The organism is Streptomyces sp. NPDC006259 (assembly GCF_042870975.1).
Taxonomy (GTDB): domain Bacteria; phylum Actinomycetota; class Actinomycetes; order Streptomycetales; family Streptomycetaceae; genus Streptomyces.
Map to the genome: position 1 here is coordinate 170,030 of NZ_JBIAHY010000009.1, position 56,323 is coordinate 226,352.

Annotated in this window: 48 protein-coding genes, 5 tRNA genes and 1 pseudogene (2 of these 54 cut by a window edge); 13 read left to right on the forward strand and 41 right to left on the reverse strand. The window is 71.6% G+C overall.

What is annotated here, in order from left to right:
• The 6 genes from ftsH to ACFYO5_RS32365 all read right to left on the reverse strand — a co-directional run.
• Positions 1–998, reverse strand: the 5' portion of a protein-coding gene (ftsH, locus tag ACFYO5_RS32340; RefSeq protein WP_388715684.1) for an ATP-dependent zinc metalloprotease FtsH. It extends 946 nt beyond the left edge of the window; only the first 998 of its 1,944 coding nucleotides appear in the window; it begins with the start codon at positions 996–998; its stop codon lies beyond the left edge, outside the window.
• Between the two features lie 96 nt (positions 999–1,094).
• A complete protein-coding gene (gene ffh, locus ACFYO5_RS32345; protein ID WP_356561982.1) occupies positions 1,095–2,645 on the reverse strand; it encodes a signal recognition particle protein in 1,551 nt (516 codons plus the stop codon).
• Between the two features lie 213 nt (positions 2,646–2,858).
• Positions 2,859–5,312, reverse strand: coding sequence for a [protein-PII] uridylyltransferase (locus ACFYO5_RS32350; RefSeq protein ID WP_388715687.1), 2,454 nt, complete (start codon positions 5,310–5,312; stop codon positions 2,859–2,861).
• 26 nt (positions 5,313–5,338) lie between these two features.
• Positions 5,339–5,677, reverse strand: a complete 339-nt coding sequence (locus ACFYO5_RS32355) for a P-II family nitrogen regulator (RefSeq protein WP_356561985.1) — start codon at positions 5,675–5,677, stop codon at positions 5,339–5,341.
• Positions 5,674–7,014: an ammonium transporter gene (locus ACFYO5_RS32360; RefSeq protein ID WP_356561987.1), complete on the reverse strand. Its 1,341-nt coding sequence runs from the start codon at positions 7,012–7,014 to the stop codon at positions 5,674–5,676. The genes ACFYO5_RS32355 and ACFYO5_RS32360 overlap by 4 nt, the downstream gene beginning before the upstream one ends.
• A 326-nt stretch (positions 7,015–7,340) precedes the next feature.
• The gene (locus ACFYO5_RS32365; protein ID WP_388715958.1) at positions 7,341–8,834 is read right to left on the reverse strand and encodes a hypothetical protein; all 1,494 of its coding nucleotides are present in this window, start codon (positions 8,832–8,834) and stop codon (positions 7,341–7,343) included.
• Positions 8,835–9,282: 448 nt separating this feature from the next.
• Here ACFYO5_RS32365 and ACFYO5_RS32370 point away from each other — a divergent pair, with 448 nt between their 5' ends.
• On the forward strand, positions 9,283–9,939 hold the full coding sequence (locus ACFYO5_RS32370) for a bifunctional DNA primase/polymerase (RefSeq protein ID WP_356561989.1): 657 nt from the start codon (positions 9,283–9,285) through the stop codon (positions 9,937–9,939).
• A gap of 179 nt (positions 9,940–10,118) precedes the next feature.
• Here ACFYO5_RS32370 and ftsY read toward each other — a convergent pair whose 3' ends face one another.
• On the reverse strand, positions 10,119–11,321 hold the full coding sequence (gene ftsY / locus ACFYO5_RS32375; RefSeq protein WP_356561991.1) for a signal recognition particle-docking protein FtsY: 1,203 nt from the start codon (positions 11,319–11,321) through the stop codon (positions 10,119–10,121).
• A gap of 402 nt (positions 11,322–11,723) precedes the next feature.
• Between ftsY and ACFYO5_RS32380 the strand changes: the two genes are divergently transcribed.
• Entirely contained in the window at positions 11,724–12,695 is a 972-nt protein-coding gene (locus ACFYO5_RS32380; RefSeq protein ID WP_388715691.1) for an LLM class flavin-dependent oxidoreductase, read from the forward strand.
• 87 nt (positions 12,696–12,782) lie between these two features.
• On the opposite strand, the gene ACFYO5_RS32385 is transcribed toward ACFYO5_RS32380, so the two are convergent.
• The 4 genes from ACFYO5_RS32385 to ACFYO5_RS32400 all read right to left on the reverse strand — a co-directional run bounded on the left by ACFYO5_RS32385 (position 12,783) and on the right by ACFYO5_RS32400 (position 19,298).
• On the reverse strand, positions 12,783–14,201 hold the full coding sequence (locus ACFYO5_RS32385) for a sugar porter family MFS transporter (RefSeq protein WP_388715694.1): 1,419 nt from the start codon (positions 14,199–14,201) through the stop codon (positions 12,783–12,785).
• A 215-nt stretch (positions 14,202–14,416) separates the two neighbouring features.
• On the reverse strand, positions 14,417–18,214 hold the full coding sequence (locus tag ACFYO5_RS32390; protein WP_388715697.1) for an AAA family ATPase: 3,798 nt from the start codon (positions 18,212–18,214) through the stop codon (positions 14,417–14,419).
• Positions 18,215–18,434: 220 nt separating this feature from the next.
• Positions 18,435–18,638, reverse strand: a complete 204-nt coding sequence (locus ACFYO5_RS32395; RefSeq protein WP_073491170.1) for a hypothetical protein — start codon at positions 18,636–18,638, stop codon at positions 18,435–18,437.
• 378 nt (positions 18,639–19,016) lie between these two features.
• The gene (locus tag ACFYO5_RS32400) at positions 19,017–19,298 is read right to left on the reverse strand and encodes an acylphosphatase (RefSeq protein ID WP_388715700.1); all 282 of its coding nucleotides are present in this window, start codon (positions 19,296–19,298) and stop codon (positions 19,017–19,019) included.
• A 223-nt stretch (positions 19,299–19,521) separates the two neighbouring features.
• Here ACFYO5_RS32400 and ACFYO5_RS32405 point away from each other — a divergent pair, with 223 nt between their 5' ends.
• Entirely contained in the window at positions 19,522–20,691 is a 1,170-nt protein-coding gene (locus ACFYO5_RS32405; protein WP_388715703.1) for a CAP domain-containing protein, read from the forward strand.
• 20 nt (positions 20,692–20,711) lie between these two features.
• On the opposite strand, the pseudogene ACFYO5_RS32410 reads toward ACFYO5_RS32405, so the two are convergent.
• The 3 genes and pseudogenes from ACFYO5_RS32410 to ACFYO5_RS32420 form a co-directional block, all read right to left on the reverse strand.
• Positions 20,712–21,187 (reverse strand): annotated as a pseudogene (locus ACFYO5_RS32410) (tyrosine-type recombinase/integrase); the annotation flags it as partial.
• Between the two features lie 532 nt (positions 21,188–21,719).
• The gene (locus ACFYO5_RS32415) at positions 21,720–22,478 is read right to left on the reverse strand and encodes a hypothetical protein (protein WP_388715705.1); all 759 of its coding nucleotides are present in this window, start codon (positions 22,476–22,478) and stop codon (positions 21,720–21,722) included.
• A 392-nt stretch (positions 22,479–22,870) separates the two neighbouring features.
• Positions 22,871–23,461: a flavodoxin family protein gene (locus ACFYO5_RS32420; RefSeq protein ID WP_388715708.1), complete on the reverse strand. Its 591-nt coding sequence runs from the start codon at positions 23,459–23,461 to the stop codon at positions 22,871–22,873.
• 176 nt (positions 23,462–23,637) lie between these two features.
• On the opposite strand from ACFYO5_RS32420, the gene ACFYO5_RS32425 reads away from it, so the two are divergent.
• On the forward strand, positions 23,638–24,039 hold the full coding sequence (locus ACFYO5_RS32425; RefSeq protein ID WP_388715711.1) for a winged helix-turn-helix transcriptional regulator: 402 nt from the start codon (positions 23,638–23,640) through the stop codon (positions 24,037–24,039).
• Here ACFYO5_RS32425 and mutM read toward each other — a convergent pair.
• The 8 genes from mutM to ACFYO5_RS32465 all read right to left on the reverse strand — a co-directional run bounded on the left by mutM (position 24,012) and on the right by ACFYO5_RS32465 (position 32,478).
• On the reverse strand, positions 24,012–24,932 hold the full coding sequence (mutM, locus tag ACFYO5_RS32430) for a bifunctional DNA-formamidopyrimidine glycosylase/DNA-(apurinic or apyrimidinic site) lyase (RefSeq protein WP_388715713.1): 921 nt from the start codon (positions 24,930–24,932) through the stop codon (positions 24,012–24,014). The two genes, ACFYO5_RS32425 and mutM, sit on opposite strands and share 28 nt — an antisense overlap.
• Before the next feature lie 116 nt (positions 24,933–25,048).
• Positions 25,049–25,855 (reverse strand): ribonuclease III, encoded by an 807-nt coding sequence (gene rnc, locus ACFYO5_RS32435; protein ID WP_388715716.1) that lies wholly within the window; start codon positions 25,853–25,855, stop codon positions 25,049–25,051.
• A 19-nt stretch (positions 25,856–25,874) separates the two neighbouring features.
• Positions 25,875–26,048, reverse strand: coding sequence for a 50S ribosomal protein L32 (rpmF, locus tag ACFYO5_RS32440; protein WP_073491177.1), 174 nt, complete (start codon positions 26,046–26,048; stop codon positions 25,875–25,877).
• Between the two features lie 2 nt (positions 26,049–26,050).
• Positions 26,051–26,704 carry a DUF177 domain-containing protein gene (locus ACFYO5_RS32445; protein WP_356562011.1) on the reverse strand — a complete coding sequence of 218 codons (654 nt, stop codon included), beginning with the start codon at positions 26,702–26,704 and terminating at the stop codon, positions 26,051–26,053.
• A gap of 164 nt (positions 26,705–26,868) precedes the next feature.
• Positions 26,869–27,921 carry an ATP synthase F0 subunit B gene (locus ACFYO5_RS32450; protein ID WP_388715719.1) on the reverse strand — a complete coding sequence of 351 codons (1,053 nt, stop codon included), beginning with the start codon at positions 27,919–27,921 and terminating at the stop codon, positions 26,869–26,871.
• Positions 27,922–28,043: 122 nt separating this feature from the next.
• Positions 28,044–28,523, reverse strand: a complete 480-nt coding sequence (gene coaD / locus ACFYO5_RS32455) for a pantetheine-phosphate adenylyltransferase (protein WP_356562201.1) — start codon at positions 28,521–28,523, stop codon at positions 28,044–28,046.
• 26 nt (positions 28,524–28,549) lie between these two features.
• Entirely contained in the window at positions 28,550–29,137 is a 588-nt protein-coding gene (gene rsmD / locus ACFYO5_RS32460; protein ID WP_356562014.1) for a 16S rRNA (guanine(966)-N(2))-methyltransferase RsmD, read from the reverse strand.
• A 110-nt stretch (positions 29,138–29,247) separates the two neighbouring features.
• Positions 29,248–32,478: a helicase-related protein gene (locus ACFYO5_RS32465; RefSeq protein ID WP_388715722.1), complete on the reverse strand. Its 3,231-nt coding sequence runs from the start codon at positions 32,476–32,478 to the stop codon at positions 29,248–29,250.
• 168 nt (positions 32,479–32,646) lie between these two features.
• Here ACFYO5_RS32465 and ACFYO5_RS32470 point away from each other — a divergent pair, with 168 nt between their 5' ends.
• On the forward strand, positions 32,647–34,491 hold the full coding sequence (locus tag ACFYO5_RS32470; protein ID WP_356562017.1) for an HSP90 family protein: 1,845 nt from the start codon (positions 32,647–32,649) through the stop codon (positions 34,489–34,491).
• A complete protein-coding gene (locus tag ACFYO5_RS32475; protein ID WP_388715725.1) occupies positions 34,488–37,448 on the forward strand; it encodes a tetratricopeptide repeat protein in 2,961 nt (986 codons plus the stop codon). Before ACFYO5_RS32470 ends, ACFYO5_RS32475 begins: the two co-directional genes overlap by 4 nt.
• Before the next feature lie 30 nt (positions 37,449–37,478).
• Here the strand turns inward: ACFYO5_RS32475 and ACFYO5_RS32480 are convergent, their stop codons facing one another.
• Complete coding sequence (locus ACFYO5_RS32480; RefSeq protein WP_388715728.1) at positions 37,479–39,188, reverse strand: DAK2 domain-containing protein; 1,710 nt, start codon at positions 39,186–39,188, stop codon at positions 37,479–37,481.
• 254 nt (positions 39,189–39,442) lie between these two features.
• On the opposite strand from ACFYO5_RS32480, the gene rpmB reads away from it, so the two are divergent.
• Positions 39,443–39,628: a 50S ribosomal protein L28 gene (rpmB, locus tag ACFYO5_RS32485; RefSeq protein ID WP_073491182.1), complete on the forward strand. Its 186-nt coding sequence runs from the start codon at positions 39,443–39,445 to the stop codon at positions 39,626–39,628.
• A 667-nt stretch (positions 39,629–40,295) separates the two neighbouring features.
• Here rpmB and thiD read toward each other — a convergent pair.
• Both thiD and ACFYO5_RS32495 read right to left on the reverse strand, forming a co-directional pair.
• On the reverse strand, positions 40,296–41,102 hold the full coding sequence (gene thiD, locus ACFYO5_RS32490) for a bifunctional hydroxymethylpyrimidine kinase/phosphomethylpyrimidine kinase (protein ID WP_356562203.1): 807 nt from the start codon (positions 41,100–41,102) through the stop codon (positions 40,296–40,298).
• Positions 41,102–42,067 (reverse strand): thiamine-phosphate kinase, encoded by a 966-nt coding sequence (locus ACFYO5_RS32495; protein WP_356562023.1) that lies wholly within the window; start codon positions 42,065–42,067, stop codon positions 41,102–41,104. The genes thiD and ACFYO5_RS32495 overlap by 1 nt, the downstream gene beginning before the upstream one ends.
• A 206-nt stretch (positions 42,068–42,273) precedes the next feature.
• On the opposite strand from ACFYO5_RS32495, the gene ACFYO5_RS32500 reads away from it, so the two are divergent.
• Together ACFYO5_RS32500 and ACFYO5_RS32505 are read left to right on the forward strand one after the other, a co-directional pair.
• Positions 42,274–42,507 (forward strand): Lrp/AsnC ligand binding domain-containing protein, encoded by a 234-nt coding sequence (locus ACFYO5_RS32500; protein WP_356562025.1) that lies wholly within the window; start codon positions 42,274–42,276, stop codon positions 42,505–42,507.
• 20 nt (positions 42,508–42,527) lie between these two features.
• A complete protein-coding gene (locus ACFYO5_RS32505) occupies positions 42,528–43,034 on the forward strand; it encodes a DUF3515 domain-containing protein (protein WP_388715732.1) in 507 nt (168 codons plus the stop codon).
• A 30-nt stretch (positions 43,035–43,064) separates the two neighbouring features.
• Here ACFYO5_RS32505 and ACFYO5_RS32510 read toward each other — a convergent pair whose 3' ends face one another.
• Genes ACFYO5_RS32510 through ACFYO5_RS32520 form a run of 3 tightly spaced genes read right to left on the reverse strand, consistent with a single transcriptional unit; the run spans position 43,065 to position 46,107 of the window.
• On the reverse strand, positions 43,065–44,222 hold the full coding sequence (locus ACFYO5_RS32510) for a D-alanine--D-alanine ligase family protein (protein ID WP_388715736.1): 1,158 nt from the start codon (positions 44,220–44,222) through the stop codon (positions 43,065–43,067).
• 59 nt (positions 44,223–44,281) lie between these two features.
• Positions 44,282–45,292 (reverse strand): NAD(P)H-dependent glycerol-3-phosphate dehydrogenase, encoded by a 1,011-nt coding sequence (locus ACFYO5_RS32515; protein ID WP_388715739.1) that lies wholly within the window; start codon positions 45,290–45,292, stop codon positions 44,282–44,284.
• Positions 45,289–46,107, reverse strand: a complete 819-nt coding sequence (locus tag ACFYO5_RS32520) for a lysophospholipid acyltransferase family protein (protein ID WP_388715742.1) — start codon at positions 46,105–46,107, stop codon at positions 45,289–45,291. The genes ACFYO5_RS32515 and ACFYO5_RS32520 overlap by 4 nt, the downstream gene beginning before the upstream one ends.
• Positions 46,108–46,269: 162 nt before the next feature.
• On the opposite strand from ACFYO5_RS32520, the gene cofC reads away from it, so the two are divergent.
• Entirely contained in the window at positions 46,270–46,908 is a 639-nt protein-coding gene (gene cofC, locus ACFYO5_RS32525) for a 2-phospho-L-lactate guanylyltransferase (protein WP_388715745.1), read from the forward strand.
• Positions 46,909–46,918: 10 nt separating this feature from the next.
• A complete protein-coding gene (locus ACFYO5_RS32530) occupies positions 46,919–47,122 on the forward strand; it encodes a hypothetical protein (RefSeq protein WP_356562036.1) in 204 nt (67 codons plus the stop codon).
• 133 nt (positions 47,123–47,255) lie between these two features.
• Here the strand turns inward: ACFYO5_RS32530 and ACFYO5_RS32535 are convergent, their stop codons facing one another.
• The 4 genes from ACFYO5_RS32535 to leuC all read right to left on the reverse strand — a co-directional run bounded on the left by ACFYO5_RS32535 (position 47,256) and on the right by leuC (position 50,607).
• Positions 47,256–47,924: an HU family DNA-binding protein gene (locus ACFYO5_RS32535; protein ID WP_388715749.1), complete on the reverse strand. Its 669-nt coding sequence runs from the start codon at positions 47,922–47,924 to the stop codon at positions 47,256–47,258.
• 137 nt (positions 47,925–48,061) lie between these two features.
• Positions 48,062–48,292: a hypothetical protein gene (locus ACFYO5_RS32540; protein WP_356562040.1), complete on the reverse strand. Its 231-nt coding sequence runs from the start codon at positions 48,290–48,292 to the stop codon at positions 48,062–48,064.
• Between the two features lie 284 nt (positions 48,293–48,576).
• Positions 48,577–49,170 carry a 3-isopropylmalate dehydratase small subunit gene (gene leuD, locus ACFYO5_RS32545; RefSeq protein ID WP_356562042.1) on the reverse strand — a complete coding sequence of 198 codons (594 nt, stop codon included), beginning with the start codon at positions 49,168–49,170 and terminating at the stop codon, positions 48,577–48,579.
• A gap of 6 nt (positions 49,171–49,176) precedes the next feature.
• Positions 49,177–50,607 carry a 3-isopropylmalate dehydratase large subunit gene (gene leuC / locus ACFYO5_RS32550; RefSeq protein WP_356562043.1) on the reverse strand — a complete coding sequence of 477 codons (1,431 nt, stop codon included), beginning with the start codon at positions 50,605–50,607 and terminating at the stop codon, positions 49,177–49,179.
• A gap of 208 nt (positions 50,608–50,815) precedes the next feature.
• On the opposite strand from leuC, the gene ndgR reads away from it, so the two are divergent.
• Positions 50,816–51,532, forward strand: coding sequence for an IclR family transcriptional regulator NdgR (ndgR, locus tag ACFYO5_RS32555; protein WP_028806673.1), 717 nt, complete (start codon positions 50,816–50,818; stop codon positions 51,530–51,532).
• A 109-nt stretch (positions 51,533–51,641) separates the two neighbouring features.
• Here the strand turns inward: ndgR and ACFYO5_RS32560 are convergent, their stop codons facing one another.
• Positions 51,642–52,148 carry a DUF4188 domain-containing protein gene (locus ACFYO5_RS32560; protein WP_388715754.1) on the reverse strand — a complete coding sequence of 169 codons (507 nt, stop codon included), beginning with the start codon at positions 52,146–52,148 and terminating at the stop codon, positions 51,642–51,644.
• Positions 52,149–52,229: 81 nt separating this feature from the next.
• On the opposite strand from ACFYO5_RS32560, the gene ACFYO5_RS32565 reads away from it, so the two are divergent.
• Positions 52,230–52,874, forward strand: a complete 645-nt coding sequence (locus tag ACFYO5_RS32565) for a MerR family transcriptional regulator (RefSeq protein WP_388715757.1) — start codon at positions 52,230–52,232, stop codon at positions 52,872–52,874.
• Positions 52,875–52,943: 69 nt separating this feature from the next.
• Here the strand turns inward: ACFYO5_RS32565 and ACFYO5_RS32570 are convergent.
• The 8 genes from ACFYO5_RS32570 to ACFYO5_RS32605 form a co-directional block, all read right to left on the reverse strand.
• Positions 52,944–53,016 (reverse strand) — tRNA-Glu (locus ACFYO5_RS32570).
• A gap of 28 nt (positions 53,017–53,044) precedes the next feature.
• Positions 53,045–53,116, reverse strand: a tRNA-Gln gene (locus tag ACFYO5_RS32575).
• Positions 53,117–53,143: 27 nt separating this feature from the next.
• Positions 53,144–53,216, reverse strand: a tRNA-Glu gene (locus ACFYO5_RS32580).
• A 62-nt stretch (positions 53,217–53,278) separates the two neighbouring features.
• Positions 53,279–53,351, reverse strand: a tRNA-Glu gene (locus ACFYO5_RS32585).
• Positions 53,352–53,406: 55 nt separating this feature from the next.
• A tRNA-Gln gene (locus ACFYO5_RS32590) sits at positions 53,407–53,478 on the reverse strand.
• 90 nt (positions 53,479–53,568) lie between these two features.
• Entirely contained in the window at positions 53,569–54,300 is a 732-nt protein-coding gene (locus ACFYO5_RS32595; protein WP_356562048.1) for an HAD family hydrolase, read from the reverse strand.
• A 450-nt stretch (positions 54,301–54,750) separates the two neighbouring features.
• Complete coding sequence (gene gltX / locus ACFYO5_RS32600; protein ID WP_388715760.1) at positions 54,751–56,235, reverse strand: glutamate--tRNA ligase; 1,485 nt, start codon at positions 56,233–56,235, stop codon at positions 54,751–54,753.
• A protein-coding gene (locus tag ACFYO5_RS32605) for a fumarylacetoacetate hydrolase family protein (protein ID WP_356562052.1) crosses the window boundary here: on the reverse strand, positions 56,228–56,323 show its end. The gene runs 681 nt beyond the window's last position; 96 of the gene's 777 nt are visible here — the last part of the coding sequence; its start codon lies off the right edge, out of view; its stop codon occupies positions 56,228–56,230. Before ACFYO5_RS32605 ends, gltX begins: the two co-directional genes overlap by 8 nt.

Sequence of the window (56,323 nt, forward strand, 5' to 3'; positions counted from 1 at the left end):
TCGGTCAGGATCTGGTTGAGGGTCTGCTCGCGCTCGTCGTGGCCGCCCATGGCCGAGCCGCCGCCGCGGGCCCGCCCGATGGTGTCGATCTCGTCGATGAAGATGATCGACGGGGCGACCTTGCGGGCCTCCGCGAACAGTTCCCGCACCCGGGAGGCGCCGACGCCCACGATCATCTCGATGAACTCGGACGCCGAGGCGGAGAAGAACGGCACCCCCGCCTCTCCGGCGACCGCGCGCGCGAGCAGCGTCTTGCCGGTGCCGGGCGGGCCGGCGAGCAGCACGCCACGGGGCATCTTGGCGCCCATCCTGCGGTAGGCGTCGGGGTTCTTCAGGAAGTCGACGACATCGCTCAGCTCGCCCGCGACCTCGTCGATGCCGGCCACGTCGTCGAACGTCGTCCGTTCCTGCCCCGGCTCCAGCTCGACGGGGCGGGGCGGCGCCTTGCGGCCGAGCATGCCGCCCGCCCCGCCCAGGCCGCCCGAGCGCATCCGCCGGGCGATGAACACCCACACGGCGACGAGCAGCACCATCGGTGCCAGCGAGATGAGCAGATTGGCGAGAAGACTGCGCTGCCGGACGACGGGCTCGGCGGTGACGGTGACGTCGTGCTCGGTCAGGTCGTCCCAGAGCCGGTCGTCGGCGAAGGTGGGCCGCTCGGTACGGAACTTGGTGTACTTCCCGTCGCCCCCGGGGTTGTCCCGCTCCTTCTTTAGCTGCCCCTGGATCGCGTCGCCCTTGGCGTAGATCTTGCTGACGTTCCCGGCGTCGACCTGCTTGCTGAACTCGGTGTACGAGATCGTCGGCTCGTCGCCCTCGTTGAAGAACGACAGCACGAGCAGCGCGATCAGGAACACGACGAGCGCGGCGAGGATCAGGCTCCACCAGCCGCCGCGCACCCGTCGCCCGCCCGGGGACGGCTTCGGCGGCTCCTCCGGGGCGCCCTCGGTGCGCCAGGGCTTGTCGGGCGACTTCCGCGGCGGCACAGAGTTGGTCATATCGGGACGTTACGACACGCCGCCCTGGTCAGCACCTGCGGGAACGCGAAGGGGCACCCCCGTGAGGAAGGTGCCCCCGACGCCGTACGGCCGCGATCAGCCCATGAACTTCTTGAACTCGTCGGGAAGCTCGAAGTCCTGGGCGCCCTGCTGGCCCGGCAGGCCGAGGGCGCCGCCCTGGGCCCCGGCGGCCCTGCGCGCGGCCTCCTCCTGCTCCTGCTGCCTGCGCTTCATGGGGTTGCCGGAGCGCTGCTTGCCCTTGGCCTTCTTGGGCTGCTTCTTGGCGCGGCCGGGGCCGCCGCCCATGCCCGGCATCCCCGGCATGCCCGGCATGCCGCCGCCCTGGGCCATGCGGGACATCATCTTGCGGGCCTCGAAGAACCGCTCGACCAGGCCCTTCACGGCGCTGACCTCGACGCCGGAACCCTTGGCGACACGGGCACGGCGCGAGCCGTTGATGATCGTCGGGTCCTGGCGCTCGGCCGGGGTCATCGACTTGATGATCGCGGCCATGCGGTCGATGTCACGCTCGTCGATGTTCTGGATCTGGTCCTTGATCTGGCCCATGCCCGGCAGCATGCCGAGCAGCTTGGAGATCGACCCCATCTTCCTGACCTGTTCCATCTGGGACAGGAAGTCGTCCAGGGTGAAGTCCTGGCCCTTCTTCGACGCCAGCTTGGAGGCCATCTTCTCGGCCTCTTCCTGACTGAACGTCTTCTCCGCCTGCTCGATCAGGGTGAGCAGGTCACCCATGTCGAGGATGCGGGAGGCCATCCGGTCGGGGTGGAACGCGTCGAAGTCGTCGAGCTTCTCGCCGTTCGACGCGAACATGATCGGCTTGCCGGTGATCTGCCGGATCGAGAGGGCCGCACCACCGCGGGCGTCGCCGTCGAGCTTGGAGAGCACCACGCCGTCGAAGCCGACGCCGTCGCGGAAGGCCTCGGCGGTGTTGACGGCGTCCTGGCCGATCATCGCGTCGACGACGAAGAGGATCTCGTCGGGCGAGACGGCGTCGCGGATGTCCGCGGCCTGTCGCATCAGCTCGGCGTCGATGCCGAGCCGGCCGGCGGTGTCCACGATCACGATGTCGTGGACCTTGGACTTGGCGAAGTCGATGGAGTCCCTGGCGACCTGGACCGGGTCACCGACGCCGTTGCCCGGCTGCGGGGCGTAGACGGCCACACCGGCCCGCTCGGCGACGACGCTGAGCTGGTTGACGGCGTTGGGGCGCTGGAGGTCGGCGGCGACGAGCAGCGGCGAGTGGCCCTGCTCCTTCAGCCAGTGGCCGAGCTTGCCCGCGAGAGTGGTCTTGCCGGCACCCTGGAGACCGGCCAGCATGATCACGGTCGGCGGGTTCTTGGCGAAGCGCAGGCGCCGGGTCTCACCGCCCAGGATCGTGACCAGCTCGTCGTTGACGATCTTGAGGACCTGCTGGGCCGGGTTCAGCGCCCGCGAGACCTCGACGCCGAGGGCACGCTCCTTGACGTTCTTGATGAACGTCCGCACGACCGGCAGCGCCACGTCGGCCTCGAGGAGGGCGATGCGGATCTCGCGCGCGGTGGCGTCGATGTCCGCCTCACTCAGACGCCCCTTGCCGCGCAGATTCTTGAAGGTCGCTGAGAGGCGATCGGAGAGAGTATCGAACACGGCGGCGTCGGTCCTCGGAGTCGGGGGCAGTGTGAGCGTCTTCCAGGGTATCCGGCCGCGCAAGACAGTCGTCCCCACCCGCAGCATTCAGCGGACGGGGACGGCGCCGAACGTCGCGCGGGCCGCGGGCAGGTCCGCCCCTGCCCCGCACCGGCGTCCCGGACCGTCGCCGCCTCGGCGGCGGCACCCTGTTCGGCGTCCGGGACGCCCGGGTCACCCCCGCAACATCTCCTCCAGCTTCCGGGCCACGGCGGCCGCCTCCTCGCCCGGCAGCGGGCGGCCGGAGCGGCCGGTGACGTAGAAGGCGTCCACCGCGTTGGCGCCCAGCGTGCTGACGTGCGCGCTGCGCATCCGCACGCCCGCGTCCTCCAGCGCCCGCCCGATGCGGAACAGCAGCCCCGGTGCGTCCTGCGCGCGTACCTCGATCACGGTGGCCAGGTGGGAGGCCGCGGGGGCGACGGTCACGCGCGGCGGGGGCGGGACCACGCCCCGGCGCCGGGGGTAGGCCGCGTCCCGTTCCGCGAGCCGGCCCGCGATGTCCAGGGAGCCGTCCAGGGCGCGCACCAGGTCCGCGCGGAGCCGGGCGGCCTGGGGCAGCGAGCCGTACTCGGCGGCCACCCGCCAGTCCAGCAGCAGCACCGAGCCCTCGACGCCGGACGGCAGCTCCAGGGCCCGCAGCTCGGCCGTGCGCACGGTCAGCCGGTGCATGGCGAGCACACCGGCGACGGCGGGCAGCACACGCGGCTGGTCGCGTACGGCGATGAGCAGCTCCACGCCGAGCGGCTCGGGATCGCCGGACGGCTGGTCGGCGGGGTCGGCCGAGGGCTCGGTCTGGGCCCGCAGCGACAGGACGGGGCTGCCGGTGGCGACCGCCTCGATGGCGAGCCGTTCCTGCTCGGCGGTGACCGCGGCGGCCTCGGGCTCCTCCGGCACGTCCCCGGCGAGCACCGCCGAGACGCGTTTGACCAGGTCCGCCACGAGCGAACCCCGCCAGGACGACCAGGCGGCCGGGCCGGTGGCCAGCGCGTCCGCCTCGGTCAGCGCGTGCAGCAGTTCCAGGGTGCCCTGCGAGCCGACCGCGTCGGCGACCGAGCGGACGGTGGCCGGGTCCTCCAGGTCGCGCCGGGTGGCGGTCTCGATGAGCAGGAGGTGGTGCCGTACGAGGGTGGCGAGGACGGCCACGTCGGTGCGGTCGAAGCCGATGCGGGCGGCCACGTCCTTGGCGATGATCTCGCCGGCCACGGAGTGGTCGCCGGGCCAGCCCTTGCCGATGTCGTGCAGCAGGGCGGCGACCAGCAGCAGGTCGGGGCGGCTGACGCGGCGGGTGAACTCGGAGGCGCGCACGGCGGTCTCGATCAGGTGCCGGTCGACCGTCCAGATGTGGACGGCGTTGCGCTGCGGGCGGCAGCGCACCCGCTCCCAGTCGGGCAGCAGCGCGGTGATCAGGCCTTCGGCCTCCAGCGCCTCCCAGACCTCGATGGTGGGCTGCCCCGAGCCCAGCAGGGTCACGAGCTGTTCGCGGGCCTCGGCGGGCCACGGCGTGGGCAGCGGGCGCACGGTGGCGGCGAGGCGCCGTACGGCGTGCAGGGACAGGGGGAGGCCGGCCTGGGCGGCGGCGGCCGCGGCGCGCAACGGCAGCACCGGGTCGCGTTCGGGGCGTGCGGCGCGGGCGAGCACCACCTCGCCGTCCTGTTCCACCACGCCTTCGGCCAGCGGGGAACGCTCGGCGACGGGCTTGCCGCCCCCGAGCATGGCGCGCAGCCGGGGTCGTACGGCGCGTGATCTCAGGACGCGCCCCACTTCCCGCCACGTGACGTCGCTGGCGTACGAGATGACGCGCGCCGCCTCGTACACCTGGCGCAGGAGCGTGTCGGCGTCGAGGAGGCCCAGCTCGGCGGCGACCTGGTCCTGTTCCTGGAGGGCCAGCCGGTCGGTGGCGCGGCCGGTCGTCAGGTGCAGGGCGTCGCGGACGTCGAGGAGTCGGCGGCGGGCGTCGTCGAGGCCCTCGCGGGGGGCGTCGGCGAGCCAGGAGGCGGCGACGGCGCGCAGGGTGGTGGCGTCGCGCAGGCCGCCGCGGGCCTCCTTGAGGTCGGGTTCCAGCAGGTACTGCAGTTCGCCCTGGCGTTCGGCGCGCTCGGCGCAGAGTTCCTGCAGTTCGGGCAGCCGCCTGGGCGCCTGGTTGCGCCAGTCGGCCAGCACGGCCGTGCGCAGTCCCGCCGTGAGCCCCGGATCGCCCGCGAGGTGGCGGGCGTCCAGCAGACCGAGCTGGACCTTGAGATCCTCGCCGGCGGTCCTGCGGGCCTCCGCCGGGGTGCGGACGGAGTGGTCCAGGGCGAGGCCGAGGTCCCAGACCGGGTACCAGAGGCGGTCGGCGAGGGCGGCGACGGCCCGGGGGTCGCCGCCGTCGTGCAGCAGGAGGAGGTCGAGGTCGCTGCGCGGGGAGAGTTCGCCGCGGCCGTAGCCGCCGACGGCCACCAGGGAGACGCCCCGGAGTTCCTCGCCGCCGGCGCCGAACAGGCCCGCCAGCCAGTCGTCGGTCAGTTCGGAGAGGGCGGAACGGCGCGGCGGCCCGGACCGCGCCCCCTCGGTGAGGAGGCGCAGCCGGGCCGCCGCGTAGCCGCTGGGTCCCGAGTCCTCTGCATCCTTGCGCACGTCCGTACTCGTCACCCAGTGACTCCTGTTCTTCTCTGCTGTCAGAGCGCGTCCGGGCCGCGCTCGCCGGTGCGCACCCGTACGGCGGTCTCGACCGGGAGGGACCAGACCTTGCCGTCGCCGATCTTGCCGGTACGGGCCGCCTTGACGATGACGTCGATCAGCTGCTCGGCGTCGTCGTCCTCGGCGAGCACCTCGATGCGGATCTTGGGGACGAGGTCGACCGTGTACTCGGCACCGCGGTAGACCTCGGTGTGTCCCCGCTGACGACCGTAACCGCTGGCCTCGGTGACCGTGAGGCCGTGCACGCCGAAGGCCTGGAGGGCTTCCTTGATCTCGTCGAGCCGGTGGGGCTTCACGACGGCGGTGATGATCTTCATGCGTCCACCTTCTTGCTGGCAGTGTCGGCCACCGGGCCCGTGACGTTGGTCCGGGCGGCACCGCCACCCGCGCCGCTGAAGTCGTATGCGGTCTCGGCGTGCTCGGCCTGGTCGATGCCGGCCACCTCGTCGTCCTCGGGGACCCGCATGCCGATCGTCCTGTCGAGCAGGAAGGCGAGGATCGCGGAGACCACCAGCGAGTAGCCGAGGACCGCGAAGACGCCGGCGCACTGCTTCCAGAACTGGTCGAGGCCGCCGCCGTAGAAGAGGCCCTCGACGTCGGACTGGCCCTTGCCGCTGGCGAAGAAGCCGATCAGCAGGGAGCCGACGACTCCGCCGACCAGGTGGACGCCGACCACGTCGAGCGAGTCGTCGTAGCCGAACCGGTACTTCAGGCCGACGGCCATGGCGCACAGGACACCGGCGATGGCGCCCACGGCGATCGCGCCGAGCGGGGAGACCGCACCGCCCGAGGGGGTGATGGCGACCAGACCGGCGACCGCGCCGGAGGCGGCGCCCAGCGTGGTGAACGCGCCGTGGCGGATCTTCTCGTAGATCAGCCAGGCCAGCATGGCGGCGGCGGTGGCGACCTGCGTGTTGACGAACATCAGCGCGCCGACGCCGTCGTCGTTGCCCAGCCACGAGCCGGCGTTGAAGCCGAACCAGCCGAACCAGAGCAGACCGGCGCCGAGCATGACCAGCGGGAGGCTGTGCGGGCGCATCGGGTCCCTCTTGAAGCCGACGCGCTTGCCGATGACCAGGATGACGCCGAGGGCCGCGGCGCCGGCGTTGATGTGCACCGCCGTGCCGCCGGCGAAGTCGATCACGCCGAGTTCGAAGGCCCAGCCGCCGGCGCCCCACACCCAGTGGGCGACCGGGAAGTACACGATCGTGGCCCACAGGGTGATGAACAGCGCCCAGGCGGAGAACTTCACGCGGTCGGCGAGCGCACCGCTGATCAGGGCGGGGGTGATGATGGCGAACATCAGCTGGAAGACCATGAAGACGAAGACGGGGATGGTGTACCCGTCCCACAGCTCGGTCAGGCCGATGTTGCTGAGGCCGACCCAGTCGGAGTTCCAGCCGATGAGCGAGCCGGAGTCGGTGCCGAAGGCGAGGGAGAAGCCGTAGAGCACCCACAGGATCGTGACGATCCCCAGGCTGATGAAGCTCATCATCAGCATGTTCAGGGTGCTCTTGACGCGGACCATGCCTCCGTAGAAGAAGGCCAGGCCCGGGGTCATGAGCATCACCAGGGCGGAACAGATGAGCATGAAGCCTGTGTTCGCGGACGACAGTGTGGGTGCGTCCGCCGCAAGCGTGATGGCTGGTGCCATCGGCGTCTCCTCGTCGTTGGTACGGCCCCGTGCGGGCGAAGCCAGAGCGGGATCTGAGGGGTGGGCCGGTTATGCGCCATGACATTGACGCAGCGCCGTTTCGGTCGACGCCCCTCGTTGTTTCGCCGCCGTGACGAAGGCACCTCGTGCGTTACGCCTCGATGAACTGGCTGATGTGCCCCGAGTGGATCGTTATCGTGGCGCAACCTTCGACGGAGCGACGCGAACCGGCCGCGGTCGGCCTTCCGATGACCTGGCTGGGGGAGCCGAGTCGGGCGGTTCGGGAAGGCCGGCCGCGGCCGGGGTCCAGGGGTTTCGCCAGGGCCTCAGACCGCCTCCGCGGTCTCCGGAAGCTCCACGGCGAGCCGGTCGGTGAGATCGACGACCTCGGTGAGGTCCCCGAAGTCACGGACGGCCGTGTCGACGGTCTTTCGGATACGAGTGTTCACACGCTCGGAGCGGACCCTCTTCGCCGCCTTCATGGCCTGCGCGGCGAGTACGGCGCTCTGCTCGGGTTCCTGGCGCAGCAGGTGCACGGTGGCCATGCCGATGAGGTTCAGCACGTAGGACCGCTGGTGTTCGCCGTCCTTCGCGAAGAGGTCCACCGCCTTCTGCATCAGCGGCTCGGCGAGCGAGGCGTACGTGGGGCTGCGGCCGGCCACGTAGGCCAGATCGCGGTAGGAGTGGGAGTTCTCGCCGTACAGCTCGGCCTCGGAGAAGAAGCGGATCCAGTCGGGGTCGGGCTCGTCCCAGTCGTCGGCGTCGGCGAAGGTGTCCTCGGCCATCCTGACGGCCCTCTTGCACCGACCGGGCTGGCCCATGTTGGCGTAGGCGCGGGCCTCCATCGCATACAGCATCGACTGGGTGCGCGGGCCGGCGCAGTCCCGGCTGCCGTACTGCGCGAGGTGGATCAGCTCCAGGGCGTCCTCGGGCCGTCCGAGGTGGATCATCTGGCGGCTCATGCTGGACAGGACGTACGAACCGAGCGGCCGGTCACCGGCCTCCTTGGCGGCGTGCAGCGCGAGGACGAAGTACTTCTGCGCGGTGGGCTGGAGGCCCACGTCGTAGGACATCCAGCCGGCCAGTTCGGCCAGTTCGGCGGCGACCTTGAAGAGTTTCCTGCTGGTGGCCTCGGGCTGGGGTTCCTGGAGGAGGTCCGTCACCTCGTGGAGCTGTCCGACGACCGCCTTGCGGCGCAGTCCGCCGCCGCACTGGGCGTCCCACTGGCGGAACATGACGGTGGTGGACTCCAGCAGCTCCAGTTCGGGCCTGGAGAGCCGGCCGCGGGCGCGGCTGGTCGGGAGCGAGTCGGCGTCCGCGTGCGCGGCGGGCGGGGAGGGGACGAGCCAGCGCTGCATGGGCTCGATGAGGGTGGGGCCCGCGGACAGGACCAGCGAGGTTCCGAGGAAGCCGCGCCTCGCCAGCATCAGGTCGCTGCGCGAGAACTCGCTGAGCAGGGCCACCGTCTGCGGGCCCGTCCAGGGCAGGTCCACGCCGATCGCGGAGGGCACCTGGCGCGCGGTGCGCAGACCGAGGTCCTCCACGGAGACGACACAGCCGAACCGCTCGGAGAACAGGTCGGACAGAATGCGGGGGATCGGCTCACGGGGGTTCTCACCGTCGAGCCAGCGGCGCACGCGTGAAGTATCCGTGGAGATGTGGTTGGCGCCCAACTGGCGCGCTCTACGGTTGACTTGGCGGGCGAGTTCCCCCTTGGACCAGCCGCTGCGCACGAACCAGGAGGTGAGCAGAGTGTTCGGGCGTTTGTCCGCGTGCGCGGCGCTCCCAGCGCCCGTCCCGTCTCCGCCGTTGCCGCTCAACTGGAACGCCCCCATCCCTGAGACCACTTGTCGCTCTGATGCGCCAAGCCTTATCAGAATGCCGGTAAATACGGCCCGCCGTACGGCGGTTCTCACCCTTCGAACGTAAAGTCGACTTGCCTCCGGCATACCCACGAGAGCATGTGCCCCCGGGCCTCGCACACTCAAAGTAATCCTACGATCACGCTCCCAGCCATGGCGATCCCGGAAACGCCACCATTCGCCACCCCTTCGAATGAACTCACGGTGGCGCACAGGCGATTCACTTGACATAGGACAGCCGGGGTGGGCGGAACGGTGCACTCAGGGGCGCGCGCCCTCCACCACACCACCCAGGACGCTTCCGGACGCTGCCTGGAACGGCCGATGACGGGAAGCCGTCACCACACACCGTCACCGAGCGCGTCCGCTACGTAACCATCGGTGGGTCGGACCCGTTGGAGGGGGCATGGGCTTCACGATCGGCGGCATCCGCGAGATTCGCTCCGGCACGCGCAGGCGCGGGCGCACGTCCGAGTGCACCGCGGTCGCCGAGTTCACCGGGCTGTGGGGCTGGGACGTGGTCCCGGGTGCGCGCGCCGCGGCCGGCGCCTGCTCCTGCGGCCGCTCCGACTGCCGCCGGCCCGGCGCGCATCCCCTGGAGTTCGGGTCCCGAGTGCCCGCGGGCGCCACCCTCGACGACGTGACGAGGACCTGGTCGGACTTCCCCGGCGCCGCCGTGATGCTCCCGGTCGGCCGCGCCTTCGACGTGATCGAGGTGGCCGAGCCGGCCGGGCGCCGCGCGCTGGTGCGCCTGGAGCGCATGGGCCTCCCGCTCGGCCCGGTCACCGCCACGCCCGAGGGCCGCGCCCAGTTCCTCGTCGCCCCCGGCGCCGCCGCCGAACTCCCGGGCCTGCTCTACCGCATGGGCTGGGACGACCCGGTCTCCCTCGACCTGCGCGGCCTCGGCCCGGGTACGTACATCACGGCGCCGCCCTCCGACCGCGGCGGCCTCGGCCCGGTGCGCTGGCTGCGCCCGCCGGCGCTGGACTCGGCGACGAGGCCGCCGGCGGCCCGGCTGCTGCTGGGCACGCTGGCGTACGTGGCACACCGGTCGCGCGCGTAGGCCCATGCCGGGCACGGCGGACCGGCGGCACGGCGGGCCTATCCGGCCGCGGCGGACCCGGACGCCGACCGCACGGCCACCGCTCGGGCGCAGGGCGTGCACAGCGAAGCGCCCGTCCCCCGACTGCACCTCGGGGGACGGGCGCTTCTTCGCCGACGGCTACCGCGTTCGGTACCCGGTCACTCTCCGATGAGAGCGTCAACGAACGCCTCCGGCTCGAACGGCGCCAGATCGTCCGCGCCCTCTCCGAGCCCGATGAGCTTGACCGGTACGCCCAGCTCGCGCTGGACGGCGATCACGATGCCGCCCTTGGCCGTGCCGTCCAGCTTGGTCAGCACGATGCCGGTGATGTCGACGACCTCCGCGAACACCCGCGCCTGCACGAGGCCGTTCTGCCCGGTGGTGGCGTCGAGGACGAGCAGCACCTCGTCGAGCGGGGCGTGCTTCTCCACGACCCGCTTGACCTTGCCCAGCTCGTCCATGAGCCCGGTCTTGGTGTGCAGCCGGCCGGCGGTGTCGATGAGGACCACGTCGACCCCCATCTCCTTGCCCTCCTTCACCGCGTCGAAGGCGACGGAGGCGGGGTCACCCGCCTCGGGCCCGCGCACGGTGTGGGCACCGACGCGCTCGCCCCAGGTCTGGAGCTGGTCCGCGGCGGCGGCCCGGAAGGTGTCCGCGGCGCCCAGGACGACCGTACGGCCGTCGGCCACGAGCACGCGCGCGAGCTTGCCGGTGGTGGTGGTCTTGCCGGTGCCGTTGACGCCGACGACCATCACGATGCCCGGCCTGCGGCCCTCGGGCTCGGTCCGCACGGTGCGGTCGACCTCGGTGCCGACCAGCTTGAGCAGCTCGTCGCGGAGCAGGGCGCGCAGCTCGTCGGGCGTGCGGGTGCCGAGCACCTTCACGCGCTCACGCAGCCGTTCGACCAGCTCCTGGGTCGGCATGACGCCGACGTCGGCGGTGAGGAGGGTGTCCTCGATCTCCTCCCAGGTGTCGTCGTCGAGGTGCTCGCGCGAGAGCAGCGTGAGCAGCCCCTGGCCGAGGGCGTTCTGGGAGCGGGAGAGGCGGGCGCGGAGGCGGACCAGCCGCCCCGCGGTGGGCTCCGGGATCTCGATCCCGGGAGCCTCGACAACGGGAGGCTCCTCGACGGCGGTGGGTGCGCGGCCGCCCGGAAGGTCCACCTCCTCGATCGTGCGGCGCGGTTCTTCGCGCGGCGTTTCGGCCTCGTCGCCGACGTGCGGCTCGGCCGGCGGCGCCGTGATGTCGGGCGCGGTCGGGGGCGGCGGAGGCAGCGGCTTCTTCCGCCGACTGCCGACGACGAGCCCGCCGAGCGCCGCGAGCACGACCACGGCGATGACTACAGCAAGGATGACGGTTTCCATAACCCGTCCAGTATGCGCGACCCCCCTCGGCCGGGGCGGGTGACGGCCCGCCCGTTCCCCAGCCGATCACTCCGCGCCGGTGCGGCACGCCCGCGCCCGGCCGGCGCGGATCGCTGGGATGTGTGGGTACGAGGGGTCCGGTCAGGGCGTCGGCTTCGCCTTAGGCGTCGGCGTCGCGTCGGCGTCCGAGTCGGCATCGGCATGGGCGTCCGGGTCGGCGTCGGCCTTGGTGTCCGAGTCGGCATCGGCGTCGGCGTCCGGGTCGGCGTCGGCCTTGGTGTCCGAGTCGGCATCGGCGTCCGGGTCGGCGTCGGCGTCCGCGTCGAGGCCGTCCCTCCACCGCCATGGTGATCTGATGATCCGTCAGCTACCGTCCGCCCTCCGCCCCTGGAGGGAGCCCCCATGCCCGTCACCGTCGTCCGCTTCAACCTCGTCGCCCCCGACGCCTCCCCCGCGGCGCTCGGCGTCCGCTACCGGGCCGCCCTGGAGATGGCCGCCTACGCCGACGAGCACGGGGTGACCACCGTGCAGACCGAGGAGCACCACGGCGCCGAGAACAACTGGCTGCCCTCGCCGTTCGCCTTCGCGGGCGCCGTCCTCGGCGCGACCCGCCGGCTGGCGGTCACGGTGTCGGCGGTCATCGGTCCGCTGCACGACCCGCTGCGGCTGGCCGAGGACATCGCGGTGCTGGACCTGCTCAGCGGCGGCCGCCTGGTGACCGTCGCCGGCATCGGATACCGGCCGCAGGAGTACGCCCGCGCCGGCGTCGACTGGAAGCTGCGCGGCCGGCTCCAGGACGAATTGCTGGAGACGCTGCTCAAGGCCTGGACCGGCGAGGAGTTCACCTACCGCGGCCGTACGGTACGGGTCACCCCGCGCCCGTGCACCGAGCCGCACCCCCTGCTGCTGGTCGGCGGTTCGTCCCCGGCCGCCGCCCGCCGGGCCGCCCGGCTGGGCCTGCCCTTCTTCCCCAGCGCCCACCTGCCGGAGCTGGAGGCCTACTACAAGGAGCGGCTGGTGGAGTACGGCACCGAGGGCTGGGTGATGATGCCCGCCGCCGAGACCCCGCTGCTGCACCTGGCCGAGGATCCGGACCGCGCGTGGGCGACGTACGGCGAACACTTCCTGCACGAGGCCCGCACCTACGCGTCCTGGCAGTCGGCGGACATCCGCTCGGCGGTGCGGTCGGCGGCGACGAACGTACGGGAGCTGCGCGACGAGGGCGTCTACCGGATCCTGACGCCCGACGAGTGCGTGGCGCAGGGGCTCGACAGCCTCGTCCTGCATCCGCTGGCGGGCGGCATGCCGGTGGAGGAGGGCCGGCGCAGCCTGCGGCTGTTCTGCGAGAGCGTGCTGCCCCGGCTCACGGGGTGAACCGGGGCGGCACGCCTCACGGGTGTCGAGGAGAGGGCAGCGGGGACTTGACCCCTCTCCTCGAGTCCAGGAATTTCCGGGCGGGGCTCAGCCCATCTCCTCCAGCGTCTTGCCCTTCGTCTCCTTGACGTACTTGAGGACGAACGGGATGGAGAGCGCGGCGAAGACCGTGTAGATCACGTAGGTCGCGGAGAGGTTCCAGTCGGCGAGCGACGGGAAGCTCGCGGTGATGGCCCAGTTGGCGATCCACTGCGCGGAGGCGGCGACGCCCAGGGCGGCGGCGCGGATCCTGTTCGGGAACATCTCGCCCAGGAAGACCCAGACGACCACACCCCACGACAGGGCGAAGAAGAGGACGAAGACGTGGGCGGCGATCAGGGCGACCCAGCCCTGGGTGGCGGGCAGCTTGCCGTCGACGAGGTCGAAGGAGAACGCCCAGGCCTCCAGCGCGAGGCCGATGACCATGCCGACGGAGCCGATGAGGGCGAGCGGCCTGCGGCCGACGCGGTCCACGAAGATCATCGCGATCACGGTGCCGACGATGTTGATGATCGACGTCGTGAAGGAGTAGAGGAACGAGTCCGTCGGGTCGACGCCGACCGACTGCCACAGCGTCGAGGAGTAGTAGAACGCGACGTTGATGCCGACGAACTGCTGGAAGACCGACAGGCCGATACCGATCCAGACGATCGGCTTGAAGAAGAAGGAGCCGCCCAGCAGGTCCGTGAAGCTGGACTTGTGCTCGCTCTTCATGGCGTGCTCGATCTCGGCGATACGGGCGTCGAAGTCGACGTCGTTGCCCTCGACCTCCATGAGGATCTCGCGGGCGCGCTGGTGCTTGCCGACGGAGATCAGGAAGCGCGGGGACTCGGGGATCGCGAAGGAGAGCAGGCCGTACAGGACGGCCGGGACCACCATGACGCCCAGCATGACCTGCCAGGCCTCCAGGCCCATGATCTCGCCGCGCTGGTCGCCGCCGGCGGCGTTGAGCAGACCCCAGTTGACCAGCTGCGACACGGCGATGCCGATGACGATCGCGGCCTGCTGGAAGGAGCCGAGACGGCCGCGGTAGGCGGGCGGGGCGACCTCCGCGATGTAGGCGGGGCCGATGACCGAGGCCATGCCGATGGCGAAGCCGCCGACGACCCGCCAGAAGGCGAGGTCCCACAGCGAGAAGGGCAGCGCCGAGCCGACGGCGCTGATCGTGAACAGCACGGCGGAGATCTGCATGCAGCGGATCCGGCCGATGCGGTCGGCCATGCGGCCGGCGGTGGCGGCGCCGATGGCACAGCCGATCAGGGCGATGGCGATGACCTGGGCCAGGGCCGCGGAGCCTACGTCGTAGCGGCCTCGGATGGCCTCGACGGCGCCGTTGATCACGGAACTGTCGTAGCCGAAGAGGAAGCCGCCCATCGCGGCCGCCGCCGCGATGAAGATGACGTGCCCGAGATGATCGGGGTGAGCCGTTCCGGCTCCTGACTTTTGTGCCTGCTCTGTGCTGGTCACGTTCAACTCCTCGGGCCGCCGGCAACGCCGCCGACGGGATCAACACCTCCAGATAGGTGGTACCTGAAGGTAAAAGCGACGGAGCCGAGACTATGCCTTCAAGTTTCGAAGTCAAGAGGGCCCGGCTGTGACTTTTCAGCGCCCGCCGGAGGGGAATGTGTTCAACTCTTGAAGTTAGAGCGGGAGCTGGGGTTACGGGTACCCGCTCCGGCCCTTCAGCGCAGGCGCTGGCTGATGACCTTCGACACACCATCGCCCTGCATGGACACGCCGTACAGCGCGTCGGCGACCTCCATCGTGCGTTTCTGGTGCGTGATCACGATCAGCTGCGACGACTCCTGCAGCTCCTGCATGATCCGGATCAGCCGCTGGAGGTTGGTGTCGTCCAGGGCGGCCTCGACCTCGTCCATGACGTAGAACGGGCTCGGCCGCGCCTTGAAGATCGAGACGAGCATCGCGACGGCCGTGAGCGACCGCTCGCCGCCCGAGAGCAGACTCAGCCGCTTGACCTTCTTGCCGGGCGGCCGGGCCTCGACCTCCACGCCCGTGGTGAGCATGTTGGCGGGGTCCGTCAGGATCAACCGCCCCTCGCCTCCCGGGAACAGCCGGCCGAACACGCCCTCGAACTCGCGGGCGGTGTCACGGAACGCCTCGGTGAACACCTGCTCGACCCGCTCGTCGACCTCCTTCACCACCTGGAGGAGGTCGGCGCGCGTCTTCTTCAGGTCCTCCAGCTGCTCACTGAGGAACTGATGACGCTCCTCCAGCGCGGCGAACTCCTCCAGGGCGAGCGGATTCACCTTGCCGAGCTGCTGGTACGCCCGCTCGGCCGCCCTCAGCCGCTTCTCCTGCTCCGCCCGGACGAAGGGCCGAGGCTGGTTGCGCGGGTCCTCGGGGTCCTCCGGCAGCTCCTCGCCCTCGGCGGGCGGCGAGGGCGGCACCGGCTGGCGCGGACCGTACTCGGACACCAGCCCCGCCGGCTCGACGCCCAGCTCCTCCAGCGCCTTCGTCTCCAGCTGCTCGATCCGCAGCCGCTTCTCGGCACCGAGCACCTCTCCCCGGTGGACCGAGTCCGTCAGCTTGTCGAGTTCCGCCTTGAGGTCCCGCCCCGCCGCCCGCGCCGCGGCCAGCTCCTGCTCGCGCCGCGCCTTGGCGGCGTCGGCGGCGACCCGCTCCCGCTCGGCACGGCCCAGCGACACCTCGACGTGCGCGAGCAGTTGCCGCGCACCTGCGGCGACGGCCCGCGCGACGGCGGCCTCGTGCCGCAGCCGCGCCAGGCGCTGCTCGGCACGCGCGCGTGCCTCACGTTCCGCCCGCGCGGCCCGGTCCAGCGAGTCGGCCCGCCCGGCGAGCCCCTTGACGCGCTCCTCGTGCGTACGGACCTGGAGGCGCGCCTCCATCTCCGTCTGCCGCGCGTTCGCCCCGTCGGCGGCGAGCCGGTCCCGCACGGAGGTGTCGGGCTCCTCCTCCCCCGGCATCTCCTCGGCGACGACCAGCCGCTCGGCCAGTTCCTCGGCCTCCTCCACGGCCCGGTCGAGCGCCTCCTGCGCACGGGCGGCCGCGGCGGCGGACCGCTCGGCCTCCCCGGCGGCGCCGCGCGCCTGCCCGGCGAGCCGCCCGAGCTGCTGGGCGACGGCGGACTTCTCGCGGTCCGCCACCCGCCGCCGCTCCCCCAGCTCCTCGACGGACGCGGCGCACTCCCGGCGCCGCTCCCCCGCCGCACGCTGCGCCTCCGCCAGCTCCTCGCACCGCACCGCCAGCTCCTCCAGCTCGGCGGCGGCCTCGTCGACGGAAGCCTGGACCTCCAGCAGACTCGGCGCACCGGCGGACCCGCCCTGCGCGAAGTGCGCCCCGAGCAGATCGCCCTCGGCGGTGACAGCGGTCAGGTCGGGCCGCGCGTAGACGAGATCCTCGGCGTCCTCCAGCGTCCCGACGACGACGACGTCCCGCAGCAGCCGGCGTACGGCGGGCAGCAGCTCGCCGGGGGCGCGGACCAGGTCGGCGGCGAAGGGGGCGCCGGCCGGGGCGCTCGCCACGGCCTCCTCGGGGGCGGCAGCCGACGGCTCGGCGGAGCAGCCGCCGGCGTCGACGCCCGTGGCGCCCGCCGGGGCCGGTGTGCCGTCGGCGGACCCGGCGGTCGGCCGCTCCGCCCGGTCGGCACCGGCGCCCGGCTCCACACCCCCCGGCTCCACGCCCCCCGCCGACACGCCCGCCCTCGTGCCACCGGCCGGTGACGGCCCCGCGCCCACGGCACCCTCGGCGGCCACCCGCCGTCCGGGCGCGGGCTCCTGCGGGCCGCCCGCCAGCAGGAGTGCCGCCCGGCCGGCGTCCTGTTTGCGCAGCAGGCGGATGGCTTCGGCGGCGGCGGACGGGGTGGTGACGGCGAGGGCGTCGGCGGCGGCGCCGAACGCCGCGGCGAGCGCGACCTCGTAGCCGGGGGTGACGGTGAGGAGTTCCGCGGCCGGACCCAGCAGGCCGGTGAGGCGGTCCTTCGCGTCGAGGAGGGCGCCCGTGCCGTCTTTGCGGCGCAATCCCATGGCGAGGGTCTCGTGGCGGGCCTGGGTGGCGGCACGCCTGCGCTCGGCCGCGGTGACGGCTTCCCGGGCGGTGGTCAGGGCGGTCTCGGCCTCGGCGAGCCGCCGCTTGGCCTCGTCGTGCCGCTCGCCCAGTTCCTGGTCGCCCGCGTCCAGCCCCTCGACCTCCGCCTGGAGGGCCTCGTACTCCTCCTGCGCGGTGACCGCCCGTTCCCGCGCCTCGTCGCGGGCGGCGGCCAGGCGGTCGATCTCGGCCTGGGCGGAGGCGGCGCGCGAGCGGGCCGCGTTGACCTGGCCGTGCAGCCGGGCGAGGCCCTCACGCCGGTCGGCGATCGCACGGGCGACGTCCTTCAGCCGCCGCTCCTCGACAGCCAGCTCCCGCTCCAGGTCGGCGCGGTGGGAGACGGTGTCGTCGAGGGCGTGCTGGGCCGCTTCGAGGGCGGCCTCCAGCTCCGCCTCCTGCTCGCGGACACGGGCGGCCTCGCGCTCCAGGTCCTCCGGATCGCGGCCGCGCCGCTCCTCGGGAGGCGCGGAGGTGGCGCTCTTCACACGGGCGTCGGCCAGCGAGACCGTCCCCCGGACGCGTTCGGCGAGCTGGGACAGCTCGTACCAGGTCTGCTGGGCCCGCTGGAGCCGGGGCGCGAGCCGGCGGACCTCGTCCTCCAGCTGGGCCTCGCGCTGGAGGGCCCGGCGCAGTTCCTGCTCGGCGGCGTCCTTGCGCTCCTTGAGGGCGGCCTCGTCGGCGATCTCCGACGAGAGCGCCTCACGCAGCCGTACGAGGTCGTCGGCGAGGAGGCGCAGGCGGGCGTCGCGCAGGTCGGCCTGGATCACGGCGGCGCGGCGGGCGACGGCGGCCTGGCGGCCCAGCGGCTTCAGCTGTCTGCGCAGCTCGTCCGTCAGGTCCTGCACGCGCGCGAGGTTGGCCCGCATCGCGTCCAGTTTCCGCAGCGCCTTCTCCTTGCGCTTGCGGTGCTTCAGGACGCCCGCGGCCTCCTCGATGAACGCGCGGCGGCCCATCGGGTCGGCGTGCAGCACGGAGTCGAGCTGACCCTGGCCGACGATGACGTGCATCTCGCGGCCGATGCCGGAGTCGGACAGCAGGTCCTGGATGTCGAGGAGCCGGCAGGTGTCGCCGTTGATCTGGTACTCGCTGCCGCCGTTGCGGAACATGATCCGCGTGATGGTGACCTCGGCGTACTCGATGGGCAGGGCCCCGTCGGAGTTGTCGATGGTGAGGGACACCTCGGCGCGGCCCAGCGGCGGACGGCCGGTGGTGCCGGCGAAGATGACGTCCTCCATCTTGCCGCCGCGCAGCGACTTGGCGCCCTGCTCGCCCATGACCCAGCTGAGCGCGTCCACGACGTTGGACTTGCCCGAGCCGTTGGGCCCGACGACACACGTGATGCCCGGCTCGAACCGGAGTGTGGTCGCGGAGGCGAACGACTTGAACCCTCGGAGGGTCAGGGCCTTGAGGTGCACGCCGCCGGACTTTACCGCCCGTGGATGTCTCACTGCATGAACCCGCGGTTTCGCCCGTGAACGCGCAGGGCAGACCAGACGTTGTAGACGGTGAAAGGATGCGGGGGAAAGAAAGAAGGGACGCCGAAGCGTCCCTTGCACATTCTGCAGACTTAGCGGTCCGACGCGGTTTCATGAGCCGCCCGACCACTGCGTGTGCTGTTGTGGAGCAGTGCAGCGATCAGGTGAGCGCAGGCTCCGCCTGGTGTGCGTCGATGCTCTCCATGAACCTGTCGTGAGAAGCGGCAGCCGTCAGAGCGTCGTTCTCAGCCTGGATTCGTCCGAGCTCGTTTTCCAGGTCCTGGACGCGCTGCTGGAGCCGTCGCATCTCGGCGAGGAGTCGCGGGTCGGAGCCGCCGACGTAACCGAGAAGCGCCTTTGCCATGATGGATGGTCCTCCACAATGAGTGACCGACCGAAGCGGTATGGGTCGTGAGGGATTCGCACCCGCGGTGTTGACTGGATCTTGTTCTTTTTGCCGTTCATCCATGCCAAACAGCTAGGTGCGCGGGGTGCTTTTAGCGTCTCACCAAAAAGTTTGACGGTCAACACGATCACGCCCCGTATGGGCGGGCAACCCTGGTGCGCGCGGCCTGGAACGGCGGCGCTGCGACTCCTCGGGACCCTCGGGGCGTGGCGATCATCCTTGCGCGCGGTGCCTGCCGATGCAAGCGATTCTCGGCAGCGACCTGCCCTTTTCTGCCGGGTGCGGGTGCCGGTGCCACGCCCGTCCGTTTTCGCGGGGCGGCGCCTCGCGCGATCGTCAGCGGATCGCGAAACCGTCGTAGCCGCCGCGGGGTGTGTCCCATATCTCTGTGACTCCGTCCACGCGTCCGGGCGTGTCGTCACTCCGCAGCCAGTCGAGCAGCCCTTCACAGCCCTGCGGGGAGCCCTCGGCGACCACCTGCACCCGACCGTCGGCCAGATTGAGAGCAAAACCACTCAGGCCGCCGATCTCCAGCGCCTTCGCCCGCGTGAACCAGCGGAAACCCACGCCCTGGACGTGTCCGCGCACCCAGGCGACCAGCCTTACATCCTCGCTCATGAAGGCAACCTAATCAGGCGATGTCACTTGGGACACTTCCTCCCCCAGCGGTATGCGGTACCGTCCCCACCCAATGAATCCCATTTGAAACTCACTCGATCGAGTGAGTCAGGTCGACCATGGGGAGTCATGCGCCGCACGGGCGCCGGTCGGCCACGGGGACCCCGCAGGCACCGACGGACGGGATCCCCGCCCGGACCAGTTGGACGAGGAAGGCCAGAACATGGGACGCCACCGACGCTCCGCCGCCGGCCGCGCCACGGCGGCCGGCCACACCGACGGCTCGCACCCGGAAAGCCGTTCGCGGTGGGAGGCGTACGGCGGCGACCACCCCACGATGGGCATCGCGCCGTACCTGAACCCGGAGGCGTACGCCGACACGGTCGCCCGGAGCCAGGAGTACCTGTTCGCCCCCGACGACGTGCGCACGCGAGCCGCCGACGACACCGCGGTCTTCGACTCCGACGGCTTCACGCCGGACGGCTTCGCCTCCGACGGTTTCACGCCGGGTGGCGGCTCGCCGCGCGACGGTGGCCGCCGGGGCGGTGCGGGTCGCCGTCGCAAGCGGAGGGCCGTGACCCCGGTCAAGACCGGTCTGCTCGGGATGTCCGCGGCGGTCGCCCTGGGGACGGTCGCGGTGGCCACGGGCGTGGTGCCCGGCCTCGACGACTACCGGCTGGGCGGGGGCGGCGGCGCCGGCGACCGGGTGCAGGCCGCCGACTCCCCCACCAACTCGGCCTCCGAGCAGGGCGGCACCTCCGGCTCCGCCGAGACCGACCGCGACGGTACGGCGACCAGCCGCGACGCCGGCCGATCCACCCCGCCCTCCGCCTCCAGCCCCGCCTCGGCCTCGGCCTCCGCCTCGCCCTCCCCGTCGGCCTCGACGGCTTCCCCGAGCGCGTCGGCGACCACCGAGAAGCCGGCGGCCACTCCGTCGAAGGAGCCGAGGACGACCCCGTCCGAGGCGGCCACGAAGGCGCCGGCGAAGTCGGAGGCCCCGGTGACGGTCTCGGCGGAGGTCCAGGCCGCCGCCGAGGTGCTGAAGCTCGTCAACGAGGAGCGGGCCAAGGTTGGCTGCAGCGCCGTCTCGGCGAACAGTTCGCTGGCCGACCTCGCCCAGAAGTTCAGCGAGGACATGGCAGCGCGAGGCTTCTTCGACCACACCGACCCGGACGGCGCGACCCCCTGGGACCGTGCCGGGAAGGCCGGCATATCGGACCTCGGCGGCGAGAACATAGCGCGCGGCCAGGCCGACGCCGCGGCGGTGATGGAGGCCTGGATGAACAGCCCCGGTCACCGCGCCAACATCCTGAACTGCGACTTCAAGACACTGGGCGTCGGAGTGCACCTCGGCTCCGGCGGCCCTTGGTGGACGCAGGACTTCGGCTACTGAGATAACCGCAGGTCAGAGACCTAATCTTGTCCTTGGGCCGCCTCCGGGCCGTCTTCCGTGGGTTCAACGTTTCGGAAGACGCTGTCCACGGCGGCCCGAGTCCTGGTCTCGCTGGACGGCATCAGGTGCGTGTACGTGCGCAGGGTGAAGCCGGGGTCATGATGGCCCAGGTACTCGCTGAGAGCCTTGATGCTCTCCCCCGCGTCCAGGAGCACCGAGGCGTAGAAGTGCCGCAGCGCGTGCATGCCGTTGTCCCGCCCGGTCTCCACCCCGGCAGCCCGAAGTGCCGGCCGCCATACCCGATCGTTGAAGCGGTTCCGATCGAGAGCCCGGTGAAGATGAGCGACGCCGTTATCGGAGGACCGTCGAGCGTCTTCCACGGCAAGGTGACCCGCACGGCCGGGTGACGCTTCAGGTGCGCAGCCAACGCGAAGGCCACGGACTCGGGCAGAGGCACGTCACGCTCCTTGCCACCCTTGGGCGGAGCGAACACAGGGCAGGTCCACAGACTGCCCGACGCGCCGGAAGCTTACGGGGCCATGATCACTCGCGCCAAAGCAGCTCCCGGCCAAAGTCGCTACGCCGCCCTCTCGGCCAGCCTTCAGCCTAAACGGAGGCAGGTTAGGTAAAATCCCAGGCAAGAGGCCCCGACCGCCTGGCCACGCGGGCTACGCTCCGTGACCGAAGGTCAGCATAGCGACGGAGCGTAGCCCGCGTGGCCGAGGGGACCACTGCACGAGACTACGCTCCGCTACATTTCAGAAAGCTTGGATGCTCAACCGCAGGTCAGACGCCCGCAAGGCTCCGTGTGGCCGTGCCGCCAAAGTAGCGCGAGTGCGTCTTCCGGAGGCTTTCTAGGGAGGCTCCAGTGAGGACCACGATCTCGATGTCTTCCTGCCCCCTGAGATCCCGTTCTAGCTGGAACCTGGCACGCAGAGCCGCCCGACCCTCGGAAGCCGGGAATTCTTGCCGGACATCGGTCTCACCACTGTGGCGGTTGTAGACAAGCAGGAAGTGCCTAAGTGCCTTCATGTAGCCGACCTCCCTCTGACGCCTTCGATGGTCTGCAAGCTCTCCCTCAGCGCTACGAGCACTGGATCCAAGCGGGCCATAGTGGCTTCCCGTTCTTGTCCGGAGACGATGCTTGCAGCAGCCTCCGTCTCCATCTCGTACAGACTAGTCGAGAAACCTTCCATGGCAGAGATGACGTCTGTCACCGCCTGCCCGCCGTACTCCGGAGGCTCCCCGTACCTGATGCCTCGACCGAAGATGTCAGCGATTCGCTCGAAGACGTTCGCCCATAGGTCTTGCCCAACTGTACGGATCTGAATCTCCACATACCTGCCGCCGACAGCGACGATCACATGGACGGCCCTGTAGCCAACCATGGGATCTTCACGGCGATCTTTCACTGAGCACTTGTGCCCTTGACTCTCGAAGCGCTCGACCACCATGTCCCCGAGCTGATCTTGCTCCGTGAGGGTGAGGCGACCTGACACTCGGATGCCGGCGATGTCCTGTATTCGTGCGAGGTTAGTGCTAGATCCACGAGCCTTCGCTCGTTGCAGCTTCTGAATGAGGGTGTCAGTCGTCTTGAGCCTGTGCGTGACGCCCAGCGGCCACTCCACGATGTCACACAGCTCATCAACCACGCCGCGAGCAGCCGTGAGAAGCTCGCTGTAGTCAATAAGTAGATCTTCAAGAAGAGTCAGATCCTCTTCTGATACAGCCTCAGGAAGCTCGAGCCGCTTGCCTAGCTTCTGCACAGCCGAGTTGGACATGGGCATCGCACCAAGATAGACGAGAGGCGGCGACGACCGTCTCGGTTTTGCGCGCGTCACGTCACTCACACGCCGCCCGGCATCGGGCCGCCTCGGGGCCGTCGGAGGGCGCTCAACGACGACCAACGCCGACAACCACCGACAGCTAAGTCGCAGGTCGCAGCGTTGATCGATTACACGGCCGCAGGTCAGAGACCCGCCCCTTCACTTCTTCGGCTACTAGGCGGCCACGTCCGAGCGGTATGCCGGCGTGGGCGCAGAGCCGCACCCGAGTGGTACAGCGACGGTGGGCGCAGAGCCGCACCCCGGTGACACACCGGCGGTGGGCGGGCGGCCGCGCCCGGGTGGCGCACCGGCGGTGGGCGGGCGACCGCACCCTGGTGGCGCACCGGCGGTGACTAGGCGGCCTGGGCCGCGCGGCCCGCGCCGAGGGTCCTGGCGGTGTCCGTGACCCGGCGGCCCAGGTGTTCGGCCGTGGCGATGTCCGCCTTGTGGACGGCGTCGGGGCCCTCGTCGACGTTGGTCTGGGCGGCCGCGCCGAGGAAGACGCCGAGGCGGTTGAGGTCGGTCTCGGAGGCCGTGCTGCTGTTCCAGCCGGGGAGCAGGCCCAGGTTGACCCAGTGCATGCCGAGCTGCGCGGCCAGGATCTGGAAGAACTGCAGGGTGTGCAACTTGTCGCCGCTCTTGGACCCGGAGTTGGTGAAGCCGGCGGCCAGCTTGTCCTTCCAGTCCTGGGTGGCCCAGCGGGCGGAGGTCGCCTCGGCGAAGGCGTGGAAGGCGGCCGACGCGGTGCCCATGTAGGTGGGCGAGCCGAACACGATCGCGTCCGAGCCGTCGAGCACCGCCCACTGCTCCTCGGTGATCTCGTCGACCCTGATCATGTGCACCTCGGCACCGGCCTGGACGGCGCCGGAGCGGACGGCCTCCGCGATGACGGCGGTGTGGCCGTGGCCGGAGTGGTAGGCGATGGAGACAACGGGGGTGGTCACGTGCGCGCTCCTCAGGGCAGTGAAAGGGCAGGGCAGGGCCAGGAAAGGCAGGAAAGAAGCAGGAAGAGGGAGGCGGGGATGCGCGTAGGCAGCTCGCCACCGATGACGAAAGGAAAGCACTAACTCACAGTTAGTGCAACCTGCCGGTTAGCGCTGCGTTCGAGTAGGCTTGAGTCATGACCGGCATTCAGGAGCGCGCCCCGGAGCAGGACCTCCCGTACAACGTGTTCGCCAAGGCCTGCCCCTCGCGCGGCACGCTGGAGCACGTGACGGGCCGCTGGGGCTCTCTCACCCTGGGAGCCCTGCACGAGGGCTCGCTGCGCTTCAACGAGCTGCGCCGACGCGTCGACGGCGTCAGCGAGAAGATGCTGTCCCAGACGCTGCACGCGCTGGAGCGCGACGGCCTGGTGCACCGCGACGCGCAGCCGACCAACCCACCCCGCGTGGACTACGAACTGACCCCCCTGGGCCATGAGGTCGCCGAGCGGCTCCTCGGCCTCATCCACCTGGTGGAGGGGCGGATGGACGAGGTCCTGGCCTCCCGCGGGCGTTACGACGAGACGCGCGGCGGCCTCTGACACTTCGGGCAGAAGTAGCTGGACCGGTTCATCCAGGGGCGTCGGCGCATCGGCGTGCCGCAGCGCCCGCAGGGCAGCCCCTCACGTCCGTAGGCGTCCAGCGACCGGTCGAAGTAGCCCGACTCGCCGTTGACGTTGACGTACAGGCTGTCGAAGCTGGTGCCGCCGACGGCGAGTGCCGCGTTCATCACGTCCCGGACATGGCCGAGCAGTTCGAGGGTGCGCGGGCGGGTGAAGCCCGCCGTGGGGCGGTCGTAGTGGAGGCGGGAGCGCCACAGCGCCTCGTCGGCGTAGATGTTGCCGACGCCGCTGATCAGCGACTGGTCGAGCAGGGCTCGTTTGATCGTGCTGCGCTTGCGCCGAAGGGCCTGGTGGAAGGCCTCGTCGTCGAACAGCGGGTCGAGGGGATCGCGGGCGATGTGCGCGATGACGTCGGGCAGTCCGTCCGGGGTGGTGTCGTGCAGCGACAGACCGCCGAAGGTGCGCTGGTCGACGAAGCGCAGCTCCGTGGCGTCCGCCGCGACGGGGGCGCCTTCCGCCGGGGCGGGGCCGGGAGCCGGGGAGGCTGGTGGCGACGCGTCGGTGAAGCGGACCCGGATGCGCAGATGCTTCTCGTCGGGAGCCCCCTGCGGCTGCACCAGGAGCTGACCGCTCATGCCGAGATGCGCCAGGATCGCCTGCGGGGTGTCCTCCAGCGGCAGCCACAGGTACTTGCCGCGACGGCTCGGGACTCCCACCCGGTGGCCCTTGAGGCGGTGCGTGAAGTCGTCGGCGCCGGCCACATGCCGGCGTACGGCACGCGGGTGGAGCACCTCGGCCTCGGCGACCGTGCGATGGGCGACCCAGCGCTCCAGACCGCGCCGGACGACCTCGACCTCGGGCAACTCGGGCATGAGGACCCGTCACTCCCTCTCGTACGGCCCGAGCGCCCGCCCCTGTCGCGGGGCGGGCGCTCGGTGCACGTCGGTGCTGTCACTGCTGGCGGTCCCGGCGGGTGGTGCCAGGACCGTCAGGCGGAGGCGGACTCCTGCTCCGCGGTGCCGTCCGCGGCCACCACGGCGTGAGCCGCCTTGGCGCGCTCGTCCGCCTCGGCCCGGATGGACCGCCAGGCGGACTCGGCGGCCTGCTGCTCCGCCTCCTTCTTGCTGCGGCCGGTGCCGGTGCCGTACGAGACGCCTCCGACGCGGGCGGCAGCAGTGAAGGTCTTCTCGTGATCGGGGCCGGTCTCCGTGACCAGGTACTCGGGCACGCCGAGTCCTTCGGTCGCGGTCAGCTCCTGGAGGCTGGTCTTCCAGTCCAGGCCGGCTCCGAGGTTCGAGGACTTCTCGATCAGCGGGTCGAACAGGCGGTGTACCAGTTCGGAGGCCGCGTCGAGGCCCTGGTCGAGATAGACCGCGCCGATCACCGCTTCCAGGGTGTCGGCGAGGATGGACGCCTTGTCCCGGCCGCCCGTGCCCTCTTCGCCCCGGCCGAGCCGGATGAAGGAGCCCAGGTCGAGGCCACGACCGACCTCCGCCAGCGCACGCGAGTTGACCACCGCGGCCCGCAACTTGGCCAATTGGCCTTCGGGCAGGTCGGGGTGGGTGCGGTACAGCGTGTCCGTGACGACGAGACCGAGCACGGAGTCCCCGAGGAACTCCAGCCGCTCGTTCGTCGGCAGACCGCCGTTCTCGTATGCGAAGGAACGGTGGGTCAGCGCACGCACCAGAAGGGCGGACTCGAGCTGATAGCCGAGCCGCCCTTCCAGAAGCGTGTGGGACGAGGCCGTGTTGTCCGCCTTTTTCTTGGCGACTGGATCCGCCTTGGCGTCAGACATGGAGCCTCTCACCAGCCGCTCAGACCTCGAGGACCTGGCGCTTGTTATAGGTGCCGCAAGACGGGCACGCGATGTGCTGCAGCTTGGGCTCGTGGCAGCGCTCGCACGCAACCAGGTTGGGGACCGCAGCCTTCCACTGCGACCGGCGGTGGCGCGTGTTGCTGCGCGACATCTTCCGCTTCGGAACAGCCACGGCTACTTCTCCTGCTTCTCGTTGGCGGGCGCCGATCGAGGCGCTTCGCCACTCATCTCGTCCTTCTCGCCGTCTTCGAGTGAACCGGCGAGTCCCTGCAGTGCCGCCCAACGGATGTCGACGGCGTCATGGTGGTGGTCCGGGTCGTCCGCAAGGCGTGCTCCGCACTGGGCGCACAATCCCGGGCAGTCGTCCTGGCACACCGGCTGCATCGGCAGTGCGAGCACCACCGCATCACGCAGCACGGGTTCGAGGTCGAACAAGCCGTCCTCGAGAAAGAGCCTGTCCTCGTCTTCCTCGGCGTCGTCGACCGGTTCCGCCTTCACGCGGCCCCGGTCGTCGGCGTCAGGGTACGAGAACATCTCCTGGAAGTCCGCTTCGAGCGCCAGCTCGACCGGCTCCAGACACCTTACGCACTCCCCCTCGGCCCGTGCACGGGCGGTGCCTGTGACAAGCACACCGTCCATGACCGACTCGAGTCGGAGTTCCAGCTTCACCGGCGCGCCCTGCGGCACTCCGATGACCCCCTGGATCCCGAGGTCCGCGGGGGCTTCGATCTCACGGGACAGACGCTGGAGCGCGCCAGGACGCCGCCCCAGCTCGTGTGTGTCGAACACGAGAGGGTTGCGGTGGTCGAGGCGGGCGTTCAGAGCCATTCCTGCTTTCGATCTTCCGTGCTGTGGGGGCCGCCGCCCTCAGGTGTTGCGGGCAGCGGCGATCGCGGACCTACACGCGACCGAAGGGCCAGGATACTGGAGCATTCGCCCACAGCCCAATCCGGGTCCGGGAGCCCGCCCCGGACGCCTCTCGGGGCCAGGTCCTACAGGCCTCGGCCCTGTTCGTAGGCGCGCAGCTGCTCGGCGCTGATCATGCCGGTGTCGAACAGGCTGGTCTCGTCGAGGGCGTACCCCTGCTGCTCCTGCTGGGGCGCCTGGGGCTGCTGCTGCACGGCCTGCTGCGGGTCGTACGGCGCCTGCTGGGTGTCGTAGCCCTGGTAGGCGTAGGGGTCGGCCTGCTGGTAGCCGTAGGCGTCCTGCTGCTGGCCGTAGCCCTGCTGCTGGTAGCCGTACGGGTCCGGCTGCTGCTGGTAGGAGTAGGCCTCCTGCGGCTGCTCGTACGACCGCTGCGCGGGCTGCTCGGCCGGGGTCTCCCGCTCCGTGAGGGCGGCGAGGTCGGCGAGGTAGTCGGCGTCGGAGGAGTGCTGGAAGGTCGTGTCGTCGTCGGCGAGGGCGCCGAGGTCGTCGCTGGCGATCCGGCCGTGCAGCTTCTGCCGGCCGCGGCCGACGGCGTCCAGGGTTTTGGCGAGGACCGCCTCGAAGGCGCCCAGCTTCACGTCGACGTAGGCGTCGGCGTCGCGGCGCAGGGTCTCGGGGTCGGGACTGCGCTCAGGGGCGTCCTCGTCCTCGTAGCCCTGCTCGTCGACGCCGGGACCGGTGCCGAGGAGCTTCTCGCGGCCGCGGCCGACGGAGCCGAGGGTCTTGGTGAGGACGACCTCGAAGTTGGCGAGCTTGGAGTCGACGTAGTCGTCGGCCTCGGCGCGGATGTCCTCGGCCTCCTTGCGGGCCTCGGCCAGGATGCGGTCGGCCTCGGCCTGGGAGCGGCGGGCGATCTCGGTGTCGGAGATCAGGGAGCCGCGCTCGGCGTGCGCGCCGGAGATGATCCGGTCGGCCTCCTGCCGGGCCTGCTCGACCAGCTGCTCGCGGCCGCCGATCAGCTCCCGGGCCTGGGCGAGGGAGTCGGGCAGGGCCGCCCGCACCTCTTCGAGCAGGGCGAGCAGTTCGGCGCGGTTGACCACGCACGAGGCCGACATCGGCATCGACCGGGCACTGGAGACCGCCGTGACGATCTCGTCGAGCTTCTTCTGCACGTCCACCGGTTGCTCGCCACTTCCTGCTGCTGTGTTGGAGACGGACGCAACGACTGTACGGCCATGAGGTGTCCGGCGGACAGCGAGTGACGGGCCGTCGGACACCCGGTGCTCGGGCGGCCCTTCGCTCAGTCCTTGCGCAGGCGTTCGGCGAGTGCTTCGAGGACGAGCGGGGGGACCAGGTGGGACACGTCGCCGCCCCAGGTCGCCACCTCCTTGACCAGGGAGGACGACAGGAAGCTGTAGGTCGGGTTGGTGGGGACGAACAGCGTCTCGACGCCGGAGAGGCCGTTGTTCATCTGGGCCATCTGCAGCTCGTAGTCGAAGTCGCTGACCGCGCGCAGGCCCTTGACGATGGCCGGGATCTCGCGCTGCTTGCAGAAGTCGACGAGGAGGCCGTGGAAGGCCTCGACGCGGACGTTTCCGTACTCGGCGGTCACCTCGCGGATGAGGTCGATCCGCTCGTCGATCTCGAACAGGCCCTTCTTGGACTTGTTGATCATCACCGCGACGTAGACCTCGTCGTACAGACGGGAGGCGCGGGAGATGATGTCGAGATGTCCGTTGGTGATCGGGTCGAACGACCCGGGACAGACGGCGCGGCGCACTAGTGATCCCTCGCTCTCCGGTCCGGTCATCGTGCGTCTTCGCACGTAGAGGCGGCGCGACCGTACCAAAACGTTCCCTCGCCGTAGCGACGGGACCTGATCGCCTCGTAGCCGTCCGGCCAGTCGAACACGCCGCCTCTGGTGCTGCGCTCCACGGTGACGAGGGCTTCCGCCACGAGCCACCCCTCCGAGCGGAGTGTGAGCAGGATCTCCCGAAGATCGTCGTCCGTGACGGCGTACGGAGGATCGAGGAAGGCCAGGTCGTACGGTTGTGCCGGTGGCGTCTGGACGATCTGCCGGGCCTTGCCGGCCCGGACCTCGGCGCCGGGCAGGCCGAGCGTCCGCACGTTCTCCCGGATCGTGCGGGCCGCCCGCGCGTCGGCCTCGACCAGCAGGGTGTGGCTCGCGCCCCGGGAGAGGGCCTCCAGCCCCACGGCGCCGGAGCCGGCGTACAGGTCGAGGACGCGCTCGCCGTCGAGAGGGGCACCGCCCAGCAGGGACTGCCAGGTGGAGAAGAGGGCCTCACGTGCGCGGTCGGACGTGGGGCGGGTGCCGGTCCCTGGCGGGACGGCCAGGCGACGTCCGCCGGCTTTCCCGGCGATCACGCGGGTCATCTTCGGTCCTAGGTCGAGGGCGTGTTGTCCGGGTCCATTGTCACTGGGCGCGCGCGTGCGGCGGCAACCGCACGGGGATGACGGCCCCGCGCCCCCGGGGTGGGCACGGCTCACCCCTTCTCGAGGTACTGCTCCCTCTCCTCGTCCAGGAGGGCGTCCAGGGCGGTGCGCAGGCCCGGGTAGGCGGTCAGCTCCGGGTCGGAGGCGACCACCCGTGTGGCCTCCTCCCTCGCCTCCGCGATGACCTCCTCGTCCTCGATGACGGCGAGGACGCGCAGGCTGGAGCGGGCTCCGGACTGGGCCTGGCCCAGGACGTCTCCCTCGCGGCGCTGTTCGAGGTCGATGCGGGACAGCTCGAAGCCGTCGAGGGTGGTGGCGACCGCCCCGAGGCGCTGGCGGGCCGGGCTGGCCTCGGGCATCTCGGTGACGAGGAGGCAGAGTCCGGGCGCCGAGCCGCGGCCGACCCGGCCGCGCAGCTGGTGCAGCTGGGAGACGCCGAAACGGTCGGCGTCCATGATCACCATCGCGGTGGCGTTGGGCACGTTGACCCCGACCTCGATGACGGTCGTGGCGACCAGGACGTCGGTGTCCCCCGCGGCGAAGCGCCGCATGACGGCGTCCTTGTCGTCCGCAGGCATACGGCCGTGCAGCACCTCGACCCTGAGCCCCTGGAGGGGGCCCTTGGCGAGCTGGTCGGCCACCTCCAGGACGGCGAGCGGCGGACGCTTCTCGGCCTCGTCCTGCGGGACCTTCTTCCTGGCCTTCCCGGGGCCGTCCTCCTCGTCGCCGATGCGGGGGCAGACCACGTACGCCTGATGGCCGCCCTCGACCTCCTCGCGGACCCGCTCCCAGGCGCGGGCCAGGAAGTGCGGTTTGTCGGCGGCGGGCACGACATGGCTGGCGATGGGGGACCGGCCGGCCGGGAGCTGGTCGAGGACGGAGGTCTCCAGGTCTCCGAAGACCGTCATGGCGACCGTGCGCGGGATGGGCGTGGCGGTCATGACGAGCAGGTGCGGAGGCTGCTTGCCCTTGCCGCGCAGGGCGTCCCGCTGCTCGACGCCGAACCGGTGCTGTTCGTCGACCACGACCAGCCCCAGATCGTGGAACTGCACCTTGTCCTCGATCAGCGCGTGGGTGCCGATGACGATGCCGGCCTCGCCGGTGACGAGGTCGAGCAGCGCCTGCCGCCGCCCCGCGGCCCCCATCGAACCGGTGAGCAGCACGACCTTGGTCGCGTTCTCGACCCCGCCGAGCGTCCCGCCCTCGGCCAACTCCCCCATCATCTCCACGACGGAGCGGTGATGCTGCTGGGCGAGGACCTCGGTGGGCGCGAGCATGGCGGCCTGGCCGCCGGCGTCGACGACGGCGAGCATGGCGCGCAGGGCCACCATGGTGTTGTGCGTCACCGTGAAGTTGTCGGTGACGTAGGCGCGGCCGGGGTGGGCGACGCTGATGCACTGGACCGGCTTGCGTCCGACGTACTCGACCGCGCGGATCCCACGTCGGAAGGTGTCGTCCTTCGGGTGGGGGCCTGCCCGGTCCGCCGTGCGGGTCGGCCGGAACGGCGGGTACCGCTCGGGCAGGGACACGGAGACGGTGAAGGCGGCCCGGTCCGGCAGGACCCTCGCCAGGCCGCCCAGCGAGCGCACGATCCACGCGACGTCGTCCGCGAGCCTCGGCGAGGCGGTGCGGAGCGAGACGCCCGCGCCGTCCGCGTCGACGGTGCCGTCCGTGTCCATGAGCCCTTGCAGGAGGGCGAGGCGGTTCTTGACCGAGGTGTTCCTGAACTCGTCCGGAACGAACCTCGCGTCCGGTGCCACGTCCCACAGGTTCAGTTCACGCAGGGTCCCGATCACGGGATTGCGCACGCCCGCGGCGCGCCTCGTCGGTGGGATCGCGCGGTCGCGCTCGGAGCCCGTGGCGGGCGCCGGCCGGCGCTCGGGGGCCACGGCCGCCGTCACCGCGTCGCTCGTCCCGGAGCCGGTCGGGGACAGTGCGAGGTCGTGGCGGAACGAGCCCTCCCACGGGCCCGCCCCCAGGAGCGTGCCCAGCAGGTAGGGATCGAGCGACAGTGGCGAGTCGTCGCCGAGATCGACCGGTGTCGCCGCCGGGATGTACCACTTGGGGGATCCGTCGGGCTCCCGCGTGTCCAGACGGATGTCGCGGGCCGTCATGACCTTGGGGGCCTGTCCGCCGTGTTCGCCTCCGCCCGTGCCGACGATCCAGAGATGTTCGTCGTCGCATTCGACGGAGCTGCCGTCGGACAGGACCAGGCGCCAGACATCGCGCTCCCCTTGCGGGAAGACACCGTCGACCACCGCGGTCCCGCCGTCCGGCACGACGACCTCGTCGCCCACCTCCATGTCCCCCATGCGGCGGAAACCGGCGGGGGTGAGCACGAGCGAGTCGAGTGGCTGGGCCTTGCCCGAACCGACCTCCCCCTGGAGCAGCCGGTGCATCGGGTGGTCCGTCGCCAGGTCGTCGAAGATCTCCTTCGAGACCTTGCGCTGGCCCTCGGTGAGGGTGAAGGGGAGGCGGTCGTCGAAGGCGGAGAGCAGGCCGTCCGGGGAGGCTTCGCGGGGGACGGCCGGGAGTTGGGCGTCGGCGTGGCGGCGGCGGGCGAGGGCGACCTGGAGGACGAAGGCCTCGTCCCACTTCAGGCGGGCCCGGGCGCCGTCGACGTCGGCCTTGGTGTGCGGGCGGTGGATCTTGAGGAGGGCCTCGGGGAGGGAGAGCAGGCCGCGGCCCTCACGCAGGGAGTCCGGGAGCGGGTCGACGGCTTCCAGGGCGCTGGGCAGGACCGTCTGGATGGCCTTGCCGATCTTCCAGGACTCGAGTTTGGCGGTGGCCGGGTAGATCGGGATGAGGGCGCCGGCCCAGGTCTCGACGGTTTCGTCGGTGTCGCCGCGCAGCAGTTCGTACGCCGGATGGGCCAGTTGGAGGCGGCGGTTGAAGAGGGACACCTTGCCGGAGAACATCGCGCGCGTGCCCGGCAGGAGATCCTTGTGGGGCTTGTGCACGCCATTGCCGAAGAAGACCAGCTGGAGGCGGCCGCTGCCGTCCGTGATGGTGACCTCCAGGCGCTGGCCCTTGCCGCGGGGGGCCTTGGACGAGGCGAAGGTGTGCAGGCGGGCGTCGGCGACCTGGGCGACCACGGTGACGTGCTCGTCCATCGGGAGGTCGGCGAGGTGCGTGAGCTGGCCGCGCTCCTCGTATCTGCGCGGGTAGTGGTGCAGGAGGTCGCCGACGGTGTGCAGGCCGAGGTGCTCGGCCATCACCTTCGCGGTCGGTGGGCCAAGCACCTTCTTGAGCGGTTCTTCGAGCGCGGGCACGAGATCCATTGCACACCACCCCACTGACATTGCCGTATACGTGTCCCGAAACCCCTGGTCAGGCGGCTCGTTCCGGCTCTAGGATGGCGCGCTCCGGCCATCCCCCGCGGTCACCGCCCCACCGGGACCGCCCGACCCCGCGCCGTCGCCCCTCCCCCAAGCCACGGCGCAGCAGCGATGGACTCCCAGACCTCACCGTCATCCCAGGCATCCCCGTCACCCCACAGCTTCCAGGTCGACCTGCGCGGTCTCGTGGACCTGCTGTCCCATCACCTCTACTCCAGTCCCAGGGTCTATCTGCGCGAGCTGCTCCAGAACGCCGTGGACGCCATCACCGCCCGGCGGGCGGAGGAGCCCGGCGCCCCGGCGCGGGTGCGGCTGTTCGCCTCGGACGGGGAGCTGCGGGTGGAGGACTCCGGCGTCGGACTCACCGAGTCCGACGTGCACGGCCTGCTGGCCACCATCGGGCGCAGCTCCAAGCGCGCGGACGGGCTCCAGGAGGCCCGCTCCGACTTCCTCGGGCAGTTCGGCATCGGGTTGCTGGCCTGCTTCGTGGTCGCCGAGCGCATCCGGGTGGTCAGCCGCAGTTCCCGTACGCCCGCCGCGCCGCCGGTGGAGTGGACGGCCCGCGACGACGGTTCGTACACCGTGCGGACGCTGCCTCACGAGGCGCGCCCCGAGCCGGGCACCACCGTGCACCTGGTGGCGCGGGCCGGTGCCGGTGAGTGGCTCACCGAGCAGCGGGTCCTTCAGCTGGCGCGCGACTTCGGCTCACTGCTTCCGTACGACGTCAAGGTCGGCGAGGAGGCGGTCACCGATCTGCCGGCGCCCTGGGACCGGCCGTACGCCTCTCCGGCGAACCGGCGGGTGGCGCTGGCCCGGCACTGTCACGAGCTGTTCGGGTTCACGCCGTTGGACTCGATCGGGCTGGACGTGCCGCTGGCGGGCATCCGCGGGGTGGCGTACGTGCTGCCGGCCGCGGTCAGTCCGGCCCAGCGGGCGGGTCACCGCGTGCACCTCAAGGGCATGCTGCTGACGGACCGGGCCGAACAGCTGCTGCCCGACTGGGCGTTCTTCGTGCGCTGCGTGCTGGACACCGACAGCCTGCGGCCCACGGCCTCGCGCGAGTCGCTGTACGAGGACGAGACGCTCGCCGCCGTGCGGGAGGCTCTGGGCGAGCGGATCCGGGCGTGGCTGACGGGGCTGGCCGCCGGGGACCCGGAGCGGCTGGCGGCGTTCCTCGCCGTGCATCACCTGGGGGTGAAGTCCCTGGCGCGGCACGACGGGGAGATGCTGCGCACGATGCTGCCGTGGCTGCCGTTCGAGACGACGGACGGGCGGCTGTCGCTGGAGGAGTTCGCGCAGCGGCATCCGGTGGTGCACTTCACGCGGACCGTGGAGGAGTACCGGCAGGTGGCGCCGATCGCCTCCGCCCAGGGCGTCGGTGTGATCAACGGCGGTTACACGTACGACAGCGAGCTGGTTGAGGCGCTGCCGTCGGTGCGGCCGGGGACGGTGGTCGCCGAGCTGGACGCGGACACCGTGACCGCGCACCTGGACGCCGTGGACGCGGCGGAGGAGCTGGCGCTGTCGGGTTTCCTGGCGGCCGCGCGGGCGAAGCTCGATCCGCTGGGCTGTGACGTGGTGCTGCGCGCCTTCCACCCGCTGTCCGTGCCCGCGCTGCACCTGGACGACCGGGCGGCCCGGCACGAGCAGGCGCGGGCGGACGCCGAGTCGCGGGCCGACGACCTGTGGGCGGGCATCCTGGGCTCGCTGCGCGGCAGCGCCCCGCGCGCGCGTCTGGTGCTCAACCACCTCAATCCGCTGATCCGGCGGATCAGTTCCCTGCGGGACGCCGAGCTGATCGGCACCGCCACGGAGTCGCTGTACGGGCAGGCGCTGCTGATGGCGCAGCGGCCGCTGCGGCCGGCCGACTCCGCGCTCCTGAACCGGGCGTTCATCGGCCTGCTGGAGTGGGCCACGCACGGGGAAGCCACACCTGAGGAGGACGGCCGGCGATGACCGCGATCACGGACTTCGACTCCCTGCGCCGGGCGATGGCGGAGAACGGCGAGCAGCCGGAGGGCCCGGCGCGCAACGCGCGCGCCGAGCTGCTGCTCGTGGAGGCCGAGAAGCTGAACATTCCGCTCGCCGTGATCGAGGCGCTCGGACACCAGCTGAAGGTCTACAACTACAGCTCCGAGAAGGACAGGATGTTCGTCCCGTTCGCGCGCCTGCTGCGCATGTGGGACGAACGGCCCGAGGACTTCGACGCGCACGAGACGCACGCGCTGCACTGGGTCTTCAAGTGGATGTCGGCCGGCATGCTCGACCAGCCGCACGTTCCGCTGGCGTCGGTGGAGAAGTGGCTCGGCGAGATGGAACACCGTTACCGGCTCGCGGGGCATTCCGAGCGGGCCGTGCGCAGCGCCGAGTTCAGCGTGGCCGCCCATGTCGGGGACGAGGAGCGGGCCGAGCGGGCGTTCGCCGCCTGGCTGGCCGCGGACCGCGACAGCATGGCCGACTGCCACGCGTGCGAGCTGCACGGGCAGGGCTGGTGGCGTGCGGAACGGGGCCGGGACGCGGAGGCCCTGGAGTTGTGGGCGCCTGTCCTGGAGGGCGCGTACACGTGCGCGCACGAGCCGCACACCGTGCTCGCGTCGTCCCTGCTGCCGCTGCTGCGGCTGGGCCGCCCGGAGGAGGCGCGCGCCCATCATCTGCGCGGCTTCCGGCTGGTGCGGGCCATGGAGAGCATGCGGGGCGCGTACGCCGACCATGTGGAGTTCTGCGCGCTGACCGGCAACGAGGCGCGGGCTCTGGAGCTGCTCGCGGAGCGCCCGGCCTACTTCACCGACGAGGGGCAGCCGCGCAGCAGGCTGGACTTCCTGAGCGTGGTCGTGCTGCTCATGGAGCGGCTGTCCGCGCTCGGCATGGGCGGGCGGCAGGTGCCCGGACCGGCCGGGCGGGTGTGGACGGCGGCCGATCTCGCGGTCCACGCGCGCGCGCAGGCGCTCGCGCTGGCCGCGCGCTTCGACGAGCGCAACGGCACGTCGCACATCGGTGAGCGGGCCCGCGCGCGGATGGCGCAGGGGCCGCTGGTGGAGCGGCTGCCGCTGGGCGTGCGCGCGGCGAGGCCGCCGGCCCCCGCGGTCGCTCCCCCGGCCGCGGCGACGGCCACGGCGGAGGCGGGCGCGCCGGACCTCCCCGCACTGCTCGCCGAGGCGCGGCGGCTGTCGGACACGTTGCGGCCGCACGCGGTGGAGGCGTGGGCGGCGGTGGCGATGGCCGCGGAGGGGGCCGAGCTGGACGCGCGCGACCGCGCGGAGATCGCCGACCACCGGGCGATGGGGATGGGCCCGGAGGGTGCCGAAACGTTCGAGCTGGCGGCCGGCCTGTACGCGGAGGCGGGCGACCTCGGTGAGGCGCTGGCGGCACGCACGCGTGCCGCCTACGTCCGCGCCCTCGCCGGAGAGATCGACGAGGCGCTCGTCGCGGTCGCCGAGCCGTACGACCGGGTGCTCGCGCTGTACGCCGAGGGCGGCACGCAGCTGCGCCAGGCGGCGGGGGTCCTCATGGGCCGTGCGCGGATCCTGATGCGGCGTGTCCACGAGGCCGACGGGCCCGTGGCCGAGGAGGTGTCGACGGAGGCCGAGGCGGCGGTACGGGAGCTGCTCGCGCTCGTCGAGGGGCGGACCGGGGACGACGTACGGCTCGTCGCGCGGGTCGCCGAGGGGCACGCGATGCTGGCGGAGCTGGCGGTCCGGTCGGGGGCGGTCGAGGCGGGCACGGAGCTGTTCGCGCGGGCGGCCGGGGAGTTCGTCGGGGCGGGGCTGCCCTGGTTCGCCGTGGAGTACGAGGCCAGGCTGGCCGCTCTCGCGCACCACCTGGGCGACATGGTGGAGGCGGAGCGGGCGCTGCGGGCCGCTCTGGAGCACGGCGGCAGGCACCTGGAGCCGGTGGGCAGGGCACAGCTGCACCTCCAGCTCGCCGAGGTCGTCGCAGGCCGGGGACAGGCGCGGGAGGCCGCCGAGCACGCCTTGGAGGCGGCGCACTGGGCCGACGAGGCGGGCGAGGGCCCGGCGTTCGGCGCGTGGGCGCGGCACCAGCTGGGCGGCTTCCTGGTGCGGCTGGGCCGGTGGGCCGAGGCCGCGGAGGTGCTGGAGTCGGCGCTGGCGGACCTGACGGCGCAGACGCACGGCGACGGGGCGGTCGTCCAGACGCAGTGGTGGCTCGGCGACTGTCTGAGCGAGCTGGGGGAGCACCGGGCCGCCGCGGAGCGCCGGTTGCAGGCCGCCGAGATCGCCCGGCACTGGCCCGAGCAGCAGGACCACGCGACGCTCGCGCATCTGGCCGCCGAGTCCCTCGGCCAGGCGGGGCAGCACGCCGACGCGGACCGGGCGTACGCGCGCGCGGGCGAGTTGTGGCGCTCCCTGGGCAATGTGCACGGGCTGGTGCGTTCCTTGCGCGCGCGTGCGTGGCTGGCGTCGCGCACGGAGGACGGCGGGGACGCGGCGCGGCAGCTGATGGCGGACGCCGTCGGGGAATGCGCCGACGCGCTGGAGGCCGCGGACGACGAGGAGACGCGTCTGCGGCTGGTCTTCGAACTCGGCCACACCCACCGTCAGTTCGGCGACCTCCTGGCGCGCTCGGCGGCCGGGGACGCCGACGACGACGCGATCCGTGCCGCCATGGCGGAGGCGCTGTCCCAGATGTCGCAGGCGGTCGCGGTGTTCGTCTCCCTCGGGGCCGCCGCCCTGCCACCGCGCACCGGCGCCGAGCTGGCCGCGGGCTGGCTGGAGGCCGACCTGGGACGTCCCTCGGCCGCGGCCGCACGCGCGCGTGCCGTGCTCAGGGCGTACGCGGACGCGGAGACCGACCCCGATTTCGAGGGCGGGGACGAGGAGACCGTACGGGCGCGGCGGGCGGAGGCGGAGCAGTTGCTCCAGGCGGCCCGGGAGGCGGCCGGGGAGGAGCGGTGACGGGCGGCGCTCACCGCGGCCGCCCGACCGTCACTCCACGCCGATCAGCAGCAGCGCGCCTTGCCGTCCCCCGTGGTACACCACCGTGTCGACGGCGAGGTACGCCTCCCGCACCCGCGTCTGAAGACGTTCCGCGACGTCTTCGGGAGCGTCGTCGCCGAGGACCAGGGTGACGAGTTCCCCGCCCGCCGCCAGCATGCGGTCCAGGACGGTCTCCGCGGTGGCGGTGACGTCGGCGCCGATGACGGCCACGTCGCCGTCGACGAGGCCGAGGACGTCGCCGGCCTGGCAGATGCCGGCCATGGTCCAGGACTGGTGTTCGGCGACGGTGACCTCGGCGTAGCGGGTGGCGCCGGCCGCCGAGGTCATCGAGACGACGTCCTCGTCGAAGCGGCGGTCCGGTTGGTGCACGGCGAGCGCGGCGATCCCCTGGACCGCGGAACGGGTCGGGATGAGGGCCACCCGGATGCCCTCCGCACGGGCCTGCTCGGCCGCCGCGGCGGCGGTGTGGCGCAGGTCCGCGTCGTTGGGCAGCAGCACGACCTCGCGCGCGTGGGCCCGCCGTACGGCCTGGACCAGCTCGCCGCTGGCGGGCGGCTCTCCCGGGCGCGCGAGCACGGTGGTCGCGCCGGCCTCGGCGTAGAGCCCGGCCAGCCCCTCGCCGGGCACGACGGCGACGACCGCCCGCTGGACGCGCTCGCGGGGCACCCGCTCGGCCCCGCGCGCGTGCACGTCGTCGGCGCCGAAGTGCGTGATGCGGATCCGGTACGGCCGGCCGGCCTCGACGCCCGCCTCCACGGCGGCGCCGGCGTCGTCCACGTGCACGTGGACGTTCCACAGCCCGTCGCCGCCGACCACGACGAGCGAGTCCCCCAGGGCGTCGAGCCGCTGCCGGAGCCGGTCGACGGCCGCGTCCTCGGCCTCCAGCAGGTAGATCACCTCGAAGGCGGGGCCGTCGCACGCGGCGCCGTCGTCCGCGCAGGAGTCCGCGGGCGCGTCGGGCCCCGCGGTCCGGACGGCCGCCGGGAGGCCCACCCGGACGCCGCCGGAGTCACGGTGACGCCCCTCGAAGACCGGCGTCTCGCCCGTGAACGTCTCCACGAGCGCGGCCAGCACCGCCACCAGCCCCCGCCCGCCCGCGTCCACCACCCCGGCGCGCTTCAGGACGGCGAGCTGACCGGGCGTCGCGTCGAGCGCCTCGCACGCCCCCCGGTAGGCGGCCTTCGCGACCGTCCCGCAGTCCCCCTCGGCCCCTGCCGCCGCGTCGGCGGCGGCCGAGGCGACCGACAGGACCGTGCCCTCGACCGGGTGGGCCACGGCCCGCCGGGCCGCGTCGGCGGCCTGCCGCAGCGCCAGACTCAGCCCCGCCGCGTCGGTGTGAGGGCTCTCACCCTCGACGGCGAGCACCTGGGCCATGCCGCGCAGCAGCTGCGCCAGGATCGTCCCGGAGTTCCCGCGCGCGCCGATGAGCGCTCCGTGCGCCATCGCGCGCGCGGCGTCGGCGAGGGAAGGGATGCCGTCGGGCGCGGAACCGGCGGCGTGACCGGTGAACACCGCCTCGACGGCGGTCGCGGCGGACTCCACGGTCAGGTACAGGTTGGTCCCGGTGTCCCCGTCGGCGACCGGGTACACGTTGATCGCGTCGATCTCCTCACGCGCGCGCCCCAGCGCCCGGAGCGCGAGACCGCACCAGGTGCGCACCGCGAGAGCATCGAAGAATGTCTGCGGCACCTGCGGCACCTGGGCCTCCCTGAGCTGCTGGACTGGGACGCAGCGTAGACCGTGGGCGGGTGTCCACCGGTAGAGGGCAGGGACCGGGCCCCGGGCGGCCGTGGTAGTTTCGTTGTATCGGAGCGGCCGTTGTATGCTGCTCCGGTTGCCCGATCCCATCGGGCCATCCCCCTGGCAGCGCCACTCAGATCTTCGATCCCACGATCTTGATCCCGGCATGCCGGGATCAACCGTAAGTGCATCTGAAGTCTTTGGAGTGACCGGTGGCTGCCAACTGCGACGTCTGCGGCAAGGGGCCGGGCTTCGGCAATAGCATCTCGCACTCCCACCGCCGTACGCCCCGTCGCTGGAACCCGAACATCCAGCGCGTGCGTACCGTGGTCGGTGGGACGCCGAAGCGCGTGAACGCTTGCACCTCGTGCATCAAGGCCGGCAAGGTCTCGCGCTGACGCACAGCTAAGCGCGCGGTCACTGCTGGTTGCTGCATGGAGCCGGTCCACCTCTGGTGGGCCGGCTTTCTGCCATGCCCGCCGGACGCCGTGTCCACCGGACGCTGCCCACCGGACGGCCGTTCCGGCCGCGCGGCCGGAACGGGGGCCACGGTGCGCCGGGCCTGCTCCAGGAGCTGACCGGCCCGGACCGGGCACCCCGCCGCCGTCCTCGCCGCCGGTGGCTCCCGCCGGGTTCGCCGGGCGGGAGGACGGTCGGCCGGGAGGACGAACGGGCGGGGAACGACGCGGACCCGCCCGAGGCACGGTCTGCCGCCCTCACCGGGCCGGCCGGCGCCGGAAGGACCCGGCCCGCGACCGGTGCGGCACGCGCGCGTTGCCGAAACCGTCTCGCCTAGCACCGTCTCGCCCCGCACCGGCGCAATCCGCCCGGTCTCGCCCCGCCCCGTCCCACTCCGCCCGCTCTCACCCCGCCCCGGCGCCCCGCACCGCCTCACTCCGCACCCTCTCGCCCCGCCCCGGCCAGGTGCCTCGCGGTGTACGGGATCCGTGCCCCGTCGGCGAGCGGCGCCGGGGCGACGGCGCGCTGCCCGAAGAAGCCCCCGGAAGCCGTGGCCGCAGCGGCCGGTGCCGGTGGTCGCGGAGGCGGGGCCGTTCCCGCGCCGTACTACCCCGCTGCGGCGCCGTGCCGGGCTTCGAGGGCCCAGCCGTGGTCCACGGGGCCGATGCCGCCGCCGAGCGCGAACCCGGCGGCGATCGCCCCGGTGACGTACTCCTTGGCCGCCGCCACCGCCGCCGGCACGGACTCGCCCTTCGCGAGCTGCGCCGCGATCGCCGAGGCGAGGGTGCAGCCCGTGCCGTGCGTGTGCCGGTTGTCGAACCGGGGCGCGCGCAGCCAGTGCTCCTCGGATCCGTCGGTGAGCAGGTCGACCGCGTCGCCGGGCAGATGACCGCCCTTGATCAGCACCCAGCGCGGCCCGTACGCCAGGACGGCCGCCGCGGCCTGCCGGAGTCCGCGCTCGGACTCCACCCGTACACCCGTCAGCTGGGCCACCTCGTCGAGGTTGGGCGTGGCGACGGTGGCGACCGGGAGCAGTTTGGCGCGGACGTGGTCGAGGGCCGAGGCGGCCAGCAGCGGGTCGCCGTGCTTGGAGACGCCGACCGGGTCGACGACCACCGGAGCGTCCGTGCCGGCGACCAGTTCGGCCACCGCTTCGACGAGTTCGGCGGAGGACAGCATCCCGGTCTTCACGGCCTGGACGCCGATGTCGTCGACGACGCTGCGGTACTGGGCGCGCACCGCCTCCACGGGCAGTTCCCAGGCGCCTTGCACGCCGAGGGAGTTCTGCGCCGTGACCGCGGTGATCACGCTCATGCCGTGCGTGCCGAGGGCGAGCATCGTCTTGAGGTCGGCCTGGACGCCCGCGCCGCCGCCGGAGTCGGAGCCGGCCACCGTCAGCACTCTCGGGGGGATCACGACTCCATGTCCCCGAAGTGGTCCCAGCCGCCCTTGCTGGTCCAGGGCGCCCCGTCGACCGTCACCTGGGGCAGGGCGGAGGGGTTGAGGACCTCCCCGATCACCTTCCAGCGGGCCGGGAGCTTCACGTCCGGCGGGAAGGTCGCCACGATCGCGTGGTCCTCTCCGCCGGTCAGCACCCACTGGATGGGGTCGACACCGACGGCCTGCCCGATGTCGTTCATCTGGGAGGGCACGTCGATCGCGCCGGAGCGGATGTCGATACGGACCTTGCTGGCCTCCGCGATGTGCCCCAGGTCGGCGATCAGCCCGTCGCTCACGTCGCACATCGAGGTCGCGCCCAGCAGGGCGGCCGCGGGGCCGGCGTGGTACGGCGGCTCGGGACGGCGGTGGGCCTCGACGAAGGCGCGGGGCGAGCGGAAACCGCGGGAGAGGATCGCGTACCCGGCGGCGGACCAGCCCAGCCAGCCGGTCACCGCGACGAGGTCGCCGGGCTGGGCGCCGGACCGGGTGATCGGCTCCTGGTTGCGCAGATCGCCGAGAGCCGTGATCGACACCATGATCGTGTCACCGCGTACGACGTCACCGCCGACCACGGAGGCGCCGGCGACCTGGCACTCGTCGCGCAGACCGTCCATCAGCTCGGTCGGCCAGGTGACCGGCAGTTCACCGGGGACCACCAGGCCGAGGAGCAGCGCGGTCGGCACGGCGCCCATCGCGGCGATGTCGGCGAGGTTCTGGGCGGCGGCCTTGCGGCCGACGTCGTAGGCGGTGGACCAGTCGCGGCGGAAGTGCCGGCCCTCCAGCAGGATGTCGGTGCTCGCCACGACCCGGCGGTCGGGCGCGGCCACCACGGCGGCGTCGTCGCCGGGGCCGACCCGGACCGCCGGGGTGGTGGTGAGACGGGAGGTCAGCTCCCTGATGAGCCCGAACTCACCTAGCTCACCAACAGTGCCCTTCATCGCCCCAGCTCTCCTTCTGTCCCTGTCCGTGCCCGGTCGCGCGTCACCAGTGTCCTCGATACGGTCGAGAAGACGGTCGCCTTCTGTCGTGCCCGCCCCCCGGCGCGCGAGCCGTGGTCCCCGCAGGTCTCCCCGCGGCGAGCGGCAACGCGATACCGTGGCGTTCCTTTTCCCCACATGATCCTCGTGGCCGCCCTGGAGGTTCCGTGGTACAGGCGTACATCCTGATCCAGACGGAGGTCGGCAAGGCGTCGACCGTCGCCGAAACGATCGCCAAGATTCCTGGGATCGTCCAGGCCGAGGACGTCACAGGTCCGTACGACGTGATCGTGCGGGCCCAGGCCGACACGGTCGACGACCTCGGCCGCATGGTGGTCGCCAAGGTCCAGCAGGTGGACGGGATCACCCGCACCCTGACCTGCCCGGTGGTGCATCTGTAGCCCCCGTCTACCCTTGGCCGGTGAACTCCTGTCACCGGCGCCGCATCCTCATCGGGCCGCCCGCGCTCGCCGTGCTGATCACGGTCGCGGGCTGCTCCCCAGCAGACGACACCGCGTCGGTGGCGGTTCCCCGTCCGGGTGCCGAGGTCACGAAGATGTGCCAGGACCTGGACGAGGCGCTGCCGGCGAGACTGGACGGACTGGGCCGCGAGGATCCCGAGCCCGCGTCGGCGCTGACGGCGGGCTGGGGAAGCCCGGCGATCATACTGCGCTGCGGCGTCGTACGGCCGCCCAAGATGATCGACCCCAAGGTGGTCGAGGGCGCCGACCCCGACGCGGTGGCCGGCGGCGTGAACGGTGTCAGCTGGCTGATGGAGCGGCAGGACGACGGCTCGTTCCGCTTCACCACGGCCAGCCGCACCGCGTACGTGGAGGTCAGCGTGCCCGAGGGGCGGGACGGCACCGGAGCCCTGGTCGATCTGGCCCCGGCCGTGAAGAAGGCGATCCCCGAGGGGATCGCCGACTAGGACACGACCGGGCGGATCCGGCAGGCCGGGTCAGCGCAGGCCCGTGGACCTGCGCAACGCCGCCTGGATCAGGCGGTCCACCAGCTCGCCGTACCCGATGCCGCTCGCCTGCCACATCTGCGGGTACATCGAGATCGGCGTGAAGCCCGGCATCGTGTTGATCTCGTTGATGACGAACTCGCCGTCGTCGGTGAGGAAGAAGTCCGCCCGGACGAGGCCCTCGCAGGAGGCGGCCTCGAAGGCGTCCACCGCGAGCCGCTGGACCCGCGCGGTCTCCTCCGGCGTCAGCGGGGCCGGCACCAGGCCGGGCGTCGAGTCGATGTACTTGGCCTCGAAGTCGTAGTAGGCGTGCGCGTCCGGCGGCGGGATCTCGGCCGGCACGGAGGCGCGCGGCCCGTCCTCGAACTCCAGGACGCCGCACTCGATCTCGCGGCCGCTCAGCGCGGCCTCGACCAGGATCTTGGGGTCGTGGCGCTGGGCCTCGGCGACGGCCTCGTCCAGCCCCGACAGGTCCTCGACCTTGGTGATGCCGATCGAGGAACCCGCGCGCGCGGGCTTCACGAACAGCGGCCAGCCGTGCTCACCGGCGAAGTCGACGATCTTCTTGCGGGCGGCGGACTCGTCGCGCTCCCACTCCCGCGGCCGGATCACCACGTACGGGCCGACCCCGAGCCCGAAGGAGGTGAACACCCGCTTCATGTACTCCTTGTCCTGGCCGACGGCCGAGGCGAGCACCCCCGAGCCCACGTACGGCACACCGGACAGCTCCAGCAGTCCCTGGAGGGTGCCGTCCTCGCCGTAGGGGCCGTGCAGGACGGGGAAGACGACGTCGACGTCACCGAGGGCCTTGGGCACCGAGCCGGGCTCGCTGTAGACGACTTCGCGGTTCGCGGGGTCGACGGAGAGCACCACGGCGCCCTCCTGCGAGTCGGCGAGTTCCTCGACGCTGGGGGTGCGGCGCTCGGTGATCGCCATCCGCTCCGGCTCGTCGGCGGTGAGCACCCAACGGCCTTCCCGGGTGATGCCGATGGGCAGGACCTCGTACTTGGTCCGGTCGATGGCCTTGAGGACGGCGCCCGCGGTGACCGCGGAGATCCCGTGCTCGGAGCTGCGTCCGCCGAACACGACGGCCACACGCGGCTTACGAGACGGCTGCTCAGGGCTCTGGGGAAGGTTCTCGGTGCTCATATCGGCATGAGAGTACCCGGTGGTAGGGCGCGGACACAGCGTCGACTCAGGGGGGTCGCTCAGCGTCGTTCGGGCTTCGCGCTGCGCGACATCAGCTCCTTGAGGGCGACCATCGGCGGCTTGCCCTCGTGGACGATCCCGACGACGGTTTCCGTGATGGGCATGTCGACGCCGTGCCGACGCGCCAGATCCAGCACGGACTCGCAGGACTTGACGCCCTCGGCGGTCTGCCGGGTGACCGCGATGGTCTCCTGGAGGGTCATGCCCCTGCCGAGGTTGGTGCCGAAGGTGTGGTTGCGGGAGAGCGGCGAGGAGCAGGTCGCCACCAGGTCGCCGAGACCTGCGAGTCCGGCGAAGGTCAGCGGGTCGGCGCCCATCGCGAGGCCCAGCCGGGTGGTCTCGGCGAGTCCGCGTGTGATGAGCGAGCCCTTGGCGTTGTCGCCGAGGCCCATGCCGTCCGCGATGCCGACGGCGAGCCCGATGACGTTCTTCACCGCGCCGCCGAGTTCGCAGCCGACGACGTCGGTGTTGGTGTACGGGCGGAAGTACGGCGTGTGGCAGGCCGCCTGGAGACGCTGGGCGACGCTCTCGTCGGTGCAGGCGACCACGGCCGCGGCCGGCCTGCGGGAGGCGATCTCCTTGGCCAGGTTGGGCCCGGTGACCACGGCGATCCGGTCCCGGCCCACCTCGGCGACGTCCTCGATCACCTCGCTCATCCGCATGGTGGTACCGAGTTCGACGCCCTTCATCAGCGAGACGAGGACGGTGCCGGGGGCGAGCAGCGGGCGCCAGGCGGCCAGATTGGCGCGCAGTGTCTGGGAGGGGATCGCGAGGACGGTGAAGTCGGCGTCGCGGGCGGCCTCGGCGGGGTCCGCGGTGGCCCGCAGGTTCTCCGGGAGTTCGATGCCGGGGAGGTAGTCCGGGTTGGCCCGCGTGGAGTTGACCGTGTCGGCGAGCGGGGCGCGGCGCGCCCACAGCGTCACCTCGCAGCCCGCGTCGGCGAGTACCGTGCCGAAGGCCGTACCCCAGGAACCGGTGCCGAAGACGGCGGCCTTGACGGGCTTGCTCACTTGCTGTTCTCCCCCTCGTGGCCGGTCCGCGCCTGGGACCTGCCGTGGCCGGTCCGCGCCTGGGACCTGCCGTGGCTGGTCTGCGCCTGGGTACGGCGCCGCTGTTCGTTCCGCTCCCGGCGCGGGTCGTAGGGCCTGTCGGGCGCCTTCTCGCCGCGGATCTCCTCCAGCTGGCGGGTGACGGCGGCCATGATGACCTCCGTCGCCTCCTTCAGCAGCTCGGGGGTCATCTCCCGGTCGTAGAACCGGGTGAGGTCCACGGGCGGGCCCGCCAGGACGTGGTGGGTCTTGCGCGGGAGGAGGTCGGGCTTCCTGGCGTAGGGCGGCAGCAGTTCGTTGACGCCCCACTGCGCGACCGGGATCACCGGGCACTTGGTCTGGAGGGCGACGCGGGCCGCCCCGGTCTTGCCGGTCATCGGCCAGCCGTCGGGATCGCGGGTGAGGGTGCCCTCCGGGTAGAAGGCGACGCATTCACCGCGCTCCACGGCGTCGATCGCGGCCCGGAAGGCGCTCAGCGCGTCCGTCGACTCCCGGTAGACGGGGATCTGTCCGGTGCCGCGCATCGCGGCGCCGACGAAACCCTTCCCGAATAGCGCGCTCTTGGCCAGGAATCGCGGCACGCGGCCGGTGTTGTACTGGTAGTGCGCGTATGCGAAGGGGTCGACGTGCGAATTGTGGTTCACCGCGGTGATGAATCCGCCCTCGGCCGGAATGTGCTCCGTCCCGCGCCAGTCCCGCTTGATCAGCATCACCAGCGGCGGTTTGCAGAGCACCGCTGCGAAGCGGTACCAGAAGCCGATTCTGCGGCGGGGCACGCGGACACCTTCCTCTAGGACTTCCCTGACTTCCTCCGCGCCGGGGGCCGGACAAGTGTCGCCCCGGGCCACCGGTGTGTCGAGAACACCGTACGCCCCGACCGAGCCGGCGCCGGAAGGGCCGGGGGACAATGTCCGCGACGACAGAGAGACGGTACGCCGGTGCAGTGGAGCTTGGTCATCCCCCTGAAGCCCTTGGCGCTGGCCAAGAGCAGGCTCGCGGACACCGCCGCCGACGCGCTGCGTCCGGGCCTCGCCCTGGCGTTCGCCGTGGACACCGTGGCGGCCGCGCTGGCCTGTGCCGCGGTGCACGATGTGGCAGTGGTCACGGACGACGCGCTGGCCGGGCGCGAACTCGCGGCGCTCGGCGCCCGCATCGTCCCGGACGAACCGCGCGCGGGGCTGAACGCCGCCCTGGCACATGCGGCGGCCGCCGTGCGCGCCGCACGGCCCGACAGCGCGCTGGCCGCTCTCAACGCCGATCTGCCGGCGCTGCGCCCGCCGGAATTGGCGCGTGTCCTGGACGCCGCCGCGGAATTCCCCCGCGCTTTTCTCCCCGATGCGGCAGCAATCGGTACGACTCTTCTCGCGGTGGCCCCCGGCCGTGAATTGCTCCCCGCTTTCGGTACGGATTCCCGAGCCCGTCACCGCGCGTCCGGCGCCGTGGAACTGCGGCCGGCGGCCGTGGATTCCGTACGCCAGGACGTGGACACGGGCGAGGATCTGCGGGCGGCCCTGGCGCTGGGGGTCGGTCCCCGAACGGCCGCCGCGGCCGCGCGCCTGCTGATTCCGGGGCAGTAGGCTGCCGGTCATGCAGGCCACCGCATACACGTACGACGCCGGCACCCGCAGCGGCCAGGTGCTGTTGGACGACGGCACCCCGGTGCCCTTCGACGCCCCGGCGTTCGACGCGGGCGGACTGAGGCTGCTGCGCCCCGGACAACGCGTGCGGATCGAGATCGAGGGCGACGGTGACTCCCGGCGCATCACCCTCGTCACCCTTCAGACCTTCTGACCCCCGCCCGGCTGCCCCTCTGATCCGCTGCCCTTGTGGCCCGCTGCCCTTCTGACCTGGTACGGGTCCCGAACACGCCGCGGGCCGGACTCCGAGAGGGAGTCCGGCCCGGCGCGTGAGTGACCCTGAGCCCCTACTTCTTGCGGGCGGTGGTCTTCTTGGCAGTGGTCTTGCGCGCTGTCGACTTCGCGGCGGGAGCGGACTTGGACGTCGTCTTCTTCGCCGGCGCCTTCTGTGCCGTCGTCTTCTTCGCGGCGGTGCCCGTCGTCTTCTTGGCCGCGGACTTGGTGGCCGTGGACTTCGTGGCCGTGGCCTTCGTCGCCGTGGACTTCTGGGCGGTCTTCTTCGCCGCCGGCGTGGTCTTCTTGGCCGGCGTGGTCTTCTTGGCCGCCGCCGTCTTCGAGGCGGTGGCGGTCTTCTTGGCGGCGGCCTTCTTGCCCGCGGCCTTCGCGATCGTGGGCGGCGGGCCCGAGAGGCTGCCCTTGGGGGCCTTCTTCACGGCGACCTCGCCACCGCGCGGCAGCTTCTTCGAGCCGCTCACCAGGTCCTTGAAACCCTGGCCCGCGCGGAAGCGCGGCACTGACGTCTTCTTGACCCGAACCCGCTCGCCGGTCTGCGGGTTGCGGGCGTACCTGGCCGGGCGGTCGACCTTCTCGAACGATCCGAAGCCGGTGACGGAGACCCTGTCCCCCGCGACGGTCGCGCGGACGATGGCGTCCAGGACCGCGTCGACCGCGTCGGCGGCCTGCTGACGGCCGCCGAGCTTGTCGGCAATCGCTTCTACGAGCTGCGCCTTGTTCACGTCTTCCCCTTCGGAGACATTGCCAGAACGAAAGTGTTCAAGCGTTTTCGCACGTTAGGCAGATATATACCGCAAATCAAACACGAAACGGGCTAATCACCCTTGTGCCGCAACGAACTCGGCTGCTCCGGAGGCGATCAACGCTCCTCTTCGGGGACGCGTCCCGCGTCGAGGTCCGCCATGAACCGCTCCAGCCGCCTTGTCGCGTCGGCGAGATCGTGTTTGGCCGCGGCCGTAATGACCAGCAGCTTCCGGGTCAGCGCCATCCGTACGCCCTCCGGGACTTGCAGTGCGCGCACTCTTGCGTGCGCTTCCTTGAGCAGGTTCGCGACCGCCGTATAGAGCTCGAGTTGGCCGTCGTGTTCCATGCACAGATTGTGCCATCTGGGGCGAGTTGTCGCCCGCTCAGGGGGCAACTGACGCCCCGGGCGCCGTTTCCGGCACCTCGGGAGGTCACGTCCTGAGAGGGCACGTACCCCGGCAACCACCGTCGTAACGTGGGAAGTTGGGAGATACGGCGAAGACCCGCGGGGCCGAACGGGTGCAGACATGGCCGTACCCCCGATCGGGCCGATCGGGGGTACGCAAGGGGTTCTCGGTGGCCGGAATTCGACCCGCGCGGGGTCGCCTCCGGCGGTCGTTCCCGGTGGGGTCAGACCGGGAGCGTCCTCGGCTTGTACGACGGCCGCTTGGCCTCGTACGCGGCGATGTCCGGCTCGTTCTGGAGCGTGATGGAGATGTCGTCCAGCCCGTTCAGCAGCCGCCAGCGGGCGTTCTCGTCCAGTTCGAAGGCGGCGGTGACGCCCCCGGCGCGCACCTCGCGCCTCTCCAGGTCGACCGTGATCTCGGCGGTGGGGTCCTGTTCGGTCAGCTCCCACAGCGCGTCCACGATCTTCTGCTCCAGGAGGACCGTGAGCAGGCCGTTCTTCAGCGAGTTGCCGCGGAAGATGTCGGCGAAGCGGGAGGAGATCACGGCCTTGAAGCCGAAGTTCTGGAGCGCCCAGACGGCGTGCTCACGGGAGGAGCCGGTGCCGAAGTCGGGGCCGGCGACCAGGACGGTCGCGCCCTTGCGCTCGGGCTGGTTGAGGATGAAGGACCCGTCCTTGCGCCAGGCCTCGAACAGCCCGTCCTCGAACCCGTCCCGCGTGACCTTCTTGAGCCAGTGAGCAGGGATGATCTGGTCGGTGTCGACGTTGGAGCGGCGCAGCGGGACGGCCCGGCCGGTGTGCGTGGTGAATGCTTCCATGGCTGATCAGACTCCAGCGGGCGTACGGGTCTCGGCGTCGGACAGGTCGGCCGGGGAGGCCAGGTGGCCCAGGACGGCCGTGGCGGCCGCGACCTGCGGCGACACCAGGTGCGTACGACCGCCCTTGCCCTGCCGGCCCTCGAAGTTGCGGTTGGAGGTGGACGCGGAGCGCTCGCCCGGTGCCAGCTGGTCGGGGTTCATGCCCAGGCACATCGAGCAGCCCGCGTGCCGCCATTCGGCGCCGGCCTCCTTGAAGACCACGTCCAGGCCCTCGGAGACGGCCTGCAGACCCACCCGCGCGGAGCCCGGGACGACCAGCATCCGTACGCCGTCGGCGACTTTGCGGCCCTTCACCAGCTCGGCGGCGGCGCGCAGGTCCTCGATCCGCCCGTTGGTGCAGGAGCCTACGAAGACGGTGTCCACCTTGATGGAGCGCAGCGGCTGTCCGGCCTCCAACCCCATGTATTCCAGGGCCCGTTCGGCGGCGTGGCGCTCCGAAGCGTCTTCGTACGAAGCAGGGTCGGGGACGTGTGCCGAAAGCGGCGCGCCCTGGCCGGGGTTGGTGCCCCAGGTGACGAACGGCGACAGTTCGGCGGCGTCGATGACGACCTCGGCGTCGAACTCGGCGTCCTCGTCCGTCCTCAGCGTCTTCCAGTACGCGACGGCCGCGTCCCAGTCCTCGCCCTTGGGAGCGTGCGGGCGCCCCTCCAGGTACGCGAAGGTGGTCTCGTCGGGGGCGATCATGCCCGCGCGGGCGCCGGCCTCGATCGACATGTTGCAGATGGTCATCCGGGCCTCCATCGAGAGCTTCTCGATGGCGGGGCCGCGGTACTCCAGGACGTAGCCCTGGCCGCCGCCGGTGCCGATCCGCGCGATGATCGCCAGGATCAGGTCCTTGGCGGTGACGCCGTCGGGCAGTTCGCCGTCGACGGTGATCGCCATGGTCTTCGGGCGGGCCATCGGCAGGGTCTGGGTGGCCAGCACGTGCTCGACCTGCGAGGTGCCGATGCCGAACGCCAGGCCGCCGAAGGCGCCGTGCGTGGAGGTGTGCGAGTCGCCGCAGACGACGGTCATGCCGGGCTGGGTCAGTCCGAGCTGCGGGCCGACGACGTGCACGACGCCCTGCTCGACGTCGCCCAGCGGGTGCAGCCGGACACCGAACTCGGCGCAGTTCTTGCGCAGTGTCTCCAGCTGGACGCGCGAGACCGGGTCGGCGATCGGCTTGTCGATGTCGAGGGTCGGGGTGTTGTGGTCCTCGGTGGCGATGGTGAGGTCGAGTCGGCGCACCTGTCGACCGCCCTTGCGGAGGCCGTCGAAGGCCTGGGGGCTGGTCACCTCGTGCAGCAGGTGCAGATCGATGAAGAGGAGGTCGGGCTCGCCCTCGGCGCGCCGGACGACGTGGTCGTCCCAGACCTTCTCCGCGAGTGTCCTACCCATCGCTTTCCCTCCGGCCGGCAAGGTGCGCCGGCCCAACTAGAGATCTTGTGGCGGCGGCAACGCGCCCCTCCGGCTCACCGGCCGCCCCCTGTGTCCCGGGCACCCGCCGCCAGGCCCGTTGGTCCTCGGGCCGCTGTGTATCCAAGGGTTGCGCGTCTCACGGAAAATTGAACTTGCGTTTCACAGAGTGAGACGGGAATATCGTTTCATGGACAACAGTAGCGGCGTCGGCGTTCTGGACAAGGCAGCCCTTGTCCTGAGCGCCCTGGAGTCCGGTCCGGCCACCCTCGCGGGCTTGGTCGCCGCCACCGGACTCGCACGACCCACGGCCCACCGTCTGGCCGTGGCTCTGGAACACCACCGTATGGTGGCGCGGGACATGCAGGGCCGGTTCATTCTCGGCCCGCGCCTGGCCGAACTGGCCGCGGCGGCGGGCGAGGACCGCCTCCTCGCGACCGCCGGCCCGGTGCTGACCCACCTCCGTGACATCACGGGCGAGAGCGCCCAGCTCTACCGCCGCCAGGGCGACATGCGCATCTGCGTCGCCGCGGCGGAGCGCCTGTCCGGCCTGCGGGACACCGTCCCGGTCGGCTCGACGCTCACCATGAAGGCGGGTTCCTCGGCACAGATCCTGATGGCCTGGGAGGAGCCCGAGCGCCTCCACCGTGGCCTCCAGGGCGCCCGCTTCACGGCCACGGCCCTGTCGGGCGTACGGCGCCGGGGCTGGGCCCAGTCGATCGGCGAGCGGGAACCGGGCGTCGCGTCCGTCTCCGCGCCGGTGCGCGGTCCGTCGAACCGCGTGGTGGCCGCCGTGTCGGTCTCGGGCCCCATCGAGCGCCTGACCCGGCACCCTGGCCGCATGCACGCGCAGGCGGTCATCGACGCGGCGGGCCGCCTGTCGGAGGCCCTGCGCCGCACCGGCTGACGCGGATCGAGCCGGGAACCAAAGGGAACGACAGGGAACAGAGCACAGGGATCGGAGCGGGCCTCAACGCCGCGGCACGCTCCGCCCCCGCATCCCCTCCCCGTATTCCCTAGGACGCCGGGGCGCGCCAGGTCAGCCGGTCCTTCGCGGACCGTCCCCGCTCCCCCAACGGCACCTGGCCGTGCGCCGCCGCGAGCCCGAACGCCGGCATGTCGCCGTAGATCGCCTCGTAACGCCCCTCGGGCACGACGTACGTCTCGTGCCAGATCCCCACGTGCCCCCGCACCTTCCCGCCCCGCTCCATGCGGTTGATCCGGGCCCACACGGCGTGGTGGAACGCGTCCGGCGCGCTCGCGTAGGCGTACAGCTTCTCCGCGGACTCCCAGTACTGGACGACGTAGTACGTCCGCGGCGAGGCCGTCAGCATGACGTGCGAGAGCAGACCGCGGCCCGGGTCCTTCTTCAGCTCGGCGAGCATCCGCACCATCGCCAGCATGACCGGGATCCACTGGTGCACCGCCCGGAAGCGGTTGACCCGCATCCCGATGAGCAGGACGACGACGTCACCGCGGGCGTCGGCGGTGGTGCGGCGGGCACCGGCGGGTTTCACGGACATGTGCTCCCCCATCGTTGGCTAGCGACGCTCTCCAAGCGCTCCTGGTTGGATAGTCCCGCTGACCAAGGAGGGCCGCAAGGGATGCGACTGGCCGAACTGAGCGAACTCAGCGGGGTGTCCACCGCGACGATCAAGTACTACCTGCGCGAGGGACTCCTCCGGCCCGGCCGCCAGGTCAACGCGACGACCGCCGAGTACGACGAGGAGCATCTGCGCCGGCTGCGACTGGTCCGGGCGATGATCCAGGTGGGCCGGGTGCCGGTGGCCACGGTCCGGGAGGTCCTCGGGCACGTCGACGACGACTCCCTGGGCCGCACGATGCGCCTCGGCGCGGCCCTGTGGGCGCTGCCCCACGTGCCCGAGCCGGACGCGGAGGACGAGCACCTCGGGGCCGCCCACCGCGAGGTGGGCGAACTCCTCGGGACCCTGGGCTGGCAGAACGCCGAACGGCTCACCACCGTCTCGCCGTCCTACCGTTCGCTGGCGGTGGCGGTGGCCGCGATGCGGCGGCTCGGCTATGACTGGGACGCCGAACTCCTCGTGTCCTACGCCCGGTTGATGCACCGAGCGGCCGTCCTCGACCTGGATTTCGTCGAGACCCGGGAGTCGGAGGCGGAGCGGGTCGAGGCGGCGGTGCTGGGCACGATCCTGGTCGAGCCGATGCTCCAGGCACTGCACCGGCTGGCCCAGGAGGAGGAGTCCGCGCGGCGCTACGGCTTCGAGTGAGCGGTAGGCGCTCGCTTGCCGGGAGACGGCGAAGGCCCCCCACCGAAGTGGAGGGCCTTCCCTGATGCGTACCCCCGACCGGATTCGAACCGGCGCTACCGCCTTGAGAGGGCGGCGTGCTAGGCCGCTACACAACGGGGGCCTAAACACTGCGTTTCCGCAGGTCAGAGCTGGTCTACCTGGACTCGAACCAAGAATGACGGTACCAGAAACCGTAGTGTTGCCAATTACACCATAGACCAAAGTGGTTGAGACCAATGGGCCAACCGTACCCCCGACCGGATTCGAACCGGCGCTACCGCCTTGAGAGGGCGGCGTGCTAGGCCGCTACACAACGGGGGCCCTAGCGATCCTGCATCGACAACAACGGGTGCGACCCGGACTGTTCCCGCGGGAAGGATCTGTACCCCCGACCGGATTCGAACCGGCGCTACTGCCTTGAGAGGGCAGCGTGCTAGGCCGCTACACAACGGGGGCTTTGCGGATGTCATCCGCGACACAGATGCCGTGCTGGCTTCAAAGCATCTGCGAGCTGGCCTACCTGGACTCGAACCAAGACTAACTGAACCAGAATCAGTCGTGCTGCCAATTACACCATAGGCCACTGGAACTCAAGCCCCGGAGGGGCCTTGTTCTAGTTCGCTCCCCCGGGGTCCGGCCTCTCGGCCCGCTCCCCGGCGGCGCAGGAAGAACATTACCCGAAGGTGGACTGCGCTCCAAAACGGGTATCGGCGCCGAGGAGCGCGGGCAGTTCGGCGAGGGTGGCGATCCGATGCCGTCCCGACGGGAGGTCGATGGTGGCCGTGCCGCCGTAGCGGTCGATCCACACGGACAGCAGCCCGGCGTCCGCCGCGCCCCGACCGTCGATCTCCGGGTGATCGCCGACGTACGCCACCTCGTGCGGGGGCAGGCCGAGGGCCTCGCAGGCCGCGAGGAAGGCCGCGGGCTCGGGCTTGGAGACGCCCAGCTCGGCCGCGCACAGGATGGACTCGAAGCGGTCGTGGACACCGAGGACGCGCAGTTTGTGGTCCTGGACGTGGATGCTGCTGTTGGAGAGGACCGCGTGCCGGTGGCTGGTGGCGAGGGCGTCCAGGACGGGCAGGACGTCCGGGAAGAGGGCCCAGGCGGTCTCGTAGTGCACGAGATACCGCTGGAACCAGGCGTCGGCCTCGGTGTCGGTCATCTCCCGCTCCAGGAAGGCCCGCACCCGGTCGCGGCGCTGCTGCTCGAAGGTCATGCCGCCGGCGGAGAACCGCGCCCAGTGGTGTTCGGTGGCCTCACGCCACAGCCGCAGCGCCCGCTCGGCCGTGCCGTACCGGTCGAGGAGGCCCTCCGCCGCGAGATGGCCGCGCATGCCCTCGCGGTCGGCGGTCGTGTAGTCGAAGAGGGTGTCGTCCACGTCCCAGACGACGGCGGTGATGGCCATGCCGCCGACGGTACCCGGACCGGCTGGGGGTTCGGGGGTCATCCCCCGATGTACGCGGCGTCGAAGAGGGCGTCGTCCACGTCCCGGACGACGGCGGTGATGGCCATGGCGCCGACAGTGACGCGGACGGGCCCGGGCTCAGGCCCGACGGGCGAGGGCGCCGGCCGCGTCCCGGACCACGGCCCTGACGCCCATGCCCTCGACCGTGACGCGGACCGGCCCGGGCTCGGACCCGACAGGCGAAGGTGCCGACCGCGTCCAGCGACCGTGACACGGACCGGCTCGGGCCCGTGCCGGGGCCCGACGGGCGAAGGTGCCGACCGCACCCCGGACCAGGCCATGGCCGTGATCGCCATACGGTCGGCCGTCACGCGGAGACGCGGAGGTGCCGCGGAACGGTGAAGGTGCGGCACCCTGGCGGGGTGCCACACCTCACGGGCGCGGGACGGATCAGGCGGCGAGCCTGGTCAGCGCCGCGTCGATGCGGGCCAGCGCCTTCTCCTTGCCCAGGACCTCCAGGGACTCGAAGAGGGGCAGGCCGACCGTGCGGCCGGTGACGGCGACGCGGACCGGGGCCTGGGCCTTGCCGAGCTTGAGGCCGTGGGCCTCGCCGGCGGCCAGGACGGCCTCCTTGAGCGCCTCCGGGCTGGTCCAGTCGGCCGCGTCCAGCTTCTCGCGGGCCGTGGTGAGCAGGGCGTCCGAGCCCTCCTTCATCGCCTTGGTCCAGCTCGCCTCGTCGACGACCGGCTGGGAGAGGAAGAGGAAGTCGACGTTGTCGGTGATCTCGGAGAGGACCTTGAGACGGGTCTGGGCGTGCGGGGCGATCGCCTGCCACTTCGCCTCGTCGAAGTCCTCCGGCGCCCAGGGGGCGAACGGGGCCCGCAGCCACGGACGGCAGCGCTCGGTGAAGTCCGCCACGTCCAGCAGACGGATGTGGTCGGCGTTGATGGCCTCGCACTTCTTCAGGTCGAAGCGCGCCGGGTTGGGGTTGACGTCCGCGATGTCGAAGGCCGCGACCATCTCGTCCATCGTGAAGATGTCCTGGTCGGCCGAGAGGGACCAGCCGAGCAGCGACAGGTAGTTGAGCATGCCCTCGGGGAGGAAGCCGCGCTCCCGGTAGAGGTTGAGCGACGACTCCGGGTCGCGCTTGGAGAGCTTCTTGTTGCCTTCGCCCATCACGTACGGCAGGTGACCGAAGGCGGGGATCTCCTTGGCGACGCCCAGCTCGATCAGCGCCTTGTAGAGGGCGACCTGGCGGGGGGTGGAGGAGAGCAGGTCCTCGCCGCGCAGGACGTGGGTGATCTCCATCAGGGCGTCGTCGACCGGGTTGACCAGGGTGTACAGCGGGGCGCCGTTGGCGCGGACGATGCCGTAGTCCGGGACGTTCTCCGGGGTGAAGGTCAGCTCGCCGCGGACCAGGTCCGTGAAGGTGATCGTCTCGTCGGGCATCCGGAAGCGGACGATCGGGGTGCGGCCCTGGGCCTGGTACTCCTCGACCTGCGCGGCGGTCAGCTCGCGGCAGTGGCCGTCGTAGCCGGACGGCCTGCCGGCGGCGCGGGCGGCCTCGCGGCGGGTGTCCAGCTCCTCCTGGGAGCAGTAGCACCGGTAGGCGTGACCGGCGGCGAGGAGCCTCTCGGCGACGTCCTTGTAGAGGTCCATCCGCTGCGACTGGCGGTACGGCGCGTGCGGGCCGCCGATCTCCGGACCCTCGTCCCAGTCGAAGCCGAGCCAGCGCAGCGAGTCCAGGAGCTGGTCGTAGGACTCCTCGGAGTCGCGGGCCGCGTCGGTGTCCTCGATGCGGAAGACCAGCGTGCCCTGGTGGTGCTTGGCGAACGCCCAGTTGAACAGGGCGGTGCGGACCAGGCCCACGTGGGGGTTGCCGGTGGGCGACGGACAGAAACGGACGCGTACGGGTGAGCCGGGTGCGCTAGCCACGCTTGACAACCTTGTTGGTGAGAGTGCCGATGCCTTCGATGCTGACGGAGACCTCGTCGCCGACAGCGAGCGGGCCGACCCCCGCGGG

What these genes read in the sequence shown, in the direction of transcription:
- ACFYO5_RS32540 (WP_356562040.1), bottom strand. Translation starts at nt 48,292, where the DNA reads ATGGAACACGACGGCCAACTCGAGCTCTATACGGCGGTCGCGAACCTG.
- ACFYO5_RS32560 (WP_388715754.1), bottom strand. Translation starts at nt 52,148, where the DNA reads ATGTCCGTGAAACCCGCCGGTGCCCGCCGCACCACCGCCGACGCCCGC.
- ACFYO5_RS32595 (WP_356562048.1), bottom strand. Translation starts at nt 54,300, where the DNA reads ATGGCCATCACCGCCGTCGTCTGGGACGTGGACGACACCCTCTTCGAC.
- ACFYO5_RS32470 (WP_356562017.1), top strand. Translation starts at nt 32,647, where the DNA reads ATGGACTCCCAGACCTCACCGTCATCCCAGGCATCCCCGTCACCCCAC.
- ACFYO5_RS32370 (WP_356561989.1), top strand. Translation starts at nt 9,283, where the DNA reads ATGGGCTTCACGATCGGCGGCATCCGCGAGATTCGCTCCGGCACGCGC.
- ACFYO5_RS32405 (WP_388715703.1), top strand. Translation starts at nt 19,522, where the DNA reads ATGGGACGCCACCGACGCTCCGCCGCCGGCCGCGCCACGGCGGCCGGC.
- ndgR (WP_028806673.1), top strand. Translation starts at nt 50,816, where the DNA reads ATGGACAACAGTAGCGGCGTCGGCGTTCTGGACAAGGCAGCCCTTGTC.
- leuC (WP_356562043.1), bottom strand. Translation starts at nt 50,607, where the DNA reads ATGGGTAGGACACTCGCGGAGAAGGTCTGGGACGACCACGTCGTCCGG.
- ACFYO5_RS32495 (WP_356562023.1), bottom strand. Translation starts at nt 42,067, where the DNA reads ATGAAGGGCACTGTTGGTGAGCTAGGTGAGTTCGGGCTCATCAGGGAG.
- ACFYO5_RS32425 (WP_388715711.1), top strand. Translation starts at nt 23,638, where the DNA reads ATGACCGGCATTCAGGAGCGCGCCCCGGAGCAGGACCTCCCGTACAAC.
- rnc (WP_388715716.1), bottom strand. Translation starts at nt 25,855, where the DNA reads ATGTCTGACGCCAAGGCGGATCCAGTCGCCAAGAAAAAGGCGGACAAC.
- rsmD (WP_356562014.1), bottom strand. Translation starts at nt 29,137, where the DNA reads ATGACCCGCGTGATCGCCGGGAAAGCCGGCGGACGTCGCCTGGCCGTC.
- ACFYO5_RS32415 (WP_388715705.1), bottom strand. Translation starts at nt 22,478, where the DNA reads ATGCCCATGTCCAACTCGGCTGTGCAGAAGCTAGGCAAGCGGCTCGAG.
- ACFYO5_RS32445 (WP_356562011.1), bottom strand. Translation starts at nt 26,704, where the DNA reads ATGGCTCTGAACGCCCGCCTCGACCACCGCAACCCTCTCGTGTTCGAC.
- ACFYO5_RS32530 (WP_356562036.1), top strand. Translation starts at nt 46,919, where the DNA reads ATGCAGGCCACCGCATACACGTACGACGCCGGCACCCGCAGCGGCCAG.
- ACFYO5_RS32395 (WP_073491170.1), bottom strand. Translation starts at nt 18,638, where the DNA reads ATGGCAAAGGCGCTTCTCGGTTACGTCGGCGGCTCCGACCCGCGACTC.
- mutM (WP_388715713.1), bottom strand. Translation starts at nt 24,932, where the DNA reads ATGCCCGAGTTGCCCGAGGTCGAGGTCGTCCGGCGCGGTCTGGAGCGC.
- ACFYO5_RS32360 (WP_356561987.1), bottom strand. Translation starts at nt 7,014, where the DNA reads ATGGCACCAGCCATCACGCTTGCGGCGGACGCACCCACACTGTCGTCC.
- ACFYO5_RS32565 (WP_388715757.1), top strand. Translation starts at nt 52,230, where the DNA reads ATGCGACTGGCCGAACTGAGCGAACTCAGCGGGGTGTCCACCGCGACG.
- ACFYO5_RS32475 (WP_388715725.1), top strand. Translation starts at nt 34,488, where the DNA reads ATGACCGCGATCACGGACTTCGACTCCCTGCGCCGGGCGATGGCGGAG.
- ACFYO5_RS32510 (WP_388715736.1), bottom strand. Translation starts at nt 44,222, where the DNA reads ATGAGCACCGAGAACCTTCCCCAGAGCCCTGAGCAGCCGTCTCGTAAG.
- ftsY (WP_356561991.1), bottom strand. Translation starts at nt 11,321, where the DNA reads ATGGAAACCGTCATCCTTGCTGTAGTCATCGCCGTGGTCGTGCTCGCG.
- leuD (WP_356562042.1), bottom strand. Translation starts at nt 49,170, where the DNA reads ATGGAAGCATTCACCACGCACACCGGCCGGGCCGTCCCGCTGCGCCGC.
- ACFYO5_RS32380 (WP_388715691.1), top strand. Translation starts at nt 11,724, where the DNA reads ATGCCCGTCACCGTCGTCCGCTTCAACCTCGTCGCCCCCGACGCCTCC.
- ACFYO5_RS32355 (WP_356561985.1), bottom strand. Translation starts at nt 5,677, where the DNA reads ATGAAGATCATCACCGCCGTCGTGAAGCCCCACCGGCTCGACGAGATC.
- ACFYO5_RS32465 (WP_388715722.1), bottom strand. Translation starts at nt 32,478, where the DNA reads ATGGATCTCGTGCCCGCGCTCGAAGAACCGCTCAAGAAGGTGCTTGGC.
- ACFYO5_RS32400 (WP_388715700.1), bottom strand. Translation starts at nt 19,298, where the DNA reads ATGAGCGAGGATGTAAGGCTGGTCGCCTGGGTGCGCGGACACGTCCAG.